This is a genomic window from Nocardia sp. NPDC004568 (assembly GCF_040609955.1).
Taxonomy (GTDB): Bacteria; Actinomycetota; Actinomycetes; order Mycobacteriales; family Mycobacteriaceae; genus Nocardia.
On record NZ_JBEXLL010000033.1, the window covers coordinates 1 to 55,372 of the forward strand.

Consider the following 55,372-nt stretch of genomic DNA (forward strand, 5'->3'; position numbering starts at 1 on the left):
ATCCATGGCATCGCGCCCGGTGGGTGTCGCCGCTAGCGATTCCTGCCACGTCGCGAACTGCCCGGGGTGCGTCCGAATGCCTGCCGGTACACATCGATGAACGCGCTGGGCGAGGCCCAGCCGCAGCGACCGGCCACCATCGTCACCGAATCGCCCTCGGCCAGCATGCGCACCGCCCGGTGCAGCCGTAGGTGGGTTCGCCACTGCGGATAGGTCAGGGCGAACTCGGTCCGGAACAACCGGGTGAGAGTGCGCTCCCCCGCGCCCACCCGACGGCCCAGCTCCGCCAGGGTCCAGCTGGTTTCCAGATCCGCCTCGACGAGAGCGCAGGCGCGCCGGAGGCGTTCGTCGCGGGCGACCGGCAGCGGCAGACGCTGGCGCGGCATCCGGCCCAGCTGGTCGAGCAGGACCTGCCGCAACCGTCCCAGTTCGCCGTCCGGTAGGTCGCCCGGCGCGGAACAGGCGATGATCAGTTCCCGCACCAGCGCGGAGGTCGCGAGTACGATCGGCGCCTCCCGCTCCCCCGCCGGCGCGACCGGAAAAGCGATGCAGTGGAAACGGGTCGGTCCGAAGAAATGGTGCTCGTGGCGGTGCCCGGCAGGAATCCAGATCGCGCGGTCCGGTGGCGCGATCCAGGTCCCGGTATCGGTACGGACCTCCGCCGCGCCACCGCTGCAGTAGATCAGCTGATGGTCGGGATGGCGATGCGGATCGATATGCGACCCTCCCGGCAGGTCCCGCACCCGGGTGGGCGTGGGAATCGTTCGGCGGGTTATCGACATATCTTGGCATTTTATCGGAAGAAGTCATGGACGCTCGCTTCCTACGCTGGTCCCGACCGACGACCAGGAGGACCCGCCTGTGGACACCCCGACAACCGCCTCCGCGACCACGGCCGGTCCGGACAAGGTATGGAACCGTATGCGGCACTGGGTGATCGCGCACGCGGTCGACGATTTCTACCAGGGTCTGGTCCCCGCCAGCATCCCGTTCTTCGTCCTGGAACGCGGGTACAGCTACGTCGTCGCGTCCGGTCTCGCCCTGGCGGCCGCGCTGGGCAGTTCACTGCCCCAGCCGCTGCTGGGGGTGCTGGTCGATCGCCGGCCGCTGCGGTGGGCGGCGCCGGCCGGGCTGCTGGTGGCCGGGGCCGGAGCCGGGCTGGCGGGTCTCGCACCGGCATACCCGCTCGTCTGGCTGCTGATCCTGATCTCCGGAATCGGTATCGCCGCTTTCCATCCCGCCGCCGGCCGGGATGCCCGCCGCGCCGCCGGGGACAGCACGATCGCCATGAGTCTTTTCGCGGCCGGCGGTAGCGTCGGGTTCTTCCTGGCCCCCGCCCTGGCCACGCCGCTGCTGTCCACGCTGGGGGTCGGGGCCGCCGCGCTGTTCGTTCCCCCGGCGGTACTCACGGCCTTCATTCTGTGGCGGCACCAGACACGGCACGCCGCCCACCTCACGACGGCCGGCAGCACCGCGGGCCGGGACCGGTGGGGGCCCTTCCTCGTCCTGACCGCGGTCGCGGTCATCCGCTCCGTTCTCTTCCTCGGGATGAACACCTTCATCGCGCTGTACTGGATCGGGCAGCTGGGAAGCGGCGCCCTCCTGGGCGGAGTGGCACTCACCGCGTTCCTGGTCGGTGGCGTGGCGGGGACCATATCGGGTGGGCGCATCGCGGACCGCCTCGGCACGCGGGCGACCATCCGGCTCGGAAGTGTCGTCGCGGTCCCGGCATTGGTCGCGCTCCGGCTCTGCGCGGATCCCCGGGCTCGCCGTGGTCTTGGTCGCGCTGGCCGGTGTGGCCGTGAATATTCCGTTCGCGGTGCTGGTCAAACTGGGCCAGGACTACCTTCCGGCCCGGCCCGGCACCGCCGCCGGAGTCACGCTCGGTATCGCGGTGAGCGCGGGCGGGCTGTTCATGCCTGTGTTCGGACAGCTCGCCGACCGGCACGGCCCGCAGGCGGTGCTGACCGCCCTGTGCCTGGTCCCGGCGGCGGCCGCCGCGCTCGCGTTCCTGCTACCCCCGCCCGGAGGCGCCGGCTGACCGGTATCAGCGGTCGCACCAGCAGATCGGACAAGGATTTCGGAGGTCCACATGTTCACCTATCCCGGCCAGGACGGTCACCCTCTGCGCGCGGAAGCCCGCGGTGCCGGCGCCACGGTGGTGCTGATGCACAGCGGTGGTCCGGATCATCGCAGTCTGCTCCCCCTCGCCGACCGGCTCGCCGACACCTATCGCGTCGTCCTCCCCGATATCCGCGGGTACGGGCAGTCACCGTGTCCGGATCCGGCCGCCCACACCTGGTGCGGGGCGACGGCCCATCCCCAACGCTTCGACGCCGCGATCCTGATCAGCCTCGAGGACATCGAGGACGATGCGGCGAAGCAGGCCGAAACCGCTCTACTGGACGCCTTCGCCGAGACCGTCACCACCCACGGGGTCGAAGCGGCCTGGGCGCCGATTCTGCCCGGCCTGGCGCCGGTGATCGGGACACTGGTCCGGGAGGCGATCCCGCGCAGCGACCCGGCGAGTATCGCCGCCGCGGCCGCCATCGGCCGCGACCGCGCGTTCCGCACCCCGGCCGACCTGACCGCACTGACGGTCCCGACACTGGTGATCCCGGGCATCGACCACCGCCATCCCACCCGGTTCGCCGAGGAGGTCGCCGGATTGCTGCCGAACGGCCGCCTGGTACGCGATGCGTTCCCCGCCCGCGTCGATACCGCGGACGATCTGGCCGCGGCACTGGCACCCTCGATCCGGAAGTTCCTCGGCGACACCCTCGGCCGCTGAGCCGGGCCGATACGGCTCGGCCCGCACCGCATACCCGGGCCGGCACCCGCATACAGCTGTGCCCCCGGCCGGATGACCCGGCCGGGGGCACAGCTGCGACTGCTCGCGGATGATGCCGCGAGTGGTCAGCCCTTGTGCTTCTTGACCTCTTCGGTCAGCTGCGGGGCGACGTTGAACAGGTCGCCCACGATGCCGTAGTCGGCGATCTCGAAGATCGGGGCTTCCTCGTCCTTGTTGACCGCGATGATGGTCTTGGACGTCTGCATACCGGCCCGGTGCTGGATGGCGCCCGAGATACCCAGGGCGACGTACAGCTGCGGGGAGACCGTCTTACCGGTCTGACCGACCTGGAACTGGCCCGGGTAGTAGCCCGAGTCGACCGCGGCGCGGGAGGCGCCGACAGCCGCGCCGAGCGAATCGGCGAGGGCCTCGACCACGGAGAAGTTGTCGGCCGAACCGACACCGCGGCCACCGGAGACGACGATGCTCGCCTCGGTGAGTTCCGGACGGTCACCGGCCACGACGGGCTCGCGGCTGGTGACCTTGACGACGCCCTCTTCCTGCGCGGGGACCTCGACGGTCACCTTCTCGCCGGCGCCGGCGGAGGCATTGATCTCGACCGAACCGGGGCGCACCGAGATGACCGGGACGTCGCCGGTGGCCTTGGCGTCGACGGTGAACGCGCCACCGAAGATGCTGTGCACGGCGGTGCCGTCGGCCTTCACATCGATGACGTCGACCAGCAGGCCGGAGCCGATCCGGGCGGCGAGCCGGCCGGAGACCTCTTTGCCCTCCGCGGTGGCGGCGACCAGGACGGCGGCCGGGGAAGCGGATTCGACCAGGCCGGCCAGGACATCGACCTTCGGGGTGACCAGGTAGTTCTCCACGTCATCGGATTCGGCGACGTAGATCTTGGCGGCGCCCGCGGCGGCCAGGGCATCCGACAGCTTGTCCGCGGTGCCGGGCGCACCCAGCACCACCGCGGCCGGTTCGCCCAGGGTGGCGGCGGCGCTCAGCAGTTCGGTGCTGACCTTCTTGACCGCACCTTCGGCGTGCTCCACGAGCACAAGTACTTCTGCCATTTGTCTGTTCTCCTAGAAGTTGCTGCGGGTGCGGGTCTCAGATGATCTTCTGACCGACCAGGTACTGGGCGATCTTGGTGCCGCCGTCGCCCTCGTCGGTGATCTTCTCGCCCGCGGTACGCGGCGGCTTCGGGGTGGAGGCGGTGACGGTGCTGCCCGCGTTCTCGACGCCCACGGTCGACGGATCGATGCCCAGATCCTCCAGGGTGAAGGTCTGCACTTCCTTCTTCTTCGCGGCCATGATGCCCTTGAAGGAGGGGAAGCGCGGCTCGTTGATCTTCTCGGTGACGCTCACGATGGCCGGCAGCGTGGCCTCCAGCTTGAAGACACCGTCGTCGGTCTCCCGCTCACCGGTGATCTTCTCGCCGTCGACGGTGAGCTTGCGCAGGTGGGTGAGCTGCGGGATGCCCAGGTATTCGGCGATGATGGCCGGGACGGCGCCGGCGCGGCCGTCGGTGGCCTCGTTACCGGCGATGACGAGTTCGACACCCTCGACCTGGCCCAGCGCGCCCGCCAGCACCCACGCGGTCTGCACCGCGTCGGAACCGTGGATGGCCGGGTCGTTGATGTGGATGGCCTTGTCGGCGCCCATGGACAGGGCCTTGCGGATGGCTTCGGTGGCGCGATCGGGACCGGCGGCCAGCACGGTGACCTCGCCACCCTGGGCCTCCTTGATCAGGAGGGCTTCCTCGACGGCGCGCTCGTTGATCTCGTCGAGCACCGCGTCGGCGGCTTCACGGTCGAGGGTGAAGTCACCGTCGGTCAGCTTGCGCTCGGACCAGGTATCGGGCACCTGCTTGATGAGTACGACGATATTCGGCATCGGTCTTCGTCGACCTCCTGTTCTGGTTACCTGTATTGGCGGTCGCACGATCTCCAGCGGCCGTACGTCCATGTGAGTAGCTCAGGCCGAGACATTACCCTACGTTAAGTTACCCGTGGGTAACTTACGTGGCAAGCCGGTCTGGGGCCCTACCGGGCGTCTCCCGTACCGGGCCGTACCAGTAACCTCGTCGCAATGAGCGAGGCTGTGATTCCCGCCGCACCGGCCACCGACGACGCACCGGAGCCGCTGCCGTTGACCGGTGAGCGCACGGTGCCGGGTATCGCGGAGGAGAACTACTGGTTCCGCCGGCACGAGATCGTCTACGACCGGCTGCTGCCGCGCTGCGCGGACAAGATCGTCCTGGAGGCCGGTTCGGGTGAGGGCTACGGCGCGAATATGATCGCCGCCGTCGCGAAAACGGTCGTGGGCCTGGACTACGACCGGACCGCCGCGGCGCACGTACGCACCCGCTACCCGGCGGTCCATATGGTCCGCGGCAATCTCGCCGCACTTCCCCTCCCCGACGCCGCGGTGGACGCGGTGGTCAATTTCCAAGTGATCGAACATCTTTGGGATCAGGCCGAGTTTCTCCGCGAATGCCTGCGCGTCCTGCGCCCCGGCGGCGAACTGCTCATCAGCACGCCGAACCGGATCACCTTCTCGCCCGGCCGGGACACCCCGCTCAACCCCTTCCACACACGCGAGCTGAACGCGGCCGAACTCACCGAACTGCTGGAACAGGCCGGTTTCCGGGTGGAACTGATGACCGGCGTGCACCACGGGCCCACACTGCGGGCGCTCGACGCCAAACACGGCGGTTCGTTCATCGACGCCCAGATCGAACGCGCCCTGGCCGGCGAACCCTGGCCCGCCGAGCTCACCGCCGATGTCGCCGGTATCACCGTCGACGATTTCGCGCTGACCCCCGAAGCCATCGACACCAGTCTCGATCTCCTCGCGCTCGCGGTGAAACCTTGAGCGGCAAGCGAACTCAGGCGGTCCCCGGACAGTTCACGCTCGTCCTGCACTCCCATCTGCCCTGGCTCGCCCGGCACGGCCGCTGGCCGGTCGGCGAGGAATGGCTCTACCAGTCCTGGGCCGCGTCCTACCTGCCGGTCGTCGAGGTACTGCGCACGCTGGCCGCCGAGGGCCGCTCGCATCTGCTGACCCTCGGGATCACTCCGGCGCTGGCCGCCCAGCTCGACGATCCACACTGCCTGGCGGGTATGCACCACTGGCTGGGCAACTGGCAGTTACGGGCGGACGAGGCCGCGAAAGCCGGCAACCGCGCGCTGGGCGCGCACGAACACCGGCTGGCGGCCGCGGCACTGGCCGAATTCGAGCAGAACTGGCGGCACGGGGCCGCCCCGGTCTGGCGGCAACTGCTCGACGGCGATGTCATCGAGCTCCTGGGCGGCCCGCTGGCGCATCCGTTCCAGCCACTGCTCGACGAGCGGCTGCGCGAATTCCAGCTCCGCGAGGGCCTCACCGACGCCCGGCTGCGCTGGGGCCACGCCCCGTCCGGGATCTGGGCGCCGGAATGCGGGTTCACGCCCGGTATGGAGCGGGGTTACGCCGACGCGGGTGTGACGCACTTCATGGTCGACGGGCCCGCGCTGCGCGGCGATACGACCCTGGGCCGCCCGGTGCGCGAATCACCGGTCCTGGCGTTCGGCCGCGATCTCACGGTCAGCTACCGGGTCTGGTCGCCCAAATCGGGGTATCCGGGCCACGGGGCCTACCGGGACTTCCATCACTACGATCACGCGACCGGGCTCAAACCGGCCCGGGTCACCGGGAAAACCGTGGCCGGGCCGGACAAGGCCCCCTACGATCCCGGTCTCGCCGCCGCCCAGATCGGCCGCGATGTCGAGGACTTCGTGCAGACGGTACGCGAACGGCTGATCGGCGAATCCGAGCGGATCGGCCGGCCGGCGCTGGTGGTCGCCGCGTTCGACACCGAACTGTACGGCCACTGGTGGCACGAGGGCCCGCAGTGGCTGGCCCAGGTACTGCGGGCGCTCCCGGAAGCCGGGGTCACGGTCGGCACCCTGGCCGACGCGCGCGACCGCGGCTTCGTCGGGGACCCGGTTCCACTCACCGATTCCTCGTGGGGCTCCGGTAAGGACTGGCGGGTCTGGGCCGGTGATCAGGTGCGCGATCTGGTCGATCTGAACGCCGAGATCGTGCGGCTGGCGATGGATACGGCCGCCAAGATGCGCGCCGGCGCCCCGACCGGCCGGGACCCGGTGGCCGACCAGCTGCTGCGCGAAGCGATCCTGACCGTGTCCAGCGACTGGGCCTTCATGGTCAGCAAGGACTCCGCCGCCGGTTACGCCCGCGACCGAGCCCATCAGCACGCGCACGCGGTCCGCGAGATCGCCGGTGCGGTCGAAGCCGGTCAACTCGGCAGAGCACACGATCTGGCGGCAGGATGGGCGGTGGCCGACGGCGTGTTCCCGGCCCTGGACGCGCGTAGGCTACGCGTCACCCCTGCAGAAGGACCGCGATGAAAATCTTGATGGTGTCGTGGGAGTACCCACCGGTGGTCGTCGGCGGGCTGGGCAGACATGTCCATCACCTGGCGACATCACTGGCCGCGGCCGGTCACGAAGTAGTGGTACTCGCCCGGCGGCCCACCGGCACCAGCCCGGCCACCCACCCCACCCATTCGTTCATCGCCGAAGGGGTGCTGGTGGTGGCGGTCGCCGAGGATCCGCCGATCTTCGATTTCGGCGAGGATATGCTCGCCTGGACCCTGGCCATGGGTCATGCGATGGTGCGCGCCGGGATCGCACTGGACAAACCGGGAATCGGCGAGGGCTGGACACCGGATGTGGTGCACGCGCACGACTGGCTGGTCGCCCATCCCGCCATCGCACTGGCCGAGTACTACGACGTCCCGCTGGTGTCGACCATCCACGCCACCGAAGCCGGTCGGCACAGCGGCTGGGTCGCCGGCCGGGTCAACCGGCAGGTGCATTCGGTGGAGTGGTGGCTGGCCAACGAATCCGACGCGTTGATCACCTGCTCCACCTCGATGAAGGACGAGGTGGAGCGGCTCTACCGCCCCGACCGGATCCCGGTGCACGTGATCCGGAACGGAATCGATGTGGGGGCGTGGACCTTCCGTACCCGCTCGCCCCGCAGCGGCCCGCCCCGGCTGCTCTATGTGGGACGCCTCGAGTACGAGAAGGGTGTGCAGGACGCCATCGCCGCGCTGCCCCGGATCCGCCGGGCCCATCCCGGCACTGTGCTCACCGTGGCCGGGGTCGGGACCCAGTTCGAGTGGCTGCGCCAACTCGCCCGGACGCACCGGGTGGCGCGGGCGGTGCACTTCACAGGCCAGCTCGACCACGCGGAACTGCTCGGCTGGCTGCACGGCGCCGACGCGATCGTCCTGCCCAGCCGCTACGAACCGTTCGGGATCGTGGCGCTCGAGGCCGCCGCGGCCGGGACCCCGCTGGTCACCTCGACCGCCGGCGGGCTCGGTGAGGCCGTGATCGACGGGGTCACCGGGACGTCCTTCGAACCGGCCGATGTGCACGGCCTGGTGGACGCGGTGATCTCGGTACTCGACGATCCGGCGGCCGCCCAGGAGCGGGCGTTCGCGGCCCGGGAGCGGCTGACCGCCGATTTCGCCTGGGATGTGGTGGCGGCCGAAACAGCCGATATCTACTCGGACGCGAAGCGGCGGGTTCGCAACCCGCTGGGCCGCCCGGTGATCGTGGAACGCCCCCTCCCGGAACGGGATCCGAAGTAACCCCGGGTGTTCCCAGCGCCGCGGTGGCGCCGATCCGCTCCTCGAACGGCCGGCCCAGCGGGGTGCCGGCGCACGGGCCGGTCACACTCGTCCCCTGCGCACGAGCCGGCACCCACGCAGCGAGCGGGCGACTTCACCCACCGTCGGAAATGTCCGGTACGGCGGGGATCGACGGTCGCCCTACCGGTCGGCGAGCCGGAGACCATTATGCGGTGACGGCGGCGATATTGCCCACCGCCGCCCGGTACCGGCGCGACCGCGGTGGCTCCGGGCCCGATGCCACCGAGGTATCAGTCGTTCTCCGTGAAGGCGAAGATCTCGCCGATCCGGGTGGCGACCACGACCTCGCCCTCGGCGCCGACCGCGGTGCCGGTGGTGGTGCCCTGGGCGCCCGGCAGCACATCGGAGTCCAGGGTGGCGCCCGTACCGGTATCGAAGGTGACCAGGTTCAGCCCGCTGCCGATGGCGGCGGTGACGTAGCCGATCCCGCCCGCGGTCTGTACCGGCCGGCCCCGCAACGCCAGATCCTTACGCTCCCATACTCTTTCGAAACTGTCGCCGGTGTCTCGCAGGGCGAGCAGATAGCCTTCGTCACCGGCCGGGACGATCAGGCCGTCGTCGGAGACCGAGATCCCGCGGCGCGGCTCCCAGTCCAGCTGCGCCTCCCATTTCGGGGTGCCGTCGGCGGTGTTCACCGCGATCAGGCGTTTGCTGTTGTCGCCGACGTAGAGCGTCGCTCCGTCGGCGGACAGGGCCGGATCGGTGGCACTGCCGCCGGCCAGGATCTCCCGGCTCCACTCCTGCCGGACCTTCCCGTCGGCATAGCGCAGCGCCACCAGGGCAGCCTTGGGCTCCCCGGGCCTGCGGACCGTCGCGTAGATCCGCCCGGTATCGATATCCATCGCCGCCACCGTGGCGACCGCGCACTCGGGGCCGCCGGTGTGGCAATCCTCCAGACCGGCGCCGGCCGGCGGCCAGTCCAGATTCGGCGACTGCAGGAAATCGGGCTGCGGCAGCAACTGCTGGGTGGGGACCATCCGTTTACCCGTCTGCCGCTCGAGCACATCGACCTGCCCGGACTGGGTGATCACCAGCAGATGACCGTCACCGGTGAACTGCATCCCGATCGGTACGCCCGCCACCGGCGTCCGCCAGCGCGGCTGACCGAGGAAATTATCCGATTCCACGCCACTGTCGAGTCCGGCGTACACATTGTTCGCGCCGTCGAGCAGGGTGGGTGAATAGATGGCGTTGGGACCCAGCGGATTGCAGAAACGCTTACGCCCCGTAGGCATCTGGTAGGAGAAGATCTCGCAGTCGGCGTCGGTGCGGCTGGTGACGAAGATCTGCCCGTCCGAGCCCACCGTCGGCGGCTGCGCGACCGGCCCGCCCACCGGCCGCGACCACTGCAGGCTCAGCGCCCGCGAACCGGTCACCGGGGTGGTGCCGCTGTTGCGGCTCTCGTGCCCCGGCGCGGGCCAGCCCAGGCCGCGGCCGACGGTGATGTCGTCGACATCGGTGCCGCAGGCGGTGAGCACTCCCACGGCGGCCACCGCCGCCGCAACCCAGGACACGGTCCGTACGCCGCTGCCGATACGCACCTGCTGGTCTCCTCTGTCGTCCTGTCTCCCCGGGCCCACGTGTGTGGAAGATTAACGGAAGGGTATAGGCCGGGGCTCCCGACCACGAAAGTAGGCTGTTCGGCAGTACCGGGCAGCACAGACTACGAGGAGAAACGTTCGTGACGAGCATGTGGGGCGCACCGCTGCGCTCACGCTGGCAGGGCTCCCGGCGCGGCGACCGGCGGCAGGCCCGGTTCCTCACCCTCGGCTCGCTGCGCTGGGTGCTGGCCAACCGCGCCTACACACCTTGGTATCTGGTCCGCTATTACCGGCTGTTCAAGTTCCGGCTCGCCAACCCGCATGTGATCCTGCGCGGCATGGTGTTCCTCGGACGCAATGTGGAGATCCACGCGACTCCCGAACTCGGCCGGCTCGAGATCGGGCGCTGGGTCCATATCGGGGACGGGAACGCCATCCGCTGCCACGAGGGCTCCCTCCGGATCGGCGACAAGGTGGTGTTCGGCAAGGACAATGTCGTCAACACCTACCTGGATATCGAGATCGGCGAATCCACCCTGGTCGCCGACTGGTGCTACATCACCGACTTCGATCACCGCATGGACGACATCACCCTGCCGATCAAGGACCAGGGCATCGTGAAGAGCCCGGTCCGGATCGGACCCGACACCTGGATCGCGGCGAAGGTCACCGTGTTGCGCGAGACCCGGGTCGGCCGCGGCTGCGTGCTCGGCGCGCACGCCGTGGTCAAGGGCGATATCCCGGATTACAGCATCGCGGTCGGCGCACCGGCGCGGGTGGTGAAGAACCGGAAATCCACCTGGGAGGCCGGCGCGGCCCAGCGGGCGGCGCGGGAAGCGGCACTGGCCGATATCGAACGGAAGAAGAACGGCGTCGCCCAGGAGGCCTGAACCGCCTATTTCACCGCATCGATCTTCTTGACGATCCGCTGCACCGTCAGCCAGGTGCGGGTGGTGATGTCCTTACCGTAGGCGCGGTCGAGCCACGCCATGAAATTCGGTGTCCGCGGTGTGCTGTTGTCGACGACCGCGAGAAAGACCCGGGCGCCCGCGTCGTAACCGATGATCTTCGTGAGCGGATCGTCGTCGGCGGGCATCGCCGGGGCGGCCTCGCTCTGCGCCTTGAAGAAGGTGGCGGTGAGATAGGTGTCGCGGCCGTGGGTGAAACCGGCGAACGGGTCCCGGTCGAGCAGATCGCGCAATTCGGCCTCGGCGCGGAGGATGGTGCCGCCGGGGATCCCGAGTTCGGCGTTCAGTGCCTCCTGGATGCGATCCTCGAGCTCGGCGACCCCCGTCTCCTCGGTGGCGAAAACGATATTGCCGCTGGACAGCACCGAGGCCACCGATTCGAAGCCCAGCCCGGTGAACACGCCGCGCAATTTCTCGTTGCTCATATTCGGGTTACTGGGCATGATCCCCCGCAGCAGCGCGGCGTACATCGTCATGCAGCGACCGTACCCCGGCCCGCCGACACCCACGCCCGACCCGCGCTCGCCGGCCACGGACAGGTGCCCGCGCCCCGGTACCGCCCGATCGATCATGCGAATGGAGACGCGCGGTCAGGATGACATCGAGATTCTCGAAGCTGCCGGCCAGGTACCGGAGGGTTTGTCCCCGGGGGTGGCCGTAACCTGGAAACACTGCTGCAGAGCCTGAACCGGCTCAATATCAGGCGGCGGATCAAGAGGCCGAGGTCTCTACCACGACCTCGCGCTGGGCCGGCTCGGTGGCGCCATCGAGTACCCGGGGCGGCTGTTCGTAGCCGGCCACGCGAGTTCGGCCGCGCCACGGCCGCCGCCGGGCTGTCCTATGGACCCGATCACCGGTGCGCCGCGCCGCCCGGACGACGAGGGGACCCCGTTCACGCAGGTCGAAGCGATCGTCCGGGACGACGGCCTGGAACCCGAACACGAGCCGGCCTGGTGGTCCAGCCGGTGACGATGCCGTCCATGGTGGTGGCTGCGTCGAGCCGAAAGTGTTTGTGGGACAGCGCCCTTACCCGGAAGACCTGAGATAACATCTGAGTACTCGGAGGCACCCGAGCGACCAAGGTGCAGCGCGATGCGAGGAGGAGTGGGTGCGGAATCTCGGAATCACCGATTCGACTCACAACTGGAACCCGGCAAATGCCGTGCTGGATACCTTGCGCGTACTACCCGGCTCGGGCGGTACAGCGCCGGACTGGAGGATGTGTCAAATGTCCGTGCGCGCCATCAAAGTGCCCGTTCGCTTGTCGAACTCCGTTGCAGTTCGCAACATGACGGAAGAATCTGCCGGAGATGTCCGGGGCACCCTCGGCCATGGTCGGCGTTGGTGGGTCTGATGGTGTGGGTGGCGGATGAGTCGGTCGTGGGCTTGTTGGCGATGGCGCGTAGTCACATCGAGCCGCGGTACAAAGAGGCGGTCGACCGCCTGCCGGATCGGCTGCGGAATGTCGTTGGCTATCATGCGGGCTGGTGGGATGGCGACGGTGTGACTCGCGACGGTGCCGGGAAGATGGTTCGTCCGGCTCTGCTGTTGGCCTGCGCTGCTGCGGTGACCGACGGTAAGGGCGCACAGCCGACAGAACGTGTTTGCACTGCGGCGTTGGCAGTGGAGCTTGTCCATGACTTTACCTTGTTGCACGACGACGTCATGGACGGTGACCGAACGCGTCGCCACCAACCTACGGTGTGGGCACGGTTCGGAGTAAACCAGGCAATCCTCAGCGGCGACCTGTTGCTGTGCATGGCCTTCGAGTTGCTGTCCGACTTCGAGCCCGCTGCCTGCGCTGTCTTCGCCGAAGCTTTGCGGCAACTGTGCATGGGCCAGTGGGACGACCTCGCGTTCGAGCGTTCTGCGTCCGTCGATCTGGCGTCCTGCCTGCGGATGGCCGAATACAAAACCGGAGCCCTGATGGGTGCCGCTTGTGAGCTGGGCGCGCTCACCGCCGGCGCACCGGTCGATCGGGCCCGAGCGTTCGGGCAATTCGGCCGAGATGTCGGATTGGCCTACCAACTTGCGGACGATCTGTTGGGCATCTGGGGTGATCCTGCGTCGACCGGCAAATCCAGCAGTTCGGATCTGGCTCGGGGCAAGAAGACATTGCCTGTTGCCGCAGCACTGGCTTCCGATACCGCCGCGGGGAGACAGCTGGCAGAGCTCTACAACACCGAAGGGTTCCCGCGCAACGACCATGACCTGGAGCTTGCAGCGGCGCTCATCGAACGGGCAGGTGGGCGGCGCTGGGTGCAGATACAGCTGTCACGAATTCAGACTTCAGTAGAACAGTTGCTGCAGTCGGCCCGACCTCAGTCTCAGGCAGGGGCGGATTTGATGGCGCTGGCCCACGCCATCGCATGGCGAGACCGGTAACCGAAAGCCGCCCGCCCGGAGCGCGGCGGCTGCTGATAACGAAGGCTACGTGCAATGACATATCCGGCACTTGACATCGATGAATTTCTGAGCGTACTTCCCCTCAAGCGGTCCAGTCCGCATCACGATGCTGCGGCCGAACATACGGTACAGTGGGCGAAAGACTTTGGAATCGTGCAGTCTCAGGCTGCGGTGGAGCATCTCGAACTCACCGATACGGCAGCATGTGCGGTCTTGATGCATCCCGACACGATCAGTGAAGTGACAGCATGCGACCTTGCAGACATGTACACCATCTTCTACGTTGTTGATGACTACATTGATGAAGGTCCACTGCGTGCCGAACCGGAGCAGGCAGGGGAAATTCTCGCGGACGTTATGCGCGGGCTGGGTGGGACAGCTCCGCGGAGCCCGGCAGGCATAGCTCTCGCTGACGTCTTCGAGCGGGTTACTGAGGGATATCCTCTCGTACGGCGTCGTGCCCGGATGGGTTTCACCAACTATCTTCGAGAGATCAGCAATGAGGCGGCAGATCGGGCCGAGCGCCGTCGGAACGATTTGATGACGCACATCGATCGTCGGCGGGCAGCATCCGCGGTCGCGCCGTACATGGAATTGACGCAGCCTTGTCTCGGGTTCGAATTGCCCGATTGGCTGTACAGTGTCCCTGATTTTCGGCGAGTAATCGATGCCTCCATCGATATCAGTCACTGGTGCTCCGACCTCGTTTCCGCGCGGCGCGACGGGCCCGATGAGGCTATCAACATCGTGAATCGAATCCGCGACTTGACCGGCGGTGATCTGTCGAGTTCCTGGGACAACGCCAAACGGATGCTTCACGCACGAATTCGGTTTCTGGATAAACAGATTTCACAGCTACATCAGGTGCTCGAAATAGGTGGATGCGAGGATGGGCTGAGGGATCGAACGGTGTTGGTGGCCGAGAACATGCGCGACTGGGCCACCGGATCATTGCAATGGTACAAGTCCGCGAGCTCCCGTTATCAAACCACCCAAACGTGCCACGAGGATCAGTTGGACTACTTCCAAGTGCTTCCTTTTCGTGAGGATGCCGTCTTTCAATGGTAAAGGTGCGGTCTGACAGCGGGGCCATTGCCCCGATCTCATCTGGCAGTACTTGTCGTAGAAAGGATGAATAATGCTTCCCACTGCGCCGAGGCGCGTACCTTTACTCGGACATATTCCCGCGCTACTCAGTGATCCGATGGGTCTGTTGATGGATGCGCGGCTGAGTGGTGACGTGGTTCAGCTGTACATCGGCACACGACGTTACTACCTACTGAACTCACCGGAGTTTATCCATCAATTACTTGTCACAGAGGCGGGGAATGTTGCCAGGGGGCGGATTTTCGAGAAGGCGCGTGTATTCACCGGGCAAGGTCTGGCAACCTCGGACGGCACTACACACCGAAAGCAACGTCGCATTATGCAACCCGCGTTTCATGCCCGCCGCATGACGGGCTACGCCGAGATTATACAGGCGGAGGCGGCGTCAGTGGCCTCGTCCTGGACATCAGGGCAGAAACTTGCTCTCGACGAGGAACTAGGCAACCTCACGCTTGCCATCATCACCAGGTCGATATTTTCCGATGACTACTGCGAAGGCATCGTTACCGAAGTGCGTAGCCTGTTGCCGAATCTCGTCAAATACGGATTCGTACGGACGCTTGTGCCTGACTCGTGGGAGCGGTTTCCGGGATTTGGCGGCCGACAGCTCGTGGCAATGCGGTCACGTCTGGAAAATCTGGTGCGCGAGGCGATGTCGCACTATCGATCCACGGGTAGCAACCGAACTGATCTGCTCTCCATGTTGCTGGACGCACGATACGAGGATACCGGTCTCCCGATGAGTGACGACCAGCTGTGTGACGAGGTGATCTCATTATTGTTCACGGGCTCGGAGACCGTTGCGACAACCCTCAGTTGGTTGTTTCACGAACTGGGGCGCAACCCCGCAGTTGAATCCCGATTACATGCCGAACTGGATATGGCGCTTCAGGACGGCCCACTCACTTACACGGATCTGTCGAAACTTCGGTATCTGAACCTGGTTTTGAACGAGGCGCTCCGCCTTCATTCCCCGGCATGGTTCCTCATGCGACAACTGACCGCACCGATTGATTTCGGCGAGTTCCGGATTCCGGCTGGCGCGGAGGTTGTCTACAGCAGCACCGCCCTGCATCGTGACCCTGCTATCTATCCTGACCCGATGCGGTTCGATCCCGATCGCTGGACGGCCGAGAAAGCGCATCCGCAACGCCTGACTTTCATTCCGTTCGGCATGGGGCGGCATCAATGTCTCGGATATCAGTTCGCCCGCACCGAAGCGTCAATAGTCGTTGCCGCAGTCGCGTCACGTTGGCACCTACTTCCCGACCCCCGGCATACCGTTCGAGCCCGCGCCTTGACCACTTTACGGCCGAACGCACTTCGAGTCACCGCGAGACGGCGCTCACACTCCCCGGAGGACTGACCCCTGCGGGGTGGACAACTGCGCCGCCGTCATGGAACACCACGCGGCGGTGACGACTGTCCAGGCGATCCGGCAGGAGGCCGGCTACGCCGGGACATCGTGCACTCCGAACAGGTGCTACAGGCGATGAAGCGGCTGCACGGGGCCACCGGGATACGCGGGGCCGCGGAGTGCTCTCATTCGACGAGCGCGGATCACCGACGGACAAACCCATTCCGACCCTGGATGCCTTGGACGGGGAGCCACCGCGCTACGTCGAACTCCGGTAACCCGTTCCGGAGTCCCCATACTCAGGTCAGGCCCGCGAAGCCTCACACAGGAAGACGGTCGCCGTGGTGCCGATGCGGGTGATCACGAGCGTATAGGGCCGGCAGCCGGTGGGTTTCAGGCGTCGCCGCAGAATATCCGGATCGACGTCCACACCGCGGACCAGGATTTCCAGCGGCCCGCAGTCCCGGCGGCGCAGTTCCGCCCGCAACACTTTCTCCCGCAACACACAGCGGTCGAGAATCCGGAAGCCGCGCACCCCCGCGGGGGGACGGTCGCCGGTCAGGTAGGCGATCCGCGGATCCAGCTGCCACAGACCGTGGCGGGCCGCGTAGTGCCGGACCAGCCCGGCGCGGACCACCGCACCGTCCGGGTCCACGATCCACTCCCCCGGCGCGCGCTCCGGGATCTCGCTCGGATCGGCATCGGTGAGGGTGGTCACCGCGCCGCCGGAAGTGAGGACGGTGGCTCGGCGGCCCACCCCGGGCTCGCGCAGGCCCGCCGACCACAGGCACGCTTCCCGGACTCCGCCGTCCAGCGAGACGACCTCGACCTCACCGTCCCAGCCCAGCGTGTCGAAATCCATTCCGGGAGCGCATTTCACGACCAGATCGCGGCCCGCGTACACCGCCAGCAGATCCGGTAGCGGTGGTTGCAGCGCGGCCGGATCGTGGGTGCGTTTCCCATCGGCCCGCCGGCCCGGATCGGCCACGACGACGGTCCCGGATGTGCACGGGAACAGGGCGTCGGCGCGCACGAGCACAGTGTTCTCCGGCGTCGCCCGCGCCGCCGTCGGGCGAGGCGCCGGCGAGCCCGGATCGGCCACCGCGCCCGCGGCACCGCCGGGAGCGAACCCTCGTGACCTCGGTTCGCCGCCGCCCCGCTCCGTCGCTTCGGTGGCACCGGCCACAGCTGTTCCGCTGCGGTGCGCGGGTGCCACCGGCGCGGAAGCGGGCGGCGGGACCGGATGGGTCAGATTGTGCCGGGCCATGGCGAGCCGGATCGGGTCCAGATCGCTGCCGACCACCCGCGGGCACACCCGGGCCAGTTCAGCCAGCTCCGCGCCGATCGAGCAGGTGACGTCGTGGACATCGCGACCGGCCAGCCGGCTCGCGCGATGGCGGGCGACCAGGGTCGGGGTGGCCTGCTGTACCGCGTCGTCGGTCAGCAGCCACTCCTGGGCGCCGGACAGTTTGGCCGCGGCCCGGCGACGCAGGCGGACCGTCTCGATGAGCGCCGCGGCGCGCTCACCGTAGGTCCGGCGCACCGCGGCCACATCGCGGAGCTGCGAGGCGGAGGTGAGTTCCAGCTCCGCGACCTCGGCCAGCGCGGCCGTACCGTCCGCCGAGCCGAGATAGCCGATATCGGCCGCGTCGAAGCCGTACCCCACTATGTCCCGGCGGCGGCCGGTTTCACTCCGGTGATCATGGCGTTGTAGAAGAACTGCCGCGGCACCACCCGACGCATCACGTTCTCGTCCACCCAGCTCAACCCCAGCCACGCGCGGTACATCGCCATCCGGTAGCCCCAGGTGAGCTTCTCGTCCGGAACGGCCGCCTCGAAGGTCCGCACCGGCCAGCCCCACAGGGCGGCGGCGAACTCCTCGGTGTGCGCGGCCACCTCCACCGCGCCCGCCGAGCGCGCCATCTCCTCGAGCCGGGTCGGGTCGAAGGTGTGCAGGTCGACCACGGCCTCCAGCGCGGCGGCCCGCGACGATTCGTCCAGTTCCTCCTGGGGGCGGCGCCAGTCCCGCAGGAACGGGAGTTTGGTGAGGGCGGTGGTCGCCTTCCAGGTGATGTTGCCCAGATTGCGGGCATAGAAATTGCCGATGGTGGTGGGCTCGCCGGCGAAGACGAAACGGCCGCCCGGTTTCAGCACCCGCAGGCATTCCCGCAGCGATTGCTCCACATCCGGGATGTGGTGCAGGACCGCGTGCCCGACGACCAGGTCGAAAGTGTCGTCGTCGTAGGGGATGGTCTCGGCGTCGGCGACCCGGCCGTCCACATCCAGGCCCAGATGTTCGGCATTGCGCAGCGCGACCTTCACCATGCCGGGCGACAGATCGGTGACCGAACCGCTCTTGGCGATCCCGGACTGCATGAGGTTCAACAGGAAGAAACCGGTACCGCAGCCCAGTTCGAGAGCCCGCTCGTACGGCAACTCCGCATCGGTGCCGACCGCGGCGTCGAACCGGCCGCGGGCGTAATCGATGCAGCGTTCGTCATAGGAGATCGACCATTTGTCGTCGTAGGTCTCGGCTTCCCAGTCGTGATACAGCACCTGGGCGAGCTTGGTGTCCTCGAATGCAGCTTCGACCTCCGCGGCGGTGGCGTGCGGATGGGGTGCGGGGTCGTCGGGGCGTACCGTCATGGTCGGAGAGCCTATCCTTTCCCGGCCGGACTTCCGATACCGCCGGGTAGGTTCGGGTGACCCGCGACTCGTTCAGCGCCCTGTGAATACGGCCGACCCCGGCCCGTCACGCAGGTAGGAGCGGGTGCCGAGGCGCTGGTCGGCGGTGCCGAACAGTTGCGCCCACTCGGCACGGGCCCGCTGCGGACCGTCCGGCCCCGCCTCGAACACCGCCTTCGCGGCGGCCAGCGCCCGCGCCGGACCGTCGGTGAACCGGCGGGCCCAGTCGATCGCCGCCCCCAGCACATCGTCGGGCGCGACCACCTGGTCGACCAGACCCAGCCGCGCGGCCTCGTCGGCCTCCACGAAACGTCCGCTGTACACCAGGTCCTTCGCCGCCCCCGGACCGATCAGCAGCGACAGCCGCCGGATCCCCGCGAGCGGGATGAGTCCCGCATCGATCTGCGGAAATCCGAACTTCACATTGTCACCGATGATGCGCCGGTCGGCCCCCAGCGCCAGCTCCAGCCCCGACCCGAGGGCGTATCCGCTGATCGCGGCCACCGTGGGCTGCGGGATCGCGGCCAGGCAGCCCAGCGCGGTCTGCAGGTCGCCGGCCATGGCGGCGGCCTGTTCGGCGGGCAGCTCGGCCAGCTCGGCCAGCTCGTCACCAGCGCAGAACACCCGCTCGTCCCCGTAGACCACCAGCGCGGCGATCTCCGGATCGGCACCGCAGGCGGCGGCCGCTTCCGCGATCTCGCGGATCAGCTGGGTGTCGAACAGATTCATCGGCGGGCGGGCGATACGCAGCACCGCCACACCACGCCCGGACCCGCTCGCCTCGCCGGACCGGGACAGGGATACGAATTCCGCCATGGACGCCTACGCTACCGGCCGCCGGCGGCGCCGCCCGCATTCCCGGAGCCGCCCAGCAGCGACGGATCGGTATCGCGCATCCCCTTGGACCCGACCAGCCGCGACGGATCCGGCAGATCGGCGAAGTAACGCATATTGTCCGGGAACTGCAGCAGCGGCTTACCGTCCACCTCACCGAACACCGGCTGGATCGGATCGATCGCCGGTTCGGCCGCCAGGATCCGCGCGGTATCGGAATAGCCGGCCAGCGACGTCAGCTGCGACCAGGTCGGCGGCAGCAGCACGTGCTCACCCGCCCGCCACGTCTCCAGCGCCGCCGCCGGAGTGGACCACAGCACCAGATCTGTTTCGGTGGTCGCTCCGTCGGCCAGTTGCCCCTCGGGCAGCACCGCCACGAAGAAGTGGGTGTCGTAACGGCGGCGCTCCACCGTCGGAGTGATCCAGCGCGACCACGGCCGCAGCAGATCGGCGCGCAACACCAGCCGCCGCTCGGCCAAGAACTCCGACAACGTCAGATCCCGGCCCTCGATCCGCTCCCGCTCCCGGCGGTACCCGGTGGTATCGGCGACGACGGTATCGGCGGTCGGCCCGGCCAGCAGCACCCCGCACTCCTCGAAGGTCTCCCGCACCGCCGCACAGACCAGCGCCTTGGCCCGGGCCTCGGACACCCCGAACCGCTCCCCCCACCAGCGCGGTGACGGCCCGGCCCAGTCGATCGCCACCTCGGCGTCCACAGGATCCACCCGCCCACCCGGGAAAGCGGTCATCCCGGCGGCGAAAGCCATCGCCCCCGCCCGCCGCTGCAGGAAAACCTCCGGACCGGCGGCGCCGTCACGCACCAGCATCACGGTCGAGGCATCCTTGGCCTCGGGGACCCCCGCCGCCGAATCCGGCACAGTCGTCTCACTCACCCCTCGCACACTAGCTGTGGTGTCGGTGCGCCGGTGCGCGGGGATGAAGGTGACGGTGCGCGAGGATGAGGAGGGCGGGCGGGTCGGCGAAGGTGAGAGCCCTGCGCGCCTGGACTTCCGCCTCGGTTGTCATCCGCCCGCGCCTTCAGCACCGTTCCCGAAGTGCCGCTCTTCCCCGCGCTCCGGTGGATTCCTACCGCGACCGGTGCCGTCCCAGCCGCCGCTTCCGGCGGGCGAAATACCGGCCATCGATCCGGTCCAGTGCGATGTTCTGGCGGAAGGCTTCACTCAGGTTCTCGGCGGTGAGGACGTCGTCGAGCAATCCCTGGGTGACGATCTCGCCCTCGCTGATCAGCATGCAGTGAGTGAAGCCCGGCGGGATCTCCTCGACGTGATGGGTGACCAGCACCAGCGCCGGGGCGTCGGGATCGGAGGCCAGATCGCCCAGGCTCTCCACCAGCTCTTCCCGGCCGCCCAGGTCCACGCCCGCGGCCGGTTCGTCCAGCAACAGCAGCTCCGGATCGGTCATGAGAGCGCGGGCGATCAGAACCCGTTTGCGTTCGCCTTCCGACAGTGTGCCGTAGGTGCGGTCCAGAAGGTGTTCGGCGCCCAGGCTTTCCAGCATGTCGATCGCGCGGTCGGTGTCGACGTCGTCGTACTTCTCACGCCACCGGCCGAGGACCGCGTAACCGGCGGAGACGACCAGGTCGGCCACCCGCTCCTCCGGCGGGATACGCGCGGCCAGGGCCGCGGAGGACAGCCCGATCCGGGGCCGCAGTTCGCTGACGTCGGTTTTGCCGAGTCGTTCACCGAGTACGTAGGCGGTGCCGTAGGAGGGATGGGTCTCGGCCGCCGCGATCTGCAACAGCGAGGTCTTTCCGGCTCCGTTGGGGCCCAGGACGACCCAGCGTTCGTCGAGTTCTACCTGCCAGGTCACCGGGCCGACGAGATTGTGCCCGTTGCGGCGGATGGAAACATTGGTGAAGTCGATGAGCAGATCTGGATCTGGATGCGCCACGCGCTCCATCTTGTCTCGAGGCGAACACGCTCGCGGCACCGGGCACCCGCGATTCACCGCCGCCCCGGCGCGCGCGACCGCCCGGATCGGCAGTATGCGACAAACAGGAGGGGCAGGCGGACGGGCAGGCGCAACGCCTCAGCGGCGCGTCGGCAGGTGGCGCGTATCGCCGAGGCTCTCGATCCTGCGGTTGTGGTAGTAGTCGTCCTCGGGGAGTCGGGTGATACTCCCGGCGGGGGCATGGAAGGCCACGTAACCGGCTGCCTCGAGCGGCATCCCGATCCACGCGGCCAGCACGAAGGTGAGGGTGCCGCCGTGGGTGACGATGACCTGGTTCGCGCAGCGGCTGTCCGGGACGGCGTTCACGGCGGCATAGACGCGCCGCGCGAACGCCGCCCGGGTCTCGGCGCCGGGGATACCTTCGTCGTGCGCCATCCGCTCACCGATCGCGGGCGGGCGGTACGAACCTCCGGTCGAGCCATTGCTGTGGTCGTCCCCCGGCCTCGCCGTAGGACTTCTCCCGGAGCCGGGCGTCGTACACCGGGGTCAGGTCCAGCGCGGCACCGATCACCGCGGCGGTCTGCGCGGTCCGGCGCAGATCCGACGAGAACAGTTCGACGTCCGCGCCGTGCGGAATCCGCGACCGCACGGCCTCGGCGACAGCCTCCGCGTCGCGTTCACCGGTAGCGGTGAGCCGGGAGTCGTACCAGCCGCCGACCACCCGGTCGACGTGATGCGTCGCTTCCGGGTGGGTGACGACGTGGACGGTGCGCATCTCCTACCACTGGTCCGGCCGCGCGGGCCGGGTGGCGATCACAGTGGTGGAACCCGGCGCGACCTCGGTGAAACCGGCATCGCGCACCGCGGTCGCCGCGCTGCGGGCGACGGCGGCGCGCAGCATCTGCCATTCGTCGGGCCCGGCCTCACGCACCGCGCAGGCGAATCCGCGCTGCGCCCAGGTCCGGGCCTGTTCCACCGGCAGCGCGCCGGCGAACAACATGCTCGCGTGTCCGACCTGCGCCGCGGCTTTACCGACGGTCATCCCGAGTTCGGCGTTCACCCAGAACACCGGGACGTCCAGGGGTACCGGCCCGGGATCGTCGGATTCCAGATCGGTGCCGCCGATCTGGAGGCGCCGGATCCGGGGGTCGACCTCACCCACGGGTCCCGGCACGAGGGCCCGCACCAGCGCGCCCCCGCTTTCGACGGTCACTCCGGGGACCTCGTTCGCGGCCGCCCACTGGGCTCCGCGCGCCCGCCGGGCGACCTTCCTGATCCGCGCGCGCTTCCACGCCAGATACGGCCGCTCCCATTCGCCTTCGTACCCGACGCGCGGGTCCAGGCACAGTGCGACCGCCGCGGCCGCCGCGGCGGCGAGGACATCGCTGCGCGCGGGCGGATCGGTCTTGGGCAGGTGCAGCACCATCTGCATCGCCTGCACCTGTGCGGGATCCTCGGGATCGCCCAACTTCCCGTACCCCGCGGCGAGTTCGGCGTGACGTTCGGAAAATCCTGGGTCCGACAGGAACTCGGGATCAGTGTCTTCCGGGAAGTCCGGCTCCGTATCCATCTCGCGACCGTTCGCCGCTACATCCGTCACGCCGCTATCCGGCATTCCACCAACCCTCCCAACACCCGAGCTTCACCGGACGACAGCCTACCCACGCACCGACACCCGACCCCTCGCGGTGCCGACTCGGGCACGGCTTCCGGAGCCAGGAGGCCTCGGCCCGGCGGGCGCCGGCACGCCGGAAACTCAGCCCAGCGGGACTCGTCGCAGCAATCCGTCCTCGGCGTCCGCGGCCTCGACCTCGTCACGGGTCACGCCCAGGATGAACAGCACGGCATCGAGGTAGGGGTGCGACAGCGCGGTATCGGCGACCTCCCGCAGCGCCGGTTTGGCGTTGAACGCCACGCCCAGGCCCGCCGCGTTCAACATATCGATATCGTTGGCGCCGTCCCCCACCGCGACGGTCTGCTCCATCGGCACCCCGGAGTCGGCCGCGAAAGCCCGCAGCGCGGTCGCCTTGTAGGCCCGGTCCACGATCTGCCCCACCACCCGGCCGGTGAGTTTCCCGTCGGCCACTTCCAGGACATTGGCCCGGACGAAATCGAGGTCAAGCTCGCGGGCGAGCGGGTCGATCACCTGCCGGAACCCACCGGAGACCACCCCGCACCGGAAACCGAGCCGTTTGAGCGTCCGGATGGTGGTCCGGGCCCCGGGGGTGAGCTCGATCGTCGCCGCCACCGCCGCGATCACCGATTCGTCCAGTCCGGCCAGCGTCGCCACCCGCTGCCGCAGCGATTCCGCGAAGTCGATCTCCCCGCGCATCGCCGCCTCGGTGACCTCCCGCACCTGGTCCTCGACGCCCGCGTACGCGGCCAGCATCTCGATCACCTCGCCCTGGATGAGGGTGGAATCCACGTCGAAGACGATCAGTCGTTTGGCCCGGCGCGCCAGCCCGGCCCGCTCCACGGCGATATCGACCCGTTCGATGACCGCCACATCGGCCAGCGCGGTCCGCAACCGGGAGTCGGTGTCCCGGCCGTGATCGGGCGCCGTGACCATCAACTCCATCCCGGTCACCGGGTAGTCGGCGATACCGCGGATCGTATCGATATTCGCGCCGAGCTCGGCCAGTTCCCGGGACACCGTACTGAACGCCCGCGCCGTCACCGGCGACCCGAGCACCACCACCGCGTGTGTGGACACCGGCGCCCGCGCGACCTCGGGGTCGATATCGACATCGACCTGCATACCGACGGTGTTCATCGCCTCCTCGAGCTCATCCTGCAACGACTCGGGGTCGGACGGACAGCTGATCAGCACACCCAGGGTGAGCCGGCCGCGAATCACCACCTGCTCGATATCGAGCAGACTCACCCGGTGCCGCGACATGGCCGACAGCAGAACCGACGTCACACCGGGACGGTCGGGCCCGGTAACGGTGACCAGCACGGTGGTCTCGGCCAAAACAACTCCCTATCTTCGGCGACGCCTCCGGCGTCGCGGGGCCGGGGCCCTAGTGACCCCGGGCTGTGTCTCTTTGCGTCGCCTCCGGCGCCGCGGGCGGACCCCTCGTGACCCCGACCATGGATGTCGACCACAAGGAGGTAGCGCCACGCTGCGCACGATCACAGGGCCCGCGGGCCTGCCCACAACAATGTAAGTACACACCCCATCTCGCCTGCGGACGGCCCCCTGCCCACACGCCGCAGAGGAGCCCCCACGCGCCCGGCCCCATGCCGCCACCCGGACATCGAATGCCGAGGCAACCGCAGGCGCCGAAAACACAGCACCCGCCGGCCGAAGCCGACGGGTGCTTTCGTGAGCGACCGGAGGTCAGGACTTGACCAGTGTCGTCTCCTCGGGATGGTGCTTGGCACCGCCCGTGAATCCGACGTGGGCTTCGTTGCGCATCCGCTCGATCATGTGCGGGTAGTGCAGTTCGAAAGCGGGACGTTCGGAGCGGATCCGCGGCAGTTCGTAGAAGTTGTGCCGCGGCGGCGGGCAACTGGTCGCCCATTCCAGGGAGTTGCCGTAGCCCCACGGGTCGTCCACCGTGACCACTTCGCCGTAGCGGTAGCTCTTGAAGACGTTCCACAGGAACGGCAGCATCGAGGCGCCGAGGATGAACGCGCCGATGGTCGAGACCGTGTTCAGCGTGGTGAAACCGTCACCGGCCTGGTAGTCGGCGTAGCGGCGGGGCATGCCCTCGGCGCCCAGCCAGTGCTGCACCAGGAAGGTGAGGTGGAAGCCGAGGAACGTGGTCCAGAAGTGCCACTTCGCGAGCCGCTCGTCCAGCATGCGGCCGGTCATCTTCGGGAACCAGAAGTAGATACCGGCGTAGGTGGCGAACACGATGGTGCCGAAGAGCACGTAGTGGAAGTGCGCGACCACGAAGTAGGAATCGGTGACGTGGAAGTCCAGCGGCGGGCTGGCCAGGATGACACCGGACAGACCACCGAACAGGAAGGTGACGAGGAAGCCCACCGAGAACAACATCGGTGATTCGAACGTCAGTTGTCCCTTCCACATGGTGCCGATCCAGTTGAAGAACTTCACACCGGTCGGGACCGCGATCAGGAAGGTCATGAACGAGAAGTACGGCAGCAGCACCGCGCCGGTGGCGTACATGTGGTGCGCCCACACCGCGATCGACAGGGCCGCGATGCCCAGGGTCGCGTAGACCAGGGTGGTGTAACCGAAGATCGGTTTACGGCTGAAGACCGGGAAGATCTCGGAGACGATGCCGAAGAACGGCAGCGCGATGATGTACACCTCGGGGTGCCCGAAGAACCAGAACAGGTGCTGGTAGAGCAGGATGCCGCCGGTGCCCGGGTCGTAGATGTGACCGCCCAGGTGCCGGTCGTAGGCCAGGCCCATCAGCGCGGCGGTCAGCAGCGGGAAGGCGAGCAGGACGAGCACGCTGGTGACGGCGATGTTCCAGGTGAAGATGGGCATCCGGAACATGGTCATACCCGGAGCGCGCAGGCAGACCACGGTCGTCAGCATGTTCACACCACCGAGGATGGTGCCCAGACCGGAGACGGCCAGGCCCATGATCCACAGGTCGGTGCCGACACCCGGGGAATGCAGGATATCGGTGAGCGGCACGTAGGCCGTCCAGCCGAAGTCCGCGGCGCCGCCCGGGGTGATGAAACCGGCGGTCGCCATGGTGGCGCCGAAGGCGTACAGCCAGTAACTGAAGGCGTTCAGGCGCGGGAAGGCGACGTCGGGGGCGCCGATCTGCAACGGCAGGATGATGTTGGCGAAGCCGAACACGATCGCGGTCGCGTAGAACAGCAGCATGATCGTGCCGTGCATGGTGAACAGCTGGTTGAACTGCTCGGGCGAGAGGAACTGCAGGCCCGGGCGGGCGAGCTCACCACGCATCATCAGCGCCATCAGACCACCGATGAGGAAGAACGCCATCGAGGTGGTCAAGTACATGACGCCCAGGACCTTGGGGTCCGTGGTGGTCACCATCTTGTAGATGAACGACCCCTTCGGCCCTGTTCGCGCCGGAAATGGCCGAGTCGCTTCCACCCCCTGCGGGACTGGCTTGGGCTCTACGGCAGTCACTGATCCTCCTGAAGGTGCCTTTAGGGTCGCTCCGCAGGCTCCACTGTTTTTGCCCGCCGCCCGGTGCGCCCGGGCGGCCAACGGTTAGCTTGCGCTTCTGGAATCGTAAACCTTCCGCCGAAGCGGGGTCCCCCGGGTCCTACTCTCTGTCGTACTCGGGGCCGGCGGGCGTTCTTCACCAACGGTCACACTCCATGAACGGCCCGCCGGACATCGCGTGCGCGAAGCGCGAGCCCCGAGGCCTGAAAGGCGAGACACAAGCGAGCCCGCGACCCCGCGGCGCCGAAACACAGCCTCGACCCCGCGATGCCGGAGGCGGCGCCGGCCAACACTGGCGCGCGTCGAATTCCTGTGAGCATGTACCCTTCCCGGCATGCCGGTGAGCCCCGCTGTCCACATCCCCGCCGCGCGTGAGCCCCGGATCTCCGGCCGGATCGGCCGGCTGCTGGGCGCCGTGCTCGCCTGCACCGCGCTGGCGGTGTCCGCGTGCGCGAGCCATCCCGACGATTCGGCCTCGATCATCCGCACCACCACGAATATCGCCGGTGCGGGGGTGGTCGGCATCGAACGTGACACCTCGCAGGCCTGCCCGCTGCCGTCTGCTCCCGATCCGGCGGACGGGCCGACCCGCACCGTCCGGCACGCGTCGGGCGAATCGCGGGTGCCGGCGGATCCGCAGCGCATCGTGGTGCTGGGCACCTCCGCGCTCGACGCCACCTGCGGGGTCGGTCTGTGGGAGCGGGTCGTCGGCGCGACCACGATCCCGGGTCCGGTGCCGCAGCCCGGGTATCTGGGTTACGGGGTCGTCGAGATCCCCGGCGTGGGTACCGCCGCCGACCCCGACCCGGCCCTCATCGCACAACTGGACCCCGACCTGATCCTCGGTGAGGTCCCCGCCGGCCGGGGCGACTACGCGGCGCTGAGCGCGATCGCCCCGACGGTGCTGATCGGCGAGGAGCCGGACTGGGAGAAGCAGTTCACCGCGTTCGCGGGCGCGATGGGCCGGCAGGCGGCGGGCGCGGCGGCGCTGGACGCCTATCACACCGAGGCCGCCGATACCGGCGCCACCCTCAACGCCCGCTACGTCCAGGCCTCGATCGTGCGTTTCACCCCCGGCGGTACGGAGTATCTGGGCAGCGAGACCTTCGCCGCGCAGATTCTCGCCGATACCGGCGCCACCCGGCCCACCGCGCAGCGGGAGACCTCGGCGCCGATCGACGAGTCCGATCCGATGGCCGCCGAGGGCGATCTGATCTATGTGCTGTTCGCCGGCCCGGACGGGCAGGAGCACGGGGAATCGGTGATGCGTTCGGAGCCGTGGGAGGAACTCGGCGCGGTGAGCGACAAGCGCACCTTCGTCGTCGACGACACGCTCTGGCACACCACCGGGCTCACGGCGGCGCGGGCAATCCTCACCGATATCCGCGACACCCTCAACGCCTACGTCCTGGACTGACTCCCGCACCCAGCCGATCGGGCGCGGGACCGCCGGTACCGGCCGGCGGGCTGGCCCTTGTTCCGCACCGTTGCCACCCCTCACGACCCGGCACGGCCTCGAGCCGGGTGAGCAACCGGGCCGACGCTCGCCGGTCCCGGCCTACCACCGACGCGGGCCGGCCGGTCCACAGAGGACTCACAGTGCGGCTCCAGCAATCCGCCAGACAGCGTTCCTACCGTGGTTGTCACCCCATCGAAAAGAGGTGCGCACGTGCGGAAACGACCCGACCGGCCCCGAACGGAACTACCCCACGAACACGATCTCGGGCTCGCCCACGATATGTCGGTGATGCTGTCCCGGCGGCGGGCGCTGTGGATCATGGGCGCGGTCGGGACCGCGTCCGTGGCCGCGGCCTGCTCATCCGGCACCGGCACCACGGCCACCGGTTCGGCATCGACCGCCGCCGCGAGCGGCAACGCGGTCGCCGCCGCCCCGCAGGAGACGGCCGGACCGTATCCCGGCGACGGCTCCAACGGACCGAATGTGCTGGTCGAGTCCGGTGTGGTCCGCTCCGATATCACCAGCAGCTTCGGCTCGTACACCGGCACCGCCGACGGCGTCCCGGTGACGATACGGCTCACCTTGCGGGATCTCGCGCGCGATGGCGCCGCCGGCCAGGGAATGGCCCTCTACCTGTGGCATTGCGACCGCGACGGCGAATACTCGCGCTACGGCCGAGGCATCACCGAACAGAACTATCTGCGCGGGGTGCAGGTCGCCGACGAAGCCGGGCAGGTGAGCTTCACCTCGATCTTCCCGGCCTGCTATTCGGGGCGCCGGCCACATATCCACTTCGAGGTCTACGACAGCCTGGAGACCGCGGTCGCCGGCGAGAACGCCCGCCTGACCTCGCAGATCGCGCTACCCCAGCAGGCGTGTGAACAGGTGTTCGACGCCGACTCGGGTTATGCCCGCAGCGTGACGAACCTGGCGGAGGTCACGCCGGCCGGTGACAATGTCTTCGGGGACGGCTGGGACGCCGAGCCGGCCACGGTCACCGGCGACCCGAAGAGCGGGATGGAGATCACCCTGACCATCGGCGTAGCCGAGAAGTCGGCGAATCGCGCCGAGGGCGGTCCGGGGCAGGGTGACACCCCGCCGGCGCCACCCGGGGGTGGTACGGGACCCGGCGGCGCCGCGCCCGCGGGCCCGCCCCCCGGCGGCGGGGCATCCGCCGGCAGCGCGTCCGGCGGTCCGCGGGCCGGGACGTCGGCCAACTGAGCGCGTACCGGACCCGAGCGCCCGGTCCACGCCCGGCGCCGAAGCCACCGGTCCGCAATCGGACATCAACCGTTCCGAGATACATTTCCGCAGGTGAACGGCACTGACGAGCGTACCTTCGAAGTATGGGCGACAACGCTGAGGGTGATCGCTCGCTCGCAAGCCGGCTGAGTATCGGGATCGTCATCGGACTGGCGATCGGGATTCCGCTCGGCCTGGTCGTGCTGAACAATCTGGCACTCGGTATCGGGCTGGGTATCGGCTTCGGCCTGGCCTTCGGTCTCGCCATGTCCCCGTCCTCCTCGGGTGACAACGGATCCGACGGCCACCACAAACCGCCGACCGACGACTGAAGTACGCTCGGCGCCTGCGGTCCACGCGCGCCGAAATCCGCCGCCCCCTAGCGCATTCGACGCGCAAAACACAAGTTGTGGTGGCGCTCGGTGATTCGACCCCCAAGGGGTAGTGTTACGGCACGCGCAGGGCAGTCGTCGGATTCGTTGGGAAGGGTGTGGAAGCAGCATGAAGCTCATCGATCGGGTTTCGGCCATCAACTGGAATCGGGTACCCGACGAGAAGGACGCCGAGGTCTGGGATCGGCTCACCGGTAACTTCTGGCTTCCGGAGAAGGTCCCGGTGTCCAATGACATCCCGTCCTGGAACACCCTCACCGCCGATGAGAAACAACTCACCATGCGAGTGTTCACCGGCCTCACCCTGCTGGACACCATCCAGGGCACCGTCGGCGCGGTCAGCCTCATCCCCGACGCGCTGACCCCGCACGAAGAGGCGGTGCTCACCAATATCGCGTTCATGGAGTCGGTGCACGCCAAGAGCTACAGCTCCATCTTCTCCACCCTGTGCTCGACCCGGGAGATCGACGACGCCTTCCGCTGGTCGGAGGAGAACCGCAACCTCCAGCGCAAGGCCGAGATCGTCCTCGAGTACTACCGTGGCGACGACCCGCTCGAGCGCAAGGTCGCCTCCACTCTGCTGGAGAGCTTCCTGTTCTATTCCGGCTTCTACCTGCCGATGCACTGGTCCTCGCGCGCCAAGCTCACCAACACCGCCGATATGATCCGCCTGATCATCCGCGACGAGGCGGTGCACGGCTACTACATCGGCTACAAGTACCAGCGTGGGCTCGAACAGGTCACCCAGGCCGAACGCGACGAGCTGAAGAACTACACCTTCGAGCTGCTGTTCGAGCTCTACGACAACGAGGTCGAGTACACCCAGGATCTCTACGACGAGGTCGGCCTGACCGAGGACGTCAAGAAGTTCCTCCGCTACAACGCCAACAAGGCCCTGATGAACCTGGGCTACGAGGGCCTGTTCCCGAAGGACGAGACCGAGGTCAACCCGGCCATCCTGTCGGCCCTGTCCCCCAACGCCGACGAGAACCACGACTTCTTCTCGGGTTCGGGTTCCAGCTATGTCATCGGTAAGGCGGTCAACACCGAGGACGAGGACTGGGAGTTCTGACCGGACGGGCGCCGACTTCCGGCCGAGCGGACGACTCGAGCAGCCCGTCGCGCGGTGACCGCCGCATCAGGCTCGAGGCGATGAGTCCGTGGACGGTCGGTGTAGGTAACAGGAGGCCACACGCGGTCGGCTGTGGTGACATCGATTCGAAGGTGGGCCACCACAGCCGGGCGTGACCCGGCGGTCGAGCCGACCACCCGCGGATACGCCCGGACCCGGATCCCCCGCTGTTCGGCCCTCGGCTGCCGGCCTCAGTCGGCGAATACCTCCGCGATATCCGATGCGGTGATGGCCCGGTCGAACCACCGGTCGAGTAGGTCGAGGTCCGCACAGCTCCGGATACGTTCCTCGGCCGCTGCTGGGACTGTGACTCCTCGTGCTTGCAGCAGTCGCAGGATCTTGTCGATCACATCTTCGAGCTTGCCTTCGGCCCGCCCCTCGGCCCGCCCCTCGGCCCGCCCCTCGGCCCGCAGGCGCTGGGACGTCTTCGATCGGTAGAACGACAGATCCACGCTCATCAGTTTGCTCCAGGTATCCGCGGCCGCCGTGTTGGCGAGGCCGAGTTCGGTGAGTTCGGCGAAGACGTGGAGGTCTTCTTCGTTGCCCAGGCCGTGCAGGGCCTCGGCAAGTGCTCTCAGTATCGCATCGACACCGGCATCCTTGGCATGCGTAATCGCCGACAACGTGGCCAGCGGAATATTGGCCGAAGCCAGATTCGGATCGGTGACAACGGGGACATTGTGCGGCCCGAGCACCAAGGGACGCACAGTGACCGTGGGCCAGTTCGGCACTCCGATGGTGATCGGTTGGTCGGCCCACTCGGCGGTCGCGGTGTCCTGACATACGACCAGTAGTACGACGCCGAGCCGATACTTGGCGTGCAGATAGGTCAGGTAGTACGCCCACGCGCTCGGCTTGTCCCGATCTTTACGACTTTGCGCCTCCACCAGCAGCAGGAACGGAGAGCCCACGACCGGCGTGATCCGTAGTAGCGTGTCGACCCGGCGCTCCAGCGGATGGATCTCGGTGAGATCGTTGGTGAGAACGGCGACCTCCGACGGGTCGTCGAAGGGGAGTTCCAGAGCGCGGAACGCCCGTGCGAAAACGCCGGGGTCATGTTGGAAGAGGCGGTGCATCGCCTCGTGCGCGGAGCCGACCATTTGCGCGACAATATCCGTAAACCTCTGCGCTGCAAAGACATTGATATCCCGTCACGGTGTGTCGAGATTTTCGGCGCGTCGCCGCGAATGCCACCGTCGGTCCCTCCGTACCACGCGCGCCGACCCCTGAGGCGTCCTGCGAGACCCACCGGTACCGATGGGGGGAGCGGCCATCGGAACGCTTCCGAGCCGGACTCCGCCCGCGCCCGGGACCCACGCGCCGGGTGACCGGGAGGGAGGCAGGGCGTCTTCCCTACGCCGCCGCGATACCGATACCGAACCGGAGTATCGGCTGGTCGGCGCCACCGGAACCGAATCGCAGATTTGATGGTTTCGAAACCCGGGAGTCCGACCGACCCCCGTTAAGGTTGATGGCGACCTACCCACTTCAGGGAGATGGCGATCATGGCAAATTCGGTCATGGACGACTACGTCAGTCAGCTGCGCGTCGCGCTACACCAGCTCCGCGATTGGCCCTACCCCGATCAGATCGATCACGCGCTGTTCCGGGCCTTCATGAAGACCCCGCACGATGTGGGCGGGGAACCCGACGCACCGGCTGTTTTCGAAGAAAAGGAAGAGGAGGTCTGGGAGCTCAATACGTTCATCACCTGTGAGGTGCTGGGCTGGCGGGGCATCTGGACTTCGGAGGAACGCCGCCGGCTGGGAAATGTCGATGTGGGGCGTACACAGTATCTCGGTTTCCCCTATTACGGCCGCTGGGTGCTGGCCGTCGCTCGCTGCCTCATCGACAAACGGCACATCACGCTGCGTGAACTGCTCGAACGAACCCAGGAGGTCCGGGAGCGCAGCGCGGGCAGTTCCGGCCCGTTGGAAGCCACGCCCCGCGGCACCGGAGACGGTACCGAGGTGGCCCGCAATATTCATCACCGTGACGCGGTCGGCCACGGCGATCCCCAATGCTTTGCCGGGCAGGCCGACACTCCCCGGTTCGAGGTCGGCGACCGGGTACTGGTGCGGGACCTTCCGACTATTTTCTACACCCGCACCCAGGAGTATCTGCGCGGTAAACCGGGGACGGTCGTCAAGGTGTCCTACGAGAGCCCGATACCGGAAGACGAGGCATTCGACCGCGAGGACCGGCGCCCCGAATGGTTCTATATCGTGCGCTTCGATATGACAGATCTGTGGGATCCGTACCAGGGAGCCCCCGGTGACACCTTGCAGGCGGAAATATCGGAGCCCTGGCTCCAGGCGATCTCGTAGACCGGGTTACACCTCAGTGAGAGGAACACGATGAGCGGGAATTCGAACGAAGGCGAGGACCAGGACGCACCCCGGCACGCGGCGCCGATGGTGGAGGAGGTCACCGATTTCGAGGTGCTCGAGATCGCGCTACGCGAGCTCGCGATCGAGAAGGGATTGTTCACCGCCGAGGACCACCGCCGCTACACCGAGTACTTCGAGCAACTGGGGCCGGCGCCGGGTGCCCGTTTCGTCGCCAAGGCGTGGTCCGACCCCGATTTCAAACAGCTCGCCTTGGAAGACGCGATCACGGCATGCCATGAGGTCGGTATCGATTGGCTGAAACCGACCGGCTTCGGAACTCCCAGCGATTTCACCGCCCTGCACGTCCTCGAGGACACGCCGACGCTGCATCACGTGGTCTGCTGCAGTCTGTGTTCCTGCTATCCCCGTCCGCTGCTCGGGAATTCGCCCGAGTGGTATCGGACGCCGAACTACCGCCGCCGGCTCGTCCGCTGGCCGCGTCAGGTTCTCGCCGAGTTCGGCCTCTACCTCACCGAAGACGTCGAGATCCGCGTCGAGGACTCCAATTCCAAACATCGGTTCATGGTCCTGCCGGTACGCCCGGACGGCACACAGGGATGGACCGAGGAGCAGCTCACCCAGATCGTGACACGTGACTGTTTGATCGGTGTCGCACTGCCCAAGCCCGGACGGACCGCGGACGTGGAACGCCCCGTACACACCGCGGTGCACCCGGCACAGAACTACTGACGGACCGGAGGACAACGGATGCCAGTGAGCGAGGACATCACGCGGGTCAGGGTGCGGCTGCTGGAGGAGATGATCGCCCGGGGGCAGGTGTGGTCACGGATGGCCGACAAGTACGGCGTCGAGAACCCGTCGCCACCGTGGAAATCGAGTTTGGACGGGATATGCGACGCTCTCGACCGCGAAGGGGCGGCGCTTCCGCTGCTCGCTCGGCGTGACGAGGAGGACCGTCTCACCGAGGAGGTGTATGCGGCGCTGCCGTTCCCGGAGAATCAGCTCGTCGCGCTGGCGCATTCGCTGATCGCCAGAGGAATCATCGACGAGGCCGAGTTGGCCGGCCATATCGAGGAGGTCCGGGCCAGGCTCGAAGCGACAGGATGAACCCGTCGGGATGTTTCGGAAGAAGTCGTCTCCGGTGCGGCGATGGTGTCACCGCACCGGAGACGTGGATCAGGCGTGGGCACGTAATGCGTCGATGACCCACTCCCAGGCCGGTACCAGGGGTTCCCGCTGCGGCCAGCCGTTGAGCACCGCCAGCAGTTCCCAATACCGCTCGACCCGGCGGTCGGTGAACACCTCCGTCCGGTCGGCCAGTCGCCGGCGTTCCGCCGCAGGCAGATCGGCGTCGATGATCTGTTCGAGTACCTCTCGGCCGCGGTCTGATTCGGGTGTCACGCCTCCGTCGAGCGCGCGGAGGGCGTGCTCGGATACCCGCGCCGGGTCGATCGCGGCCTCCGGCCCGGTATCACCCGTGGCACCGGTCACCGCCATCTGCCGGCAACGCGCCTGGAAGTCGGCGTCGGCGACCAATTCGGCCAATTCGATCCAGGCATCCACTTGTTCCGGGCTCGGGTCGTCGGGAAGTTCGGCGGGGAGCATTCGCATCCCCTGGGCGATATTCGCTCCCGGCGCGTCATCCGCTATCCCGTCGAACATGGCGTCGACGAAGTCGTCGATCAGCCGTTGGCGTTCGGCGGCGGACAGTCGGGCCATCTTGTGCATGATTCTCATCTCCTCGGTCGAGCTTCCTCGATGAGCGACCGAACGCAGCACCGCCCGCCGGATCCGCAGGGTGCGGATCTCGGCGTCCAGAGCGCGGGCGTGCGATGCGGCGACCTCGGCCACAGTGGCCTGCCGCCGCAACACCTTCTGCACAGTCGGCAGATCCAGACCCAGCTCGCGGAGCGTGCGGACCAGATCGAGCCGAGCCACCGCTTCGCTGTCGTAGAGCCGGTAGCCGGACGGCGAACGGTCGGTCGCCGGTACGACTCCGGAGTCCGACCAGAACCGGATGGTCCGCACCGAGAGTCCGGTGCGGCGGGCCAACTCACCGATGGTGAACAGTGCGTCGTGGTCACTCACGGCAATCAGCCTGAACCTTCCAGTAGATGGAGAGTCAACAAGGATTTCGCCCGTCCAGCACTTCGGCAGGATTCGGCTGCCCCGCCGCCGTCCGATGATGAGCGCCGGCGGCCTCCGCGATCGCGATGATCCGGTCCCGCAACTCCGCCGGGGCCAGGGCATCGACCTCGGCACCGAAACCCACCAGCATGGCCGCCGCTCCTTCCACACTGCGCACCCGCAGCCGGTACACATCCGGCTCGCCGGCGACGGGTTCGGGGTCACCGAGCGCGGTCACCGCCAGTGACCGCAGGACCAGCGACAGTCGCGGCCGGGGCACGCGTAGCACGATCTCGGTGGCGGGCGCCCCACGGAAGTCGTCGCGCATCTGCCGCCACACCCGGCGCAGGTCGAGGTCCGGCGGCCGGCGGCTGGGCTCACCGAGCCGGCGCACGGCACTGATCCGGGACACCCGGTAGCTGCGCGGCCGGCCGCGATGGGCGGCGACGAGGTACCAGGTGGTGCCGACCTGGAGCAGCCCCCACGGATCGACGGTCCGGTCTCCCGGCGCGGTGGCCTGTCTCGACTGGTAGCGGATCCGGATCCGCTCGTCGTCGAGCACCGCGGCCTGCACCGCGGCCAAGGCGTCCAGCACCGCCGGTTCGCGGTGCCATCCGCCAGCATCGAGGACGATCCGATCCTGTACATGCGTGACCAGCCGGTGCTGGTCGTCGGGCAGAGCGGTGGACAGCTTGTGCAGGGCGCTACAGAACGAGCTTCCCAGACCGAGCGCTTCGGCCGTACCGCGCCCACCCGCGACGAAGAGCGCGCGGGCCTCTTCCGCGGTGAGCTGCTCGGCATCCGGTTCGAACCCGGGGAGCAGGGCGAATCCACCACCGCGGCCCCGCTCCGCGTACACCGGGATACCGGCGCCGGACAGCGACTCCATATCCCGCAGCACCGTCCGTTTGGTGACCTCGAGACGTCGGGCCAGCTCGGCGGCACTCATCCGGCCGTGCCGCCGTAGCAGTTGAACGATCTGGAGCAGACGATCCGCGCGCACTTCTCCAGAATCGCACGCAAAGGTGACACCAGATGTCACCTTGTATGTCCGAGACTGCTCCTATGACCCAGATTCCGGATTTCCGATCAGATCTCGCCGCCGCGCAGGAGTGGGTGGCCGGACTCATGGCCACGGTCCGCACCGACCGCTGGAACGCGCCCACACCCTGCACGGGGTTCGACGTGCGCGCACTGCTCGAGCACCTCTCCTGCCATCCGGCCAAACTGGTGGCGACCGCCACGGGCGCCGACCCGCGCGTACTCCCCTCCCGAGCGGATATCGACACGGAGCGGCCCGGCGAGGACTACCTGAAACGCTCGAGCGCCGCCCTCGCCCACTGGGCCGACGACGCGCTGCTGACCCGCACGCTCATCGCGCCCTGGGGCGAGGCCCCGGGCGGACTCGCCGTCGGCGGATACCTTATGGAAACCGTCGCACACGGCTGGGACCTGGCCGTATCCATCGGGCAGCCCGCGGAAGCCGAACCCGCACTGGTGGCCAAGGCGCAGGCCATCGCCGACCGGGCGCTCAGCGACGCCTTCCGCGGCCCCGGGTCCCCGTTCGGCGTGCGCGTCGAACCGCCCGCCGAGGCCGGGCCGACGGAGCGACTGGCCGCCTTCCTCGGACGCAGCCGGCCCGAGAGCCGCTGACCGTCGCACGGGCCCGCCGCACCGTGTCGCCGGCCGACACCGCGGCGGGCCGGTGTGCTCACAGGTCGAGGACCATTTCGAACTCGGGCCGGTCGCCGCCGACGGTGCCGCAGACACCGGTGCGCCGGAATCCGTGGCGCAAGTACAGGCGTTCGGCCGCGATGTTCCCTTCGGTGACCTCGAGACGGATCCGGCCGCCGCCGACGCCGGCGTGTTCCAGCACAGCATGCAACAGCAGATCGGCGACTCCGGTGCCCCGCGCTTCCGGCGCGACCCACATGGAGATCAGATGGAATTCACCGTCGTCGCCGGTGATGCCGACCGTCCCCACCGCCGCATCGGCGACGACTGCCAGCAATTGCGCACGCCCGACGAGCAGCTCGCCAGTCCCGTTCCGCACGCCGCCGGGCCGTCTCCAGGGTGGATCCGCACGCATGAGGTGCGTTTGATCGTGACCGCCACCCATTCGGCCGCAACGAAGGCTTCCTCGCCGAGAACCGATCGGGCACCGGCGAGATCGGCATCCGATTCTTCGGTGGTGGGGAGCACGGTGGCGGCTTCGGCGACCGCGAGCACCGCCCTTTGTCGATCATCGAACAATCCGGCCGCCCGCCATGCCGGTAGCAGGTCCAGCTTCTGCTGCGCTATTCCGGCTCGTCTCGCCTCGCGCGAGTGCAGCTCCACGCAGAACGCGCACGCGTTGATCTGCGATGCACGCAACTTGATGAACTCGGTCTCCTGGACCGAGAGTCCACGCTGTAGAACCGCCGATCGAATCGCCGACGAGAACGCTTCCGCGGCCTTCCATGCTTCGGGCATGACCCTGTCCAAGGACGGACGCATGAAGTCTCCATTTCCGCGGTGACAGCACACGCCCGTCCTCCGCTCTCCGGCGAAACGTCCGGGCGCGCCGCCGATGACGGCGAGCATGAGCCCGAACCCGTAGCGAGCGGTGCGGAGCACCGACTCGGGTGTCCCGCCGACCCCGACCCAGGTAGCGAGACGTCCCGATTCGGTCTTCGGATACACATCGGCATCGCGCAGAGCGGCCCGGGTAGTGCCCTCCCAGGTCACCGGCGTCTCGTCCAGGAGTCGGTGGAACAGATCGATCTTCTCCTCGAACAGCACGTCGTAATCTTTCAGGTCGTACCCGAACAGCGGGAACGACTCGGTGAACGATCCGCGTCCGAGGATCACCTCCGCCCGGCCGCCGGACAGCGCGTCCACAGTGGCGAACCGCTGGAAGACCCGCACCGGGTCGTCCGAGGACAGCACCGTCACGCCCGAGGCGAGCCGGATACGCTGCGTGGCGGTCGCGATTCCGGCGAGCACCGTCTCCGGGCTGGAGATCGCGTACTCCGGCCGATGATGCTCACCCAGCGCGATCACGTCTATGCCGACCTGATCGGCCAGGACTGCCTCGGCCACCGCGGCGCGGATCGCCTGCGCGTGCGAGACGATCTCTCCTCGATCGTCGCGGGGCCGGTCGCCGAAGCTGTCGATTCCGAACTCGATCGCCGAAACGTCCGTCATGTAACTCCCTCAGAGCTTTCGTTGTGCGCTACCGCCACCGTGCTCGGCCCATGACCTCCCCGGCGTCGACCAGGTTCGACGGGGCAGGTGACACGTCTCCCATGGCCCGGAAACGACCGTACGGCCGCCCTCGAGGGGCGTCCAAGACTTGTTCGGCCGCGAAACGATAGAATTCGTCTATCGATATCGGCCCCCGCCTGCTCCGCTACTTCCTCGCCGTAGCCGAGGAACTCCACTTCGGCCGTGCGGCCACCCGTCTCTACATCGCCCAGCCGTCCCTGAGTCACCAGATCCGCAAACTCGAGGACACCCTCGGCACCCCGTTGTTCGTGCGCTCGAACCGTCGGGTGCAGCTCACCGCCGCGGGCCGGACACTGGTTCGCGAGGCGCCGAAAGCGCTGGCCGCACTGGAGCAAGCCGTGCAGCTCACCCGGCTGGCCGGGTCGGGGTTCGCGACCACGATTCGGCTGGGCTATACCCCGGTCACCGGCTTCGACACGCTCACCACACTGCTGGGGGCTATCCGGGAGGACCACCCCGATCTCCTGGTCGACCCCCGAGAGTTCTTCAGTGCCGAGATCCCCGACCGGCTCCGCGCCGGCGACCGTGGATATCGGTCTCGCCCTCGCACCACAGCCGGTCGACGGGGTAGCCGGTGAGATTCTCCGCAAAGAGCCCGTTTCCGCACTTCTCAGCGCTCGCCACCACCTCGCCGACACACCGCGGATCCCGGTGACCGCCCTCCGCGACGAGACGCTGCTGCTGTTTCCCCGCCACCTCGCGCCGGCCTACTACGACGGCATCGTCGCCGCATTCCGCGAAGCGGGCTTCTCCCCCGATATCTGCGCATTCGACGAACCGCCGGTGTACGCCATGCTCGCCCGGCTCGCCGGCGGACGCGAGATCGGCCTGGGCCCCGCGTCCTTCGCCGAGCACGCCGCGAAGACCGGCACCGGCATCGTTTTCCGCGAGATCGTCGATCCGCCGATCCTGGCCGAACTGTCGATGCTATGGCCCGCGAACGATCTCTCGCCCGCCATCGCGAACGTCCTCGCCACCGCCCGGCGAAGCGCCGAACACAACAAATGGCTCCACAACCCCACCACGTAATTCGCGTGGCCGCGGCCCGTGGTGACGATCACCGAATACGTCTGCTGTGAATCCTCGGCACGTGATGCGAGTACCCGCGGCTTCCGGGTGATCATGGTCGACGACGCGAATGCCGCACGCCGCGACCGCGACCACAATGCCACCCTGCACACCATCTACCGCTCGGTCGGCGATGTGCGCCCGACGTCGGAAGTACTGGACATGATCGAAACGGCCGGGCCGAGCGGTGGAGACCGCCGACTTCTGCCGGAATCGCCGGATTCCGCCGACATCGACGATGACGACACTCCGAACCGGCATCCAACGCTCGCCGGCAATGTGAGGATGGGGACATCGAGCCGACGAGGGAGGAACCGTGGGGAAGTTGGACGGAAAAGTCGCTGTCGTCACCGGCGGCGCGCGAGGACAGGGCCGATCCCATGCGGTGGCACTGGCCGCGGCAGGCGCCGATATCGTGCTGTGCGATATCGCCGCACCCATCGCGAGCGTGCCCTACGCACTCGGTTCGGAGGACGACCTCGCCGAAACGGTGAAGCTGGTCGGCGACACCGGCCGCCGCTGTATCCCGGTCACCGCCGACGTCCGCGATCAAGAACAGCTCTACGCCGTCGCCGACCGCGCCATCGACGAATTCGGCCGTATCGATATCCTCCTGGCCAACGCGGGCATCGCCTCCAGCTCCCTGATCGCCGACATGCCCGAACAGACCTGGCAGGACATGATCGACGTCAACCTGACCGGCGTCTACCACAGCTTCCGCGCCGTCGTCCCGCATATGATCGAGCGCGGCGCGGGCCGCATCGTGGCCACCGCCTCCATCGTCGCCCGCATGGGCGCCCGCCGATCCGGCCACTACGCCGCCGCGAAATGGGGTGTGGTCGGCCTGGTGAAATCACTGGCCGAGGAGGTCGCCGAACACGGCATCACCGTGAACGCGGTCCTTCCCTCGGGCGTACAGACCGACATGATCATGAACCCCGCCACCTACCGCGAACTGATGCCCGACCACGAGAACCCGACCCGCGAGGACGCCATGGTGATGTTCGAGGCCGGGGGCGGACTGATCCAGCCCGAAGAGGTCTCGGAACTGATCCTGCTGCTGGTCTCCGACTCGGGCGGCCGCTACAACGGCGAAGCCCTCACCATCTCCGGCGGCCTGAGCACCCACACGGTCTGACCGAACCTTCAGTACCCGTACTTCTCGATTCGGATAGCTGTGCGGAAGCGCACCCAGCATCCGGTCGAGCCCACCGGTGCGCATACCGGACGGACACCGCACACGGTCGCGAGAATCACGAAGATCGGCGCGCCGGGCATCACGGTCAGGCCCGGGGAGGTCGTGTCCTGGATCTGCGCGCCGGTGCTTACCAGAAAAACGAATTATCACAGTTCGGGGCGCTCTTTCGCCAATCCTGACGCCGGATTTCCGGTCCCGCGCGAATGGGCGAGGACAGGGCTGAGGGAGACGTTGCTTGTCGGTCCCGGCTTGTGAGTTGAAGTCGGTCCGGAGGCAGCAGACGCGTTTACCGTCGCAGCATTCCCAGCAGTGGCGAACTTCTGGCTATTGATCGGCCGATTCTTCTGCTTGGCAGTCGTCGGATCGTGGTCCCGAGGGAGCGAGCATCTGATCCGTTTGCGAGGACTACATGTGGGACAGGTCATGACACGACTTGCCCACTTTGTGGGCAGCTTGCCTACCCCATTGGCAACCGACGACCGTGCGGTGCTGGAATGGTTCGTCCAGCGCAGCCGAGGCCACCGGCTCACCGGTGTACCGCGGAATCTGGATCCCCACTGGGTAGTGGAGTATCTGCGCGATCGGGAGAAATACGGCGACGTCTTCGAATTGGTGCGCAGTGATGACTTCGCCGACTACGCCGACATGCGAGTCTAGGGTATCCGCCGGGGTGCCACGCTCGAACCACAGCATGTGGCGATGGACCGCCTCGACCGCATCGGCGCGGCCGCCGCCTTCGGGCCCTGCGGGATCGACACCCCGAACTCGCCGATACACGATTGCAGATCAGTCAACAGAATCCACTGGACCTGGCGTTGTTCGTGTTCGGCGGTGCGGCGGTGGCCGATGGACTTCCGCTCGGGCGTGCACTGCGCCACCTTCGGGCGGTGACACCGGCGCTACGCAACCTACCAGTTTTCATCGAGGCCTCGCTGGCCGAAATGGCCCAGGTACTGGCTGCTCACGGCGATCTGATCACCTGGCAGGTGGAATCGCCGATCGCTCAGCTCGCACTGGTGAAGGCGGCGCGATTCGGTGCCCAGGTTCCGGTCGGTCGTCTGGTCGCGCGACAGCTGGCCGGTTTCCTCGCGCGGGCGCACGATATCGGTGCACAGACCCTCCTGCACCTTTGCTACGGCGACTACCAGCACAAAGAGCTTCTCGCTCCCCGCAGTCTCGCACCGGCGGTAAATCTGTTGAACGCCGTCGCACGAAACCTGCGTCCTCGCGGGGTGCCGTTGCCACCCGCGCACATCCCCTGTGCTTACGGTGCTCATCCTGCTCCGGTGGACCCGGCGTTTCACCGGCCGCTGCGCCGGCTGGACCCGGACTGGCGCGTCATCGCCGGGGTCGTGTCGTCGGCGGGAGCGCAAGACAGTATCCGGAGCCTGGCCTTGTTCGAAGCAGCCGCGGGCCGGACCGCGTACGGTGTGGCGACGGCATGCGGTCTCGGCCGGTGCACCGTTGAGGAGGCCGAGCGGGCCGCCGCGGCCACCGTGGCGACCGCCCAGGGTGCACCGAACTAGCCTCGATCCTCCACGACTCGGGCGGATGGCCTCGGTCTGGGCCGGAGGTGGTGGGAAGTGCCCGTCCTCCGGGGCTGAGGTGAAGTCGCTCGCGGTCGATTCGATGGCTGCTGCACGAATGTCCGATAGGTTGTCCGAGCTGGTCAAATGCGCACACAGTTCGTGTCCGGGAGAATCGGCGTAATCATTCTCGGTCCCCACGCATCCGGGCGATGAAGGCATCCCAGTCCGCCGGTGCGAAGTCCAGCGCGGGTCGGGCCGGATTCTTGGAATCCCGCACGCCCACCCGCCCCGAGCCCAGCCATGCGACTTCGACACAGTCACCCTGGGTCCCGCTGTAGGAGGACTTGAACCACTCATCCCCGGAATACCCGCTCATGATTGCTCGTATCTCCTTGCTATTTTTCGGATTCGGTCCCGTGAGACGACTTCGTCATACGTTGCGGACCGGATCGTTTCGTACAGGGACCGAAATCGGCCCACATCAACGGTGTCCTCGAAAGTCATCGAACCGATCGCACCTTCGGAGTGGACAACGGACGGCTCGGTATCCGGAAAGTCGAGGACTATGAATGGCGGAACGACGTGGCCGGTGGGAAGGCCGGCCTGGAACGGGACCACCCGGATCGCAATATTTTCCTGGGTGCCCACATCGGCAATGACGCGGCATTGGGCAGCCATCTTCGGTTTCGATCCAACCACCGTGTGCAGCACACTTTCGTGAAGCAAGAACTCGAGTCGAGCCTTCCAACGTCGCTGCATGATTCGAGTACGACGCTGCATTCGCATTTCTACCCAGCTGTCGACCTTCGATTCCGGATCGTCAGGTGCGGAAGCGCGATAGACAGCTCTGGCATAGTCCGCAGTCTGGAGCAGTCCAGGGATGACAAGTGGCTGGAAGAACCGGAATTCCGTTGCATAGGACTCCAGTTCGAGGTAGGAGCTGAACCCCTCGTGCAGGAAGTGGCGATAGTTCTGCCACCAGACCTTGGTGTTCGATTCCGCCGCAATGGTCATCAGATACTGGGTGCGATCTTCCGGCAGATCGAAATAGCGGCAGAGGTATTCGACTTCCCGGACCTTGATCCGCTCATACTGCCCCAGCTCGATCCGGCTCAATGTCGCCCGGCTGAACTCGGTCTCCCGGGCCACCTGTTCCAGCGTCGAACCGCGTGCGTGGCGCGCATCGCGCAACGCTCTCCCGAGTTGCCGCCGCGGCAGTGTGGTGCCGCTGAGATCCGCCTTGCTCGGCATCGTGCCTCCCCTGTTTCTCAACGAATCGCCCGGCGTTTCTCAGTTCGAGAACAATCGTAGGCAGGTACCGGGAAACGTGCTGCGACTTCCGATCGATCCCGTGACGGCCTCCCACCGACCCACGCCGAGTCTGTGACCTGCAGCAACATAGCCGCATGCCCGAGAGATACGGAAGTCGTTGTCGCAAAGACGCTTTCCCGGCCGTTCCCGGCGCCGCCGGTACACCCGCGCCGACGCACCACACCGAGTGCGAAGGCCGGCTGGCGGCCTGGCGACTCGATGGCGGGGCGATCCGAATCCTGGAGGTGCGCGATTCTTCGGGTGTGGGCGTGCCCCTGCCCGCCCACACCGGCACCGACCTCGCGGATATGCGCGAGCGGTTCCCCGAATACGCCCGTCTGTGGGATGCGATCCGCCACGAGTTCTGGGCGCATACCGTCGCGCGGGGATTGCTCGGATGACCGCAATCCGCTACCCCGACGACGAGTCGGTCGCCGAGATCACCGCGCATTTCCTGCCGGTCGTACCCGACGGGTCGCTGCCCGTACTGTTCGGATTCCGCTTCGACGGCGAGACGATCCACGCCGAATGCGCCGAGGTCGATCCGAGCCGGGGCGTCACGGATCCGAATCCGATCCATGTGGCGGCCGCCCGGGTGCGCGCCGTCCTCGGCCCCGGCATGTTTGGACTCGGTTTCGTTTTCCTCGTTTTCGCCGACCAACTGGATTCCCGCACCGCCGCCCGGTATATCCCGGCACCCGTCCGCACCGCCGCGGCGCGACTGCCGACCGGGTCGGATATCCTCGCGGCCGCCACTATCGATGCCACCGGTCGTCAGTGGTGGGCGGTCCGCCCTCACCACTGCGCCGCCGACCCGATACTCCTGCGGTTGCCCGCCATCGCACCCCGGGACTGGCACATACCCGAATCCATCGACGCGTCCCTGTGGACCGCCGCACTCGCTCTCGACGACGCCAACCATCCGCATCTGCTGAGGCTGCGAGTCACGAACCCGCGCGAACGGACCGGACTATGAGCGCTACCCATGTCGGCCTGCACCGAAGCCCGTGCTCACCAGGCGTCGGCGCGCTCCTCCGCCAACCGGCGCCAGGCCAGGTCCAGCCAGCCGCCGAAATGGCGGGTGAACTCGGCCGGGGTGGCCGGGCGCACGGTGATGTGGGTTCCGCGCTGTTCGGTGTAGCGGCCGTCGCCGGTGATGTCGTGCCATTCCAGCGACCGGAGCGGATCGGCATTCGCGTCGAAGCGCCCCATCCGCAGCAGCGCGCAACCGCCACCGTCGGCTTCTCTCCGGACCAACCACCGATACCGGTCCCGGGCGCGGGTGCGCTGCGGATTCTCGAACTGCTCCGGCCGGGAGTCCACATCGTCAGGATGGAAGGTCTCGGGTCCGGCCGTCCCGGGCGCGCACCCGGGCAACGCGGCCACCAGCCGGGCCGCCAGCTGCTCCGGCCGCAACAGTCGCACCTGGATCGACCCGAAGTCCTCGGCATTACCGGCCTGGCTCATCGTCACCGCATGACTCTCGGTGCGCGCGCCCACGATCCGGTAGTTGCGCATATCGCCACGTCCGGTGCTGCGTTTGTGCGCGATAGTGCCCCCGAAGATCGCGATATGCATTTTCGAGGTGCCCAGCGTATCCAGGGCCATCTGGATAGTGGCGCGTTCCTCCCGGGTATACCGTTCCCGCACCGCGAGGCGATGCGCCCGGGCTTCGTCGTTGAAAACGAAACGGCTGGTGTAGCGCAGTGGGCTGGGGAACCGGTCGTAGGCGTCGCTGTACCACAGCGCCGCGAAATCATCCGGCTCCCACGTCCACTCGGACATCGATCATTCCCCTTGTCGTATGCGATACAGCAGTTTCGGCAGGACAGAAGTATTCGGGTGGTTCCGCTGTGGAGCGGAACCACCCGGGGTCCGGCCGTTCACCGGACACGGCGAGAACCGGAATGGTTATTCGGGGTTGGAGCCGATCACTCCGCCGGGGATCGTCCGCGGCGCCTCGCCCAGCAGCTCGTCGGTGTTCTCCTGGTTGATCAGGTAGTCGGGTGTCGAACGCTTCGACTCGTCGTCCTGACCACCACGTCCCGCACCGGCACCGCCCATCGGCATACCCGTCATCCCACGGTTGCCCGCCGCGGCGGCGGACGCACTGGCCGGGACGCCGGTGGTGGCGTTCGGTGCGCCCTGAACCGTACGGCCGGGAGTCTGCGACTCGGGAGTACCGGGGGAACCGGGACTTCCCGGAGGTGTGCCGCCCGGCGAGCCGGGACTTGTGGTCACACCGGCCGGTGTGGTGCCCGCCGGAACAGTGGGGGTGGTGCCGGTGGGGGTTTCCGTGGACGCGGGATCGGTTGCGGTATCGCCGGAGTCGGTGGTGGTCGGCTGCGCCGTATCCTCGCCGGGGGTCTCACCCGGCGTCTCGCCCACCGGAGTTTCCGGCGTCTCGCCCGCAGGCGTCTCCCCTGCCGTTCCGGTGGGGCTCCCTGGGGAAGTAGCGCCGGGGTTCCCGGTGTCGGTGTTGTATCCGCCGGGTGGCGGGGCGGAGATATCGGTGGTGGAGGTGGGGCCGACAGGGACGGGAATCACCGGAATCTGGGTATCGAGTTCCGCGAAACGGTCGACGTAATGGGTTTGCATCGCCACCCTGGCCGCCTCGGTACGCCGACCGATCTCGCTGTCGTTGAACGTTTCGTTCAACCAACCCTTGAACCCATCGGTGGTCAGAGGGTCACCGATGGCGTTCTTGGTTTCGACGATGGCGGTAGCAGCGTTGCGTACTCCAGCGGACAGTGCTTCGAGCGCCGACGTCGCTGGGCGAGCGTACTTGTCGATGTAGTCCTGGATGGCCTGCTTGGACTGTTCGGCGGCCGGGCCGGACCAGGACTGCGCCAGCGAGGCTTGAACGGAACGTACGAACGTCTCGACACCCTGCTCCCACAGCTGACGCATCTGCCAATATCGCTCCGCCTGGTCGATCGCATCTTGGACGAGAAGTGGGCTGAAAGCCGCTTTGATCTCGGGATGTTCCCATTCGTTGGTGTGCTCGCCACCACGCAGGATTGTCGGGTTTTCGTAATCAGGGGTGTGACTCATCGTGTCGATCCGCCCGGAAGAATGTACGGTCCGAGGGTCGGCGCCACGGGCGGCCGCTCAGGAAGCGTCTCGCTCAAAGAGTTGAAAGCGGCGGCCCATTCGCTGTCCGCCTGCATCATCTGGTCACGCATGATCCGGTAGGTATTCTGGATATCCTTGACGATCTGGTAGTGCTGCTCCATGATCTCGAAGACCCCATTGCCGTCCGGGGCGCCCCTGCCTTTCACCTTGTACCGACCAACCATCGCGCGAGCGGACGTCAAGCGGTCGTTGGCCTCGCCCAAGCCCCAAACATCTTGCCGTGAGACATCATCGGCGATTTGCTGGACCTGTCGAATAAGAGTCATGAACAAATCACAGTCGCGGTCGACGTAGATGAACTCTTCCGGAGTCATCGTCACGGAAGTCTGGCCTTCAGTAGCCGCAGCCAGCATGTTTGCCATTGGCCGCGGGGCCACATCGCCTTCTTCGCTCAATGTTGATTCCCTCCCAGTACTTCAAGCAGCGATTCAAAGCCGATCAGGCGCCGGCAGGGATGGACGGCGCGACTTTCTGAGCCAGGCTGCGCGCAAGTTCGCACGTATCAAGATGCCCAGTCTTATCCCCAGACGGCGGATTCGTCAGGCCGAACTCCAACGTGCCGCCCTCCATCTCCACGTTGACGTGGCACGATTCATCGGGACGTTGCTCCAACTGGCGAGTGGACAAGGCAGGGCGACCACCTGCGGTGAACTCGGTTGCGTCGGGGAAGTTCTTACTTCTCACCAGCTCCAGAGTGAGGTTCGTCGTCCGAATACTGGCCGAATATCCGTCCGGTTGGCCCCACAGACACCCGACCCATTTCGCCCCGCTCGACTTCTCCGATTTGTCCGGGACCTTGTTCCGCAGACCCTCTGAGTCGAGGACGCTCTGCGGGATATCAGTACATGGATCGAATCCTGCCGGAACCCCTGCGGCAAGGGTCGGACCGGCCGAGACTTCAGGACTAGCAGCCCCTTCCGTCGAGGAATCACACCCTGCCAGCACCAAGACGGCCCCGCACACCAGTGCGGTCAGTCGCTTCCGATTGCCCATGGCCACCATCCGACCTCCACCGCCGATACCACCAGTCGTCCGACCCTTGGGGAGGACCGGCGTCTCCGCCCCCTGCTGCCGGCTCGTCCAGACGTTACCGGCGCTAAAAACTCGACGCAACCGCCCAACCTCCCGGACCTTGCACGCATAGTCAACGCGCCGGCGGATTCGTCACCCTGCTCACCAACCCACGGCGTGTGGCAGCCAACTCCTTTGAGCGCCTGCGAAACACGGTGTTCCCCACTGCTTCTTGCCCGTGTAGCAGGTCTGCGGACTGTCGTGTGGCCTACGTCGAATGCCACTCCCACCGGGGCCTACGCTTCCGACTTGGCACCGTACGACGCCTCTCGCGAGAATGCCCGGGTGACCCATGCTGATCTGACCGCTGCGCGGTGGCGGGAGCTGTCCGACGAATCGGCGACGCGGGTTGCGCGTGCCGTAGCCCGCCAGAACAGCGCGGAGCTTATTGGTGTCCACAGCCACGAGTACTTGGGCCGGCAACAGCGTATTGCCTTGTTCGACCGGGCCGGTACGCGGTTATCACTGGTCCCGGGCGGTCGGGTGCGACTCGGTTACGACGGGGGCAGGTTCATCCCGTCGCCCCACCAAGCGGCCGGTTTCGCCGAGAGTGCCGAAGAGTACGGCCTGCCGGTGATCGCGGAGTTCGTCGACACGATGACCTCGCCGGAGCGGGTGGTGGACCTTCCCGCGATGCTGGTCGGCGTGGAAGCGCTGGATCCATGCGTGGTGAGTGTGCCGGCCGATGATCCGCGGGTCCTCGAGTTGATCGCCGAATCCGGCGCTCGGCTCGGCGCCACAATCGTGCTGTCAGGCGCGGACGGAGGTCTGAAGGTCGAAGGCCCAAGTGGCCGAACAGGTTTCCTACGAACAGGCGTTGCGTGCGACTGCCGCGCTGGGACTGCGGGCGAGCACTCCGGACGAGTGGGAGTACGCCTGCGGCGCCGGAGCCTCAACTCTGTTCCGCTGGGGTGACGACAGCTTGGACGGCGGCTATCCGTTCGACCATTCGGCAGGGCCACACCGGGAGGCGAACCTGTGGGGTCTGATGATCGGTCAGGATCCCTACCGATACGAGTTCACCACCGACCCGGCCGTCGTCTGTGGTGGTGACGGCGGCGGTGCCACCTGCGGCGGAGCCGGGTTCTTCCTGGGGTGGCTCACGCTGGCGACCGCCTACCGTGACAGAGATTTCGGGGCGTGGCTCGACTCGGACGACCGGTACGTCACCGAACTGCTCATCCGGCCGGTCGCCGAATCGGCCTGAGGGCTTCGCACGTACCGGCCGCTTCGGCGAGCCGCATCACCTGTCCGATGAACCCATAACCACCCGGATCCACCGACCTCAGAGTGCCGCCAGCTCATAGGAGGTACTCCGGCCGCCCGCCTCCGACCGCAGCAATACTCCGCGGTCGACCAGTTCGTTGATATCGCGCAGGGCGGTGTCCTGAGAGCATTTGGTGATGATGGCCCACTTGCGGGTGGTGAGTTTGCCGTTGAACCCGTCCAGGAGCCGGTTCAGCATCATCGTCTGGCGGTCGTTCAACGGGAGCGACTGCCGCTGCCGCCAGAAACGGGACTTCAGCAGGACCTTGTCCACCGTCTCGTCGGAGTGGACGATCGCGCGCCGGAGCGCTTCGAGGAACCAGCTCAGCCACTCTGTCACATCGAGCGAACCCTGCTGAGTGCGTTCCAAGATCCGGTAGTACGCCGAGCGGTCGCGCTGGATCTGCGCGGAGAGGCTGTAGAACCGCCGGGAACTGTGGTCCGCACGCGCCAGCCACAGGTCGCCGAGGGCGCGCGCGACGCGGCCGTTTCCGTCGTCGAAGGGGTGCACGGTCACGAACCACAGATGCGCCAATCCGGCTTTGATGATCGCCGGTTCCGCGGTATCGGCATCCACCCACTTCAGGAACTTTCGCATCTCGACGTCCAGCTGATCGGCCGGCGGTGCCTCGAAGTGCACCCGCTGTCGGCCGTAGCCGCCGGAGACCACCTCCATCGGGCCGGTCTCATCGGTGCGCCAGGAGCCGATGGTGATCCGGGTGCGACCTGAGTATCCGGTCGGGAAAAGGGCGGCGTGCCAACCGAACAGACGTTCCGCGGTGACCGGCCGGTCATGGTGCGCGGTGGCGTCGAGCACCATTTCGACGACACCGTCCACATGCCGGTCGGCCGGAGCGAGCGCCCCGATATCCACGCCGAGATGACGGGCCAGAGAAGAACGCACAGAGGCCACGTCCAGTAACTCGCCCTCGATTTCGCTGGTCTTGACCACATCCTGGGTCAGCACGGCCAGGCTTGCCTCGTCCTGTACGGAGTCGGCCGTCTCGGCGAGCCGACCCAGCAGACGACCCTGCTGATGTGCCACCTCGGCCAGCGGCGCAGCCAAGCGGGCGGCGTCGTATTCGAACACCGGCCAGCCGGCGTGCTGCCAGATGTACTTCCGGTATCCGGACGTCATGCGGCGATACTACGCCCTATTCACCGCAGATTCTGCGGTGAATAGGCGTTCGTTTCCCCGCGCGGCTTCGCGGTGCCGACGCGAACAGGCGCACTGCGAACGTTCGCTCCGCATCGACCAGACCCGGCGACTCAGGAACGCCGGAGTCGACCCGACGCAGCCCCGCTCAGATCCCCAGCACCAGTTTCGCCGTGGTGAAGTAGATGATCAGCCCGGTCGCGTCGACCAGCGTCGTGACCATGGGTGCCGACACCACCGCCGGGTCGATCCGCAGCCGCTTGGCCAGCAGCGGCATGGTGCCGCCGATGGTGGCGGCCCAGGCACAGATCAGTACCAGCGTGACCCCGACGACCACCGCGACCCGGGGGCCGACGAACAGTCCGCCGATGATCACGCCGACCACGGCGAGCATGGTCCCGAGTACCAGCCCCACCCGGCACTCCCGCCAGATGACCTTGAACAGGTCGCCGCCGCGCACCTCACCGACCGCGACCGCGCGCACACAGGCCGTGGCGGCCTGCGCGCCGGCGTTACCGCCCGCGCCGATGAGCAGCGGAATGAACAGCGCCAGCTGGGCGGCCTGTTCGAGAGTGGCCTCGAAGAAACCGGTCACGCTGACCGTCAGCGTCGCCGCGACCAACAGCAGCATCAGCCACAGCGCGCGGTAGCGGGCGAGCTGGAACACCCCGGCGGCCATGTAGTGGCCTTCCCAGGGCGCCGAACCGGCCTGTTTGGCGACGTCCTCGCTGTCGGCGGCCTCGATGACCTCGACGGCGTCGTCGATGGTGAGCAGCCCGACCAGCCGGTCCTCGCTGTCGACGACCGGCAGGTTGATGTCGTTGGTCTCGCGCATGAGGCGCGCGGCCTTCTCCGCCGAATCGGTGGCGCGGACGAACGCGGGTTCGGTGACTACGAGGTCGGCGACCATGGTGTCGGGGCCGGTGAGGACGAGTTCGCGCAGTTCCACGATGCCCTGGAGGCGGCGGCTCGCGTCGACCACGGGGAGGGTGTAGACCGTTTCGGCGTTGCCGCCCTTGAGCCGGACCGTGCGCAGGGCGTCGGCGACGGTGAGGGTGCCGGGGATGGCGACGACCTCGGGTGTCATGAACCGGCCGACCGAGCCCTCGGGGTAGCCGAGCAGTGCGGCGGTCATCCGGCGTTCGCGGGGGCTCAGCCCGGCGAGGGCTTTCTTCGCCACCTTCGCCGGCGCTTCGCGCAGCATGCGGGCGCGGTCGTCGGGAGCCATGCCCTCGACGAGTTCGCGGAAACTCTGGTCCCGCAGGCCCTGCAGGATCTGCTGCTGGTCGACGGGTTCGAGTTCCTCGAACACCGCGAGCGCCAGATCCTTGTCCAGCAATCGGAACGCGACCCCGGCCTCGACGGCATTCATCCGCGCGAGTTCGTCGGCGATGACGTGCGGCGGATGGTTGTCCAGCCAGTGCAGCGCGGCATCGACACGGTGGCTCTCGACCACGTCCTGGAGGGATTCCGACAGCGTCGTCGGCACTTCGATGAGATCGATCTGCGACATGAGAAGTCCTCGGCACAGCAGTGAGTTGCGAGTGATTTCGAAGGAAAGTCACACCGCGAGGCGCCGAGCCGGGCCGCTCCGCCGACAGTTACTGCAAGCGGAAACGCGGGCGGACGACGCCGCGCGGCCTTCGACTGGGAGGTTCGCTGCGCATTGCAACACCACCTCCTCTTAGGTCGCCGCCACGCGCGTGGGTACACGCCCGATCCGGATAACTGTCTGTGAATGCGAACGCATTCTTGATCAGAATACATCCTGACCACGGGAAGTCCGCATCGAAAGGTTCGTCACACGGCGTTTCACACTCCCGGGCGTGTCCGCATGCCGGATAGTTGCCCGGGATCGTCGAGAAACAGACTGATCCGGGTCACCGCGGCGGAGATCCGGCCGCTGGGCAACGGTGACTCCACCCGGACATCGACCGGTCCGCGGAGTGTCACATCGACGGTGGTGCCGTCCGGGCCGGCGAGGAACAGGCGGTCGCTGTCGAGCGCGGTCCCGGTGTGGTTGTAGCGGCGATGGTCGGTGACGGCCGCGATCCGGTCGAACGCGATGACCGCGATCTCACGGCCGCCGCGGCGCAGCACCAGCGCCCGGTCGGTGGTGTAGTGCGGGTAGGCGATATCCGCGACGAACACCGCGAACAGCAGTACCAGCGACCACAGCGACAGCACGCCCAGCGCGATGCTCAGCCACGCCCACGGGATGAGGATGCGCAGCACCGCCATCTCCAGCAGGGTCGCCGCCAGAAAGGCCAGGGGCATCGCCAGCACGCCGCGGGTGCCGGGCAACGGCTCCCGCTCCCGGCCGTCGCAATCGGTTCGGCGACGCAACCACAACCAGACCCCGTGGTAGGCCCGGCGCTGGTTCCGCAGCAATCCGGTCGCTCGCCCGGTCATGGTCGATCGTCCGCGCCGGTGAGCAGGTCGATCGTCCGCAGGACTGCGCGGCGCTGAGCCGGGTCGGGCACGAGTGCCGCGGGCGAGAGATCGAGCCCACTCGCGTCGCTCGCAGCGGTGGAGGCCGTCAGGGATTCGAAATCGGCAGCGCGCAGCCCGGCGGCGAGCTCGTGTGCCACCCGTTCGATCAGTTCCCCCGACTGTTCCACCGCCCGGCCGCGCAACTGCTCCCAGCCGCGCAGCATCCGCCGGTAGTTCTCCCGGGCCGAGGTATCGGAGAACGCGCGCGCGAACCACGTGAACATCTCGTCCGGGGTGTCACCGGAGATGGCGATGATCTCCAGCAGATCGCGCTCCCGGTCGAGGGCGGCGCGTTCCAGCTCATCGGCCTGCTCACGGGCGATGTCGAGTGCATCGGCGAGCTCTGCGGGTAACGCGGTGAGCGTCCGGCCCGCTTCGACGGCGGCCAGCATCCGGCCCAGGCCCTCCTTCTTGCGGACGAGCTGGGTGACACGGTGGGAGATCTCGTCGTGCAGGGCCGCGAGGTCGGCACGGAGGTCGTCGGTATCCGATGCCCCGTGCTCGGTTTCGAACACGGCGGCCACCGCACCCAGCGGCAACCCGTTGTCGGCGAGCCAGCGGATACGCATGAGGCGCGCCAGCTCCGCCAGTCCGTAGTCGCGGTAGCCGTTATCGGGGCGGATCGGTTCGGGAAGCAGGCCCAGTCGGTGATAGTGGCGGATAGCGCGGGGGGTCGTTCCGGCGGCCGTGGCTATTTCGCTGATCCTCATGGCACCAGCTTCCGGTGTGACGCTACGTCGTAGTCAAGCACCGGAAATGAGGACCGAACGCACCCTCCGCGCGATTTCTTCGCGTGAACGATGCGGCGCCGGTCGACGCGGCAATCACAGGAGTATCGCGTCCTCGACTTCCGGCCAGTTCCGGGTGTGCCGGACCCACTCCGGGACCGGTCCGGGCTGCACACCGAAGAGATACAGATGCGGTACGAGGCCGCGTAGCGCCTGATGGACCTCGACGCGGTCGTCGATCATATGGGTGACGCCGAGTTCCGCGCAGTGCACCGCCTTGTCGGCGCGTTTACGGCAGAACCGGACATTGCCGCGCGCGATACCCGTCCGCCGATAGAAATCGTGGTGGTCGAGCCACCGCGTGGTGCGTTCCTGCACCCGGGGGCCGCATTTGGAGATCACCCACGCCCGGCCGCCGAACCGGTCCACGAGCCGGGGCAACACCTCGAAAGCGTGGTCACTGGGCGGGGTTCGCATGGCTTCTTCCGCGCCGCCCGAGAGGAAGACGGTATCGCCCGGACCGTCGGGGAGGGCGGCCCCCTGGATCACCCGGCCGAAATCCACGCCGAGTGTCGGTTGTTCTTTGTTCATACGGCACCCAGTGTGACCGGTTCACACCCGCCCCGGCGACCGATTTTCCCGCCTGCGCTACACGGTGTATTCCGCCGACCGGACTCGGGCAACCAGCGGGCACGACCGATCCGCGCGGAGATCCGAATGCGACGCGCCGAGGCCCGCGATACCGCCCCCGGCGAGGTCGAGTGGACCCGTAACCGCTACGACCTGGTGTTCGGCTCGAATTCCGAACTGCGCGCAGTGGCCGAGATGTACGGGGCGCGACCCGACCGGCAGCTGTGACAGCAGGCCGGCAACTCTCACGCCGGGTTTCACAGCGGGTCCTCGGGCCATGCACGGCACAGGCCGGTCCGGCGAACCGGGCCGCCATCGGGCGCAGCCCCGGGTGTTGTTCGAGGCATGGGATCCGCGCCATGCCTGGGTCTGGAACAGCCCGGGCGAACACTCCGATGGGCACGGTGACATCGCCCGCAATTGGGCGCGGGCAGCGTTCAACCGTTGCCCACCCGGCGGGATCTCGACAGGGTGGAAGTGGAGATATCTCGCAGCGGCCCCCGGGCCCGACATCTGAGGAGAGTGCTGTGCGCTTCGGAATCTTCATCCCGCAGGGCTGGCGTCTCGACCTGGTAGGTCTCGATCCCGCTACCCACTGGGAGGTGATGCGGGGTCTGGCGGCCCGCGCCGATGCGAACCCGGTGTGGGAATCGCTGTGGGTGTACGACCATTTCCACACCGTTCCGGAGCCCAGCGAGGAAGCCACCCACGAGGCCTGGACCCTCATGTCCGCTTTCGCCGCCACCACCACCCGGGTGCGGCTGGGCCAGATGTGTACGGCGATCAGCTACCGCAATCCCGCGTATCTCGCCAAGGTCGCGGCGACGGTGGACCTGATCTCCGGCGGCCGCACCGAGATGGGTATCGGCGGCGGCTGGTACGAACACGAATGGCGCGCCTACGGATACGGTTTCCCCACCGCCGGGGAGCGGCTCGGCCGGCTCGACGAAGGGGTGCAGATCTTCCGTCAGGCCTGGCAGACCGGCACGGCCACCCTCGACGGCCGCTACTACCAGGTGGACGGCGCGATCGTGCGCCCGCTACCCGCCCAGGAGGGCGGCCTGCCGCTGTGGATCGCGGGCGGCGGCGAGAAGAAAACCCTGCGTATCGCCGCGAAATACGCGAACTACACGAACTTCGCCGGGAACAGCCCCGACGAGTTCACCCACAAATCGGAGATCCTGCGCGCGCACTGCGCCGAGGTCGGCACCGATTTCGACGCCATCGTGCGCAGCGCCAACTTCAATGTCGCCATCGGCACCACCGAGGCCGAGGTCGAACAGCGCAAGTCCGAGCACGCCGCCCGGATCGCCCCCGTCCTGGGCGCGGAGAAGGCCCGCGCCCATGTCGACAATCTGAAC

At 67.4% G+C, this 55,372-nt stretch carries 58 protein-coding genes and 1 pseudogene (1 of these 59 cut by a window edge); 28 read left to right on the top strand and 31 right to left on the bottom strand.

The genetic code is table 11. The features are described 5' to 3' along the window. Nucleotides 1-32 precede the first annotated feature (32 nt). Nucleotides 33-782 carry a helix-turn-helix transcriptional regulator gene (locus tag ABZV91_RS16580; RefSeq protein ID WP_355241833.1) on the bottom strand — a complete coding sequence of 250 codons (750 nt, stop codon included), beginning with the start codon at nucleotides 780-782 and terminating at the stop codon, nucleotides 33-35. Between the two features lie 139 nt (nucleotides 783-921). Between ABZV91_RS16580 and ABZV91_RS16585 the strand changes: the two are divergent. Further along, nucleotides 922-2,041, top strand: a pseudogene (locus ABZV91_RS16585) (MFS transporter). A 51-nt stretch (nucleotides 2,042-2,092) separates the two neighbouring features. Beyond that, a complete protein-coding gene (locus tag ABZV91_RS16590) occupies nucleotides 2,093-2,791 on the top strand; it encodes an alpha/beta hydrolase (RefSeq protein ID WP_355241836.1) in 699 nt (232 codons plus the stop codon). 125 nt (nucleotides 2,792-2,916) lie between these two features. On the opposite strand, the gene ABZV91_RS16595 is transcribed toward ABZV91_RS16590, so the two are convergent. Then, nucleotides 2,917-3,873: an electron transfer flavoprotein subunit alpha/FixB family protein gene (locus ABZV91_RS16595; RefSeq protein ID WP_355241838.1), complete on the bottom strand. Its 957-nt coding sequence runs from the start codon at nucleotides 3,871-3,873 to the stop codon at nucleotides 2,917-2,919. A 37-nt stretch (nucleotides 3,874-3,910) separates the two neighbouring features. Then, nucleotides 3,911-4,696: an electron transfer flavoprotein subunit beta/FixA family protein gene (locus tag ABZV91_RS16600; RefSeq protein ID WP_039826006.1), complete on the bottom strand. Its 786-nt coding sequence runs from the start codon at nucleotides 4,694-4,696 to the stop codon at nucleotides 3,911-3,913. A gap of 195 nt (nucleotides 4,697-4,891) precedes the next feature. Between ABZV91_RS16600 and ABZV91_RS16605 the strand changes: the two genes are divergently transcribed. The 3 genes from ABZV91_RS16605 to ABZV91_RS16615 are packed head-to-tail and all read left to right on the top strand — an operon-like array spanning nucleotide 4,892 to nucleotide 8,462. Next, nucleotides 4,892-5,677, top strand: coding sequence for a methyltransferase domain-containing protein (locus tag ABZV91_RS16605; protein ID WP_355241841.1), 786 nt, complete (start codon nucleotides 4,892-4,894; stop codon nucleotides 5,675-5,677). Continuing rightward, complete coding sequence (locus ABZV91_RS16610; protein WP_355241844.1) at nucleotides 5,674-7,212, top strand: glycoside hydrolase family 57 protein; 1,539 nt, start codon at nucleotides 5,674-5,676, stop codon at nucleotides 7,210-7,212. The genes ABZV91_RS16605 and ABZV91_RS16610 overlap by 4 nt, the downstream gene beginning before the upstream one ends. Continuing rightward, a complete protein-coding gene (locus ABZV91_RS16615; protein ID WP_355241847.1) occupies nucleotides 7,209-8,462 on the top strand; it encodes a glycosyltransferase family 4 protein in 1,254 nt (417 codons plus the stop codon). Before ABZV91_RS16610 ends, ABZV91_RS16615 begins: the two co-directional genes overlap by 4 nt. A gap of 290 nt (nucleotides 8,463-8,752) precedes the next feature. Here ABZV91_RS16615 and ABZV91_RS16620 read toward each other — a convergent pair whose 3' ends face one another. Continuing rightward, the gene (locus ABZV91_RS16620; protein WP_355241850.1) at nucleotides 8,753-10,063 is read right to left on the bottom strand and encodes a PQQ-binding-like beta-propeller repeat protein; all 1,311 of its coding nucleotides are present in this window, start codon (nucleotides 10,061-10,063) and stop codon (nucleotides 8,753-8,755) included. A 140-nt stretch (nucleotides 10,064-10,203) separates the two neighbouring features. On the opposite strand from ABZV91_RS16620, the gene ABZV91_RS16625 reads away from it, so the two are divergent. After that, nucleotides 10,204-10,953 carry an acyltransferase gene (locus tag ABZV91_RS16625; protein ID WP_355241853.1) on the top strand — a complete coding sequence of 250 codons (750 nt, stop codon included), beginning with the start codon at nucleotides 10,204-10,206 and terminating at the stop codon, nucleotides 10,951-10,953. 5 nt (nucleotides 10,954-10,958) lie between these two features. Here the strand turns inward: ABZV91_RS16625 and ABZV91_RS16630 are convergent, their stop codons facing one another. Beyond that, nucleotides 10,959-11,507, bottom strand: coding sequence for a DUF1697 domain-containing protein (locus ABZV91_RS16630; RefSeq protein WP_355241856.1), 549 nt, complete (start codon nucleotides 11,505-11,507; stop codon nucleotides 10,959-10,961). A 364-nt stretch (nucleotides 11,508-11,871) separates the two neighbouring features. Between ABZV91_RS16630 and ABZV91_RS16635 the strand changes: the two genes are divergently transcribed. From ABZV91_RS16635 to ABZV91_RS16650, 4 genes are all read left to right on the top strand, one after another. Then, nucleotides 11,872-12,000, top strand: a complete 129-nt coding sequence (locus ABZV91_RS16635; RefSeq protein ID WP_355241859.1) for a hypothetical protein — start codon at nucleotides 11,872-11,874, stop codon at nucleotides 11,998-12,000. Between the two features lie 384 nt (nucleotides 12,001-12,384). Continuing rightward, nucleotides 12,385-13,416 (top strand): polyprenyl synthetase family protein, encoded by a 1,032-nt coding sequence (locus tag ABZV91_RS16640; protein WP_355242017.1) that lies wholly within the window; start codon nucleotides 12,385-12,387, stop codon nucleotides 13,414-13,416. 54 nt (nucleotides 13,417-13,470) lie between these two features. Beyond that, nucleotides 13,471-14,505: a hypothetical protein gene (locus ABZV91_RS16645; protein WP_355241862.1), complete on the top strand. Its 1,035-nt coding sequence runs from the start codon at nucleotides 13,471-13,473 to the stop codon at nucleotides 14,503-14,505. Nucleotides 14,506-14,575: 70 nt separating this feature from the next. Beyond that, a complete protein-coding gene (locus tag ABZV91_RS16650; RefSeq protein ID WP_355241865.1) occupies nucleotides 14,576-15,910 on the top strand; it encodes a cytochrome P450 in 1,335 nt (444 codons plus the stop codon). Between the two features lie 295 nt (nucleotides 15,911-16,205). On the opposite strand, the gene ABZV91_RS16655 is transcribed toward ABZV91_RS16650, so the two are convergent. The 10 genes from ABZV91_RS16655 to ctaD form a co-directional block, all read right to left on the bottom strand. After that, nucleotides 16,206-17,567, bottom strand: a complete 1,362-nt coding sequence (locus ABZV91_RS16655) for a class I SAM-dependent methyltransferase (protein WP_355241868.1) — start codon at nucleotides 17,565-17,567, stop codon at nucleotides 16,206-16,208. Next, entirely contained in the window at nucleotides 17,567-18,547 is a 981-nt protein-coding gene (locus ABZV91_RS16660; protein WP_355241871.1) for a class I SAM-dependent methyltransferase, read from the bottom strand. Before ABZV91_RS16660 ends, ABZV91_RS16655 begins: the two co-directional genes overlap by 1 nt. A 72-nt stretch (nucleotides 18,548-18,619) precedes the next feature. Further along, nucleotides 18,620-19,402, bottom strand: coding sequence for an enoyl-CoA hydratase-related protein (locus ABZV91_RS16665; protein ID WP_355241874.1), 783 nt, complete (start codon nucleotides 19,400-19,402; stop codon nucleotides 18,620-18,622). Nucleotides 19,403-19,413: 11 nt separating this feature from the next. Then, entirely contained in the window at nucleotides 19,414-20,247 is an 834-nt protein-coding gene (locus tag ABZV91_RS16670) for an NUDIX hydrolase (protein WP_355242020.1), read from the bottom strand. Between the two features lie 259 nt (nucleotides 20,248-20,506). Continuing rightward, nucleotides 20,507-21,340, bottom strand: coding sequence for an ABC transporter ATP-binding protein (locus ABZV91_RS16675; protein WP_355241877.1), 834 nt, complete (start codon nucleotides 21,338-21,340; stop codon nucleotides 20,507-20,509). A gap of 129 nt (nucleotides 21,341-21,469) precedes the next feature. After that, the gene (locus ABZV91_RS16680) at nucleotides 21,470-21,766 is read right to left on the bottom strand and encodes a histidine phosphatase family protein (protein ID WP_355241880.1); all 297 of its coding nucleotides are present in this window, start codon (nucleotides 21,764-21,766) and stop codon (nucleotides 21,470-21,472) included. Between the two features lie 4 nt (nucleotides 21,767-21,770). Further along, nucleotides 21,771-22,106 carry a histidine phosphatase family protein gene (locus tag ABZV91_RS16685; RefSeq protein WP_355241883.1) on the bottom strand — a complete coding sequence of 112 codons (336 nt, stop codon included), beginning with the start codon at nucleotides 22,104-22,106 and terminating at the stop codon, nucleotides 21,771-21,773. A gap of 3 nt (nucleotides 22,107-22,109) precedes the next feature. After that, the gene (locus ABZV91_RS16690) at nucleotides 22,110-22,901 is read right to left on the bottom strand and encodes an aminoacyl-tRNA hydrolase (RefSeq protein WP_355241886.1); all 792 of its coding nucleotides are present in this window, start codon (nucleotides 22,899-22,901) and stop codon (nucleotides 22,110-22,112) included. Nucleotides 22,902-23,087: 186 nt separating this feature from the next. After that, the gene (gene serB / locus ABZV91_RS16695; RefSeq protein WP_355241889.1) at nucleotides 23,088-24,305 is read right to left on the bottom strand and encodes a phosphoserine phosphatase SerB; all 1,218 of its coding nucleotides are present in this window, start codon (nucleotides 24,303-24,305) and stop codon (nucleotides 23,088-23,090) included. A 369-nt stretch (nucleotides 24,306-24,674) separates the two neighbouring features. Further along, a complete protein-coding gene (gene ctaD / locus ABZV91_RS16700) occupies nucleotides 24,675-26,417 on the bottom strand; it encodes a cytochrome c oxidase subunit I (RefSeq protein ID WP_355241892.1) in 1,743 nt (580 codons plus the stop codon). 373 nt (nucleotides 26,418-26,790) lie between these two features. On the opposite strand from ctaD, the gene ABZV91_RS16705 reads away from it, so the two are divergent. The 4 genes from ABZV91_RS16705 (at nucleotide 26,791) to nrdF (ending at nucleotide 30,621) form a co-directional block, all read left to right on the top strand. Next, on the top strand, nucleotides 26,791-27,873 hold the full coding sequence (locus tag ABZV91_RS16705; RefSeq protein WP_355241895.1) for an ABC transporter substrate-binding protein: 1,083 nt from the start codon (nucleotides 26,791-26,793) through the stop codon (nucleotides 27,871-27,873). Between the two features lie 252 nt (nucleotides 27,874-28,125). Next, nucleotides 28,126-29,136, top strand: coding sequence for a dioxygenase (locus tag ABZV91_RS16710; protein WP_355241898.1), 1,011 nt, complete (start codon nucleotides 28,126-28,128; stop codon nucleotides 29,134-29,136). 125 nt (nucleotides 29,137-29,261) lie between these two features. Next, complete coding sequence (locus ABZV91_RS16715) at nucleotides 29,262-29,489, top strand: hypothetical protein (RefSeq protein ID WP_355241901.1); 228 nt, start codon at nucleotides 29,262-29,264, stop codon at nucleotides 29,487-29,489. Nucleotides 29,490-29,658: 169 nt separating this feature from the next. Further along, on the top strand, nucleotides 29,659-30,621 hold the full coding sequence (nrdF, locus tag ABZV91_RS16720) for a class 1b ribonucleoside-diphosphate reductase subunit beta (protein WP_355241904.1): 963 nt from the start codon (nucleotides 29,659-29,661) through the stop codon (nucleotides 30,619-30,621). A 251-nt stretch (nucleotides 30,622-30,872) separates the two neighbouring features. Here nrdF and ABZV91_RS16725 read toward each other — a convergent pair whose 3' ends face one another. Next, on the bottom strand, nucleotides 30,873-31,781 hold the full coding sequence (locus tag ABZV91_RS16725; protein WP_355241907.1) for a hypothetical protein: 909 nt from the start codon (nucleotides 31,779-31,781) through the stop codon (nucleotides 30,873-30,875). A 405-nt stretch (nucleotides 31,782-32,186) separates the two neighbouring features. On the opposite strand from ABZV91_RS16725, the gene ABZV91_RS16730 reads away from it, so the two are divergent. From ABZV91_RS16730 to ABZV91_RS16740, 3 genes are read left to right on the top strand one after another with little or no spacing between them, the layout of a single operon-like run. After that, nucleotides 32,187-33,008 carry an SH3-like domain-containing protein gene (locus ABZV91_RS16730; RefSeq protein ID WP_355241910.1) on the top strand — a complete coding sequence of 274 codons (822 nt, stop codon included), beginning with the start codon at nucleotides 32,187-32,189 and terminating at the stop codon, nucleotides 33,006-33,008. Nucleotides 33,009-33,038: 30 nt separating this feature from the next. Further along, nucleotides 33,039-33,761, top strand: a complete 723-nt coding sequence (scnC, locus tag ABZV91_RS16735) for a thiocyanate hydrolase subunit gamma (protein ID WP_355241913.1) — start codon at nucleotides 33,039-33,041, stop codon at nucleotides 33,759-33,761. An 18-nt stretch (nucleotides 33,762-33,779) separates the two neighbouring features. Then, a complete protein-coding gene (locus tag ABZV91_RS16740) occupies nucleotides 33,780-34,139 on the top strand; it encodes a thiocyanate hydrolase (RefSeq protein WP_355241916.1) in 360 nt (119 codons plus the stop codon). A gap of 69 nt (nucleotides 34,140-34,208) precedes the next feature. Here ABZV91_RS16740 and ABZV91_RS16745 read toward each other — a convergent pair whose 3' ends face one another. Both ABZV91_RS16745 and ABZV91_RS16750 read right to left on the bottom strand, forming a co-directional pair. Continuing rightward, nucleotides 34,209-35,120: a MerR family transcriptional regulator gene (locus ABZV91_RS16745; RefSeq protein WP_355241919.1), complete on the bottom strand. Its 912-nt coding sequence runs from the start codon at nucleotides 35,118-35,120 to the stop codon at nucleotides 34,209-34,211. A gap of 34 nt (nucleotides 35,121-35,154) precedes the next feature. After that, a complete protein-coding gene (locus tag ABZV91_RS16750; protein WP_355241922.1) occupies nucleotides 35,155-36,162 on the bottom strand; it encodes a YafY family protein in 1,008 nt (335 codons plus the stop codon). A gap of 62 nt (nucleotides 36,163-36,224) precedes the next feature. Between ABZV91_RS16750 and ABZV91_RS16755 the strand changes: the two genes are divergently transcribed. Further along, entirely contained in the window at nucleotides 36,225-36,812 is a 588-nt protein-coding gene (locus tag ABZV91_RS16755; protein ID WP_355241925.1) for a TIGR03086 family metal-binding protein, read from the top strand. Nucleotides 36,813-36,870: 58 nt separating this feature from the next. Here the strand turns inward: ABZV91_RS16755 and ABZV91_RS16760 are convergent, their stop codons facing one another. Both ABZV91_RS16760 and ABZV91_RS16765 read right to left on the bottom strand, forming a co-directional pair. Beyond that, the gene (locus ABZV91_RS16760) at nucleotides 36,871-37,143 is read right to left on the bottom strand and encodes a GNAT family N-acetyltransferase (RefSeq protein WP_355241928.1); all 273 of its coding nucleotides are present in this window, start codon (nucleotides 37,141-37,143) and stop codon (nucleotides 36,871-36,873) included. Beyond that, nucleotides 37,098-38,345 (bottom strand): LLM class flavin-dependent oxidoreductase, encoded by a 1,248-nt coding sequence (locus tag ABZV91_RS16765; protein WP_355241931.1) that lies wholly within the window; start codon nucleotides 38,343-38,345, stop codon nucleotides 37,098-37,100. Before ABZV91_RS16765 ends, ABZV91_RS16760 begins: the two co-directional genes overlap by 46 nt. Nucleotides 38,346-38,542: 197 nt before the next feature. Between ABZV91_RS16765 and ABZV91_RS16770 the strand changes: the two genes are divergently transcribed. The 5 genes from ABZV91_RS16770 to ABZV91_RS16790 all read left to right on the top strand — a co-directional run bounded on the left by ABZV91_RS16770 (nucleotide 38,543) and on the right by ABZV91_RS16790 (nucleotide 42,218). Then, nucleotides 38,543-39,004: a LysR family transcriptional regulator gene (locus ABZV91_RS16770; RefSeq protein ID WP_355242023.1), complete on the top strand. Its 462-nt coding sequence runs from the start codon at nucleotides 38,543-38,545 to the stop codon at nucleotides 39,002-39,004. Beyond that, nucleotides 38,952-39,455 carry a LysR family substrate-binding domain-containing protein gene (locus ABZV91_RS16775; protein ID WP_355242026.1) on the top strand — a complete coding sequence of 168 codons (504 nt, stop codon included), beginning with the start codon at nucleotides 38,952-38,954 and terminating at the stop codon, nucleotides 39,453-39,455. The genes ABZV91_RS16770 and ABZV91_RS16775 overlap by 53 nt, the downstream gene beginning before the upstream one ends. A 355-nt stretch (nucleotides 39,456-39,810) precedes the next feature. Beyond that, a complete protein-coding gene (locus ABZV91_RS16780; RefSeq protein ID WP_355241934.1) occupies nucleotides 39,811-40,632 on the top strand; it encodes a mycofactocin-coupled SDR family oxidoreductase in 822 nt (273 codons plus the stop codon). A 525-nt stretch (nucleotides 40,633-41,157) separates the two neighbouring features. Continuing rightward, nucleotides 41,158-41,349: a hypothetical protein gene (locus ABZV91_RS16785; protein WP_355241937.1), complete on the top strand. Its 192-nt coding sequence runs from the start codon at nucleotides 41,158-41,160 to the stop codon at nucleotides 41,347-41,349. A gap of 122 nt (nucleotides 41,350-41,471) precedes the next feature. Next, on the top strand, nucleotides 41,472-42,218 hold the full coding sequence (locus tag ABZV91_RS16790; RefSeq protein WP_355241939.1) for a hypothetical protein: 747 nt from the start codon (nucleotides 41,472-41,474) through the stop codon (nucleotides 42,216-42,218). A 184-nt stretch (nucleotides 42,219-42,402) separates the two neighbouring features. On the opposite strand, the gene ABZV91_RS16795 is transcribed toward ABZV91_RS16790, so the two are convergent. Both ABZV91_RS16795 and ABZV91_RS16800 read right to left on the bottom strand, forming a co-directional pair. After that, on the bottom strand, nucleotides 42,403-42,597 hold the full coding sequence (locus ABZV91_RS16795; RefSeq protein ID WP_355241942.1) for a DUF397 domain-containing protein: 195 nt from the start codon (nucleotides 42,595-42,597) through the stop codon (nucleotides 42,403-42,405). Further along, on the bottom strand, nucleotides 42,594-43,472 hold the full coding sequence (locus ABZV91_RS16800; RefSeq protein ID WP_355241945.1) for a helix-turn-helix transcriptional regulator: 879 nt from the start codon (nucleotides 43,470-43,472) through the stop codon (nucleotides 42,594-42,596). Before ABZV91_RS16800 ends, ABZV91_RS16795 begins: the two co-directional genes overlap by 4 nt. A gap of 305 nt (nucleotides 43,473-43,777) precedes the next feature. Here ABZV91_RS16800 and ABZV91_RS16805 point away from each other — a divergent pair, with 305 nt between their 5' ends. Next, nucleotides 43,778-43,933, top strand: coding sequence for a hypothetical protein (locus tag ABZV91_RS16805; protein ID WP_355241948.1), 156 nt, complete (start codon nucleotides 43,778-43,780; stop codon nucleotides 43,931-43,933). Beyond that, entirely contained in the window at nucleotides 43,930-44,508 is a 579-nt protein-coding gene (locus ABZV91_RS16810; RefSeq protein ID WP_355241951.1) for a hypothetical protein, read from the top strand. Before ABZV91_RS16805 ends, ABZV91_RS16810 begins: the two co-directional genes overlap by 4 nt. 35 nt (nucleotides 44,509-44,543) lie before the next feature. Here ABZV91_RS16810 and ABZV91_RS16815 read toward each other — a convergent pair whose 3' ends face one another. The 4 genes from ABZV91_RS16815 to ABZV91_RS16830 form a co-directional block, all read right to left on the bottom strand. After that, nucleotides 44,544-45,317: an ESX secretion-associated protein EspG gene (locus ABZV91_RS16815; RefSeq protein WP_355241954.1), complete on the bottom strand. Its 774-nt coding sequence runs from the start codon at nucleotides 45,315-45,317 to the stop codon at nucleotides 44,544-44,546. 126 nt (nucleotides 45,318-45,443) lie between these two features. Then, complete coding sequence (locus ABZV91_RS16820) at nucleotides 45,444-46,586, bottom strand: hypothetical protein (protein ID WP_355241957.1); 1,143 nt, start codon at nucleotides 46,584-46,586, stop codon at nucleotides 45,444-45,446. Continuing rightward, the gene (locus ABZV91_RS16825) at nucleotides 46,583-47,062 is read right to left on the bottom strand and encodes a hypothetical protein (RefSeq protein WP_355241960.1); all 480 of its coding nucleotides are present in this window, start codon (nucleotides 47,060-47,062) and stop codon (nucleotides 46,583-46,585) included. The genes ABZV91_RS16820 and ABZV91_RS16825 overlap by 4 nt, the downstream gene beginning before the upstream one ends. 43 nt (nucleotides 47,063-47,105) lie before the next feature. Then, nucleotides 47,106-47,669 (bottom strand): DUF3558 domain-containing protein, encoded by a 564-nt coding sequence (locus ABZV91_RS16830; RefSeq protein ID WP_355241963.1) that lies wholly within the window; start codon nucleotides 47,667-47,669, stop codon nucleotides 47,106-47,108. Nucleotides 47,670-48,525: 856 nt separating this feature from the next. Between ABZV91_RS16830 and ABZV91_RS16835 the strand changes: the two genes are divergently transcribed. Beyond that, complete coding sequence (locus tag ABZV91_RS16835; RefSeq protein WP_355241966.1) at nucleotides 48,526-48,945, top strand: hypothetical protein; 420 nt, start codon at nucleotides 48,526-48,528, stop codon at nucleotides 48,943-48,945. Nucleotides 48,946-49,023: 78 nt separating this feature from the next. Here the strand turns inward: ABZV91_RS16835 and ABZV91_RS16840 are convergent, their stop codons facing one another. The 5 genes from ABZV91_RS16840 to ABZV91_RS16860 form a co-directional block, all read right to left on the bottom strand. Then, nucleotides 49,024-50,142 (bottom strand): Fic family protein, encoded by a 1,119-nt coding sequence (locus ABZV91_RS16840; protein ID WP_355241969.1) that lies wholly within the window; start codon nucleotides 50,140-50,142, stop codon nucleotides 49,024-49,026. Between the two features lie 166 nt (nucleotides 50,143-50,308). Further along, the gene (mgtE, locus tag ABZV91_RS16845; protein WP_355241972.1) at nucleotides 50,309-51,673 is read right to left on the bottom strand and encodes a magnesium transporter; all 1,365 of its coding nucleotides are present in this window, start codon (nucleotides 51,671-51,673) and stop codon (nucleotides 50,309-50,311) included. A 299-nt stretch (nucleotides 51,674-51,972) separates the two neighbouring features. Next, complete coding sequence (locus ABZV91_RS16850; protein ID WP_355241975.1) at nucleotides 51,973-52,572, bottom strand: hypothetical protein; 600 nt, start codon at nucleotides 52,570-52,572, stop codon at nucleotides 51,973-51,975. Continuing rightward, the gene (locus tag ABZV91_RS16855) at nucleotides 52,569-53,363 is read right to left on the bottom strand and encodes a MerR family transcriptional regulator (protein ID WP_355241978.1); all 795 of its coding nucleotides are present in this window, start codon (nucleotides 53,361-53,363) and stop codon (nucleotides 52,569-52,571) included. Before ABZV91_RS16855 ends, ABZV91_RS16850 begins: the two co-directional genes overlap by 4 nt. Before the next feature lie 114 nt (nucleotides 53,364-53,477). Then, nucleotides 53,478-53,972: a hypothetical protein gene (locus ABZV91_RS16860; RefSeq protein ID WP_355241981.1), complete on the bottom strand. Its 495-nt coding sequence runs from the start codon at nucleotides 53,970-53,972 to the stop codon at nucleotides 53,478-53,480. Between the two features lie 126 nt (nucleotides 53,973-54,098). On the opposite strand from ABZV91_RS16860, the gene ABZV91_RS16865 reads away from it, so the two are divergent. Together ABZV91_RS16865 and ABZV91_RS16870 are read left to right on the top strand one after the other, a co-directional pair. Then, the gene (locus ABZV91_RS16865) at nucleotides 54,099-54,239 is read left to right on the top strand and encodes a hypothetical protein (RefSeq protein WP_355241983.1); all 141 of its coding nucleotides are present in this window, start codon (nucleotides 54,099-54,101) and stop codon (nucleotides 54,237-54,239) included. 299 nt (nucleotides 54,240-54,538) lie between these two features. After that, nucleotides 54,539-55,372 carry the 5' portion of an LLM class F420-dependent oxidoreductase gene (locus tag ABZV91_RS16870; RefSeq protein ID WP_355241986.1) on the top strand. Its footprint extends 162 nt past the window's final position, so only the first 834 of its 996 coding nucleotides appear in the window; its start codon is at nucleotides 54,539-54,541; its stop codon lies beyond the right edge, outside the window.

Excerpts from the sequence above, each read along its gene's own strand:
- ABZV91_RS16800 (WP_355241945.1), bottom strand. The coding sequence starts at position 43,472 with ATGCCGAGCAAGGCGGATCTCAGCGGCACCACACTGCCGCGGCGGCAA.
- mgtE (WP_355241972.1), bottom strand. The coding sequence starts at position 51,673 with ATGTCGCAGATCGATCTCATCGAAGTGCCGACGACGCTGTCGGAATCC.
- ABZV91_RS16590 (WP_355241836.1), top strand. The coding sequence starts at position 2,093 with ATGTTCACCTATCCCGGCCAGGACGGTCACCCTCTGCGCGCGGAAGCC.
- ABZV91_RS16840 (WP_355241969.1), bottom strand. The coding sequence starts at position 50,142 with ATGACGTCCGGATACCGGAAGTACATCTGGCAGCACGCCGGCTGGCCG.
- ABZV91_RS16725 (WP_355241907.1), bottom strand. The coding sequence starts at position 31,781 with ATGGTCGGCTCCGCGCACGAGGCGATGCACCGCCTCTTCCAACATGAC.
- ABZV91_RS16580 (WP_355241833.1), bottom strand. The coding sequence starts at position 782 with ATGTCGATAACCCGCCGAACGATTCCCACGCCCACCCGGGTGCGGGAC.
- ABZV91_RS16665 (WP_355241874.1), bottom strand. The coding sequence starts at position 19,402 with ATGGCGGAATTCGTATCCCTGTCCCGGTCCGGCGAGGCGAGCGGGTCC.
- ABZV91_RS16635 (WP_355241859.1), top strand. The coding sequence starts at position 11,872 with ATGGACCCGATCACCGGTGCGCCGCGCCGCCCGGACGACGAGGGGACC.
- ABZV91_RS16765 (WP_355241931.1), bottom strand. The coding sequence starts at position 38,345 with ATGACGGACGTTTCGGCGATCGAGTTCGGAATCGACAGCTTCGGCGAC.
- ABZV91_RS16670 (WP_355242020.1), bottom strand. The coding sequence starts at position 20,247 with ATGCTGGTGCGTGACGGCGCCGCCGGTCCGGAGGTTTTCCTGCAGCGG.
- ABZV91_RS16705 (WP_355241895.1), top strand. The coding sequence starts at position 26,791 with ATGCCGGTGAGCCCCGCTGTCCACATCCCCGCCGCGCGTGAGCCCCGG.
- nrdF (WP_355241904.1), top strand. The coding sequence starts at position 29,659 with ATGAAGCTCATCGATCGGGTTTCGGCCATCAACTGGAATCGGGTACCC.
- ABZV91_RS16645 (WP_355241862.1), top strand. The coding sequence starts at position 13,471 with ATGACATATCCGGCACTTGACATCGATGAATTTCTGAGCGTACTTCCC.
- ABZV91_RS16600 (WP_039826006.1), bottom strand. The coding sequence starts at position 4,696 with ATGCCGAATATCGTCGTACTCATCAAGCAGGTGCCCGATACCTGGTCC.
- scnC (WP_355241913.1), top strand. The coding sequence starts at position 33,039 with ATGAGCGGGAATTCGAACGAAGGCGAGGACCAGGACGCACCCCGGCAC.
- ABZV91_RS16755 (WP_355241925.1), top strand. The coding sequence starts at position 36,225 with ATGACCCAGATTCCGGATTTCCGATCAGATCTCGCCGCCGCGCAGGAG.
- ABZV91_RS16595 (WP_355241838.1), bottom strand. The coding sequence starts at position 3,873 with ATGGCAGAAGTACTTGTGCTCGTGGAGCACGCCGAAGGTGCGGTCAAG.
- ABZV91_RS16815 (WP_355241954.1), bottom strand. The coding sequence starts at position 45,317 with ATGTCCGAGTGGACGTGGGAGCCGGATGATTTCGCGGCGCTGTGGTAC.
- ABZV91_RS16860 (WP_355241981.1), bottom strand. The coding sequence starts at position 53,972 with ATGAACAAAGAACAACCGACACTCGGCGTGGATTTCGGCCGGGTGATC.
- ABZV91_RS16650 (WP_355241865.1), top strand. The coding sequence starts at position 14,576 with ATGCTTCCCACTGCGCCGAGGCGCGTACCTTTACTCGGACATATTCCC.
- ABZV91_RS16850 (WP_355241975.1), bottom strand. The coding sequence starts at position 52,572 with ATGACCGGGCGAGCGACCGGATTGCTGCGGAACCAGCGCCGGGCCTAC.
- ABZV91_RS16615 (WP_355241847.1), top strand. The coding sequence starts at position 7,209 with ATGAAAATCTTGATGGTGTCGTGGGAGTACCCACCGGTGGTCGTCGGC.
- ABZV91_RS16640 (WP_355242017.1), top strand. The coding sequence starts at position 12,385 with ATGGTGTGGGTGGCGGATGAGTCGGTCGTGGGCTTGTTGGCGATGGCG.
- ABZV91_RS16740 (WP_355241916.1), top strand. The coding sequence starts at position 33,780 with ATGCCAGTGAGCGAGGACATCACGCGGGTCAGGGTGCGGCTGCTGGAG.
- ABZV91_RS16680 (WP_355241880.1), bottom strand. The coding sequence starts at position 21,766 with ATGGCGCACGACGAAGGTATCCCCGGCGCCGAGACCCGGGCGGCGTTC.
- ABZV91_RS16630 (WP_355241856.1), bottom strand. The coding sequence starts at position 11,507 with ATGACGATGTACGCCGCGCTGCTGCGGGGGATCATGCCCAGTAACCCG.
- ABZV91_RS16675 (WP_355241877.1), bottom strand. The coding sequence starts at position 21,340 with ATGGAGCGCGTGGCGCATCCAGATCCAGATCTGCTCATCGACTTCACC.
- ABZV91_RS16730 (WP_355241910.1), top strand. The coding sequence starts at position 32,187 with ATGGCAAATTCGGTCATGGACGACTACGTCAGTCAGCTGCGCGTCGCG.
- ABZV91_RS16855 (WP_355241978.1), bottom strand. The coding sequence starts at position 53,363 with ATGAGGATCAGCGAAATAGCCACGGCCGCCGGAACGACCCCCCGCGCT.
- ABZV91_RS16830 (WP_355241963.1), bottom strand. The coding sequence starts at position 47,669 with ATGGTGGCCATGGGCAATCGGAAGCGACTGACCGCACTGGTGTGCGGG.
- ABZV91_RS16865 (WP_355241983.1), top strand. The coding sequence starts at position 54,099 with ATGCGACGCGCCGAGGCCCGCGATACCGCCCCCGGCGAGGTCGAGTGG.
- ABZV91_RS16715 (WP_355241901.1), top strand. The coding sequence starts at position 29,262 with ATGGGCGACAACGCTGAGGGTGATCGCTCGCTCGCAAGCCGGCTGAGT.
- ABZV91_RS16810 (WP_355241951.1), top strand. The coding sequence starts at position 43,930 with ATGACCGCAATCCGCTACCCCGACGACGAGTCGGTCGCCGAGATCACC.
- ABZV91_RS16820 (WP_355241957.1), bottom strand. The coding sequence starts at position 46,586 with ATGAGTCACACCCCTGATTACGAAAACCCGACAATCCTGCGTGGTGGC.
- ABZV91_RS16795 (WP_355241942.1), bottom strand. The coding sequence starts at position 42,597 with ATGAGCGGGTATTCCGGGGATGAGTGGTTCAAGTCCTCCTACAGCGGG.
- ABZV91_RS16685 (WP_355241883.1), bottom strand. The coding sequence starts at position 22,106 with ATGCGCACCGTCCACGTCGTCACCCACCCGGAAGCGACGCATCACGTC.
- ABZV91_RS16690 (WP_355241886.1), bottom strand. The coding sequence starts at position 22,901 with ATGGATACGGAGCCGGACTTCCCGGAAGACACTGATCCCGAGTTCCTG.
- ABZV91_RS16605 (WP_355241841.1), top strand. The coding sequence starts at position 4,892 with ATGAGCGAGGCTGTGATTCCCGCCGCACCGGCCACCGACGACGCACCG.
- ABZV91_RS16660 (WP_355241871.1), bottom strand. The coding sequence starts at position 18,547 with ATGACGGTACGCCCCGACGACCCCGCACCCCATCCGCACGCCACCGCC.